Source organism: Microbulbifer jejuensis (genome assembly GCF_047289955.1).
Classification (GTDB): domain Bacteria; phylum Pseudomonadota; class Gammaproteobacteria; order Pseudomonadales; family Cellvibrionaceae; genus Microbulbifer.
The window spans coordinates 57,672-115,342 of sequence record NZ_JBLBUB010000001.1 but is presented as its reverse complement, the minus strand read 5'-3'; the positions used below and the strand labels follow the sequence as shown (position 1 = coordinate 115,342).

Annotated in this window: 47 protein-coding genes, 1 other RNA gene and 1 pseudogene (1 of these 49 only partly in view); 13 read left to right on the top strand and 36 right to left on the bottom strand. The window is 53.5% G+C overall.

All coding sequences use genetic code 11. From position 1 onward, the window contains the following. The 9 genes from purF to ACL7TT_RS00500 form a co-directional block, all read right to left on the bottom strand. Window positions 1-13, bottom strand: the 5' end (the start) of a protein-coding gene (purF, locus tag ACL7TT_RS00540; protein ID WP_413392269.1) for an amidophosphoribosyltransferase. It extends 1,475 nt beyond the left edge of the window; the window shows 13 of its 1,488 coding nt (coding positions 1-13); its start codon is at window positions 11-13; its stop codon lies off the left edge, out of view. Window positions 14-55: 42 nt separating this feature from the next. Continuing rightward, a complete protein-coding gene (locus ACL7TT_RS00535) occupies window positions 56-550 on the bottom strand; it encodes a CvpA family protein (RefSeq protein WP_413392267.1) in 495 nt (164 codons plus the stop codon). A gap of 241 nt (window positions 551-791) precedes the next feature. Continuing rightward, a complete protein-coding gene (locus ACL7TT_RS00530) occupies window positions 792-1,445 on the bottom strand; it encodes an SPOR domain-containing protein (RefSeq protein WP_413392265.1) in 654 nt (217 codons plus the stop codon). Then, a complete protein-coding gene (locus ACL7TT_RS00525) occupies window positions 1,414-2,697 on the bottom strand; it encodes a bifunctional folylpolyglutamate synthase/dihydrofolate synthase (RefSeq protein ID WP_413392263.1) in 1,284 nt (427 codons plus the stop codon). The genes ACL7TT_RS00530 and ACL7TT_RS00525 overlap by 32 nt, the downstream gene beginning before the upstream one ends. A 58-nt stretch (window positions 2,698-2,755) precedes the next feature. Further along, on the bottom strand, window positions 2,756-3,610 hold the full coding sequence (gene accD, locus ACL7TT_RS00520; RefSeq protein ID WP_299940890.1) for an acetyl-CoA carboxylase, carboxyltransferase subunit beta: 855 nt from the start codon (window positions 3,608-3,610) through the stop codon (window positions 2,756-2,758). A 160-nt stretch (window positions 3,611-3,770) separates the two neighbouring features. After that, the gene (trpA, locus tag ACL7TT_RS00515; protein ID WP_299940892.1) at window positions 3,771-4,580 is read right to left on the bottom strand and encodes a tryptophan synthase subunit alpha; all 810 of its coding nucleotides are present in this window, start codon (window positions 4,578-4,580) and stop codon (window positions 3,771-3,773) included. Window positions 4,581-4,672: 92 nt separating this feature from the next. Beyond that, window positions 4,673-5,890, bottom strand: coding sequence for a tryptophan synthase subunit beta (gene trpB, locus ACL7TT_RS00510; protein WP_299940895.1), 1,218 nt, complete (start codon window positions 5,888-5,890; stop codon window positions 4,673-4,675). A gap of 179 nt (window positions 5,891-6,069) precedes the next feature. After that, window positions 6,070-6,681 (bottom strand): phosphoribosylanthranilate isomerase, encoded by a 612-nt coding sequence (locus tag ACL7TT_RS00505; RefSeq protein ID WP_413392260.1) that lies wholly within the window; start codon window positions 6,679-6,681, stop codon window positions 6,070-6,072. Between the two features lie 675 nt (window positions 6,682-7,356). Continuing rightward, window positions 7,357-9,951 carry a PKD domain-containing protein gene (locus tag ACL7TT_RS00500; RefSeq protein ID WP_413392258.1) on the bottom strand — a complete coding sequence of 865 codons (2,595 nt, stop codon included), beginning with the start codon at window positions 9,949-9,951 and terminating at the stop codon, window positions 7,357-7,359. A gap of 1,469 nt (window positions 9,952-11,420) precedes the next feature. On the opposite strand from ACL7TT_RS00500, the gene ACL7TT_RS00495 reads away from it, so the two are divergent. After that, window positions 11,421-11,666 carry a hypothetical protein gene (locus tag ACL7TT_RS00495; RefSeq protein WP_413392256.1) on the top strand — a complete coding sequence of 82 codons (246 nt, stop codon included), beginning with the start codon at window positions 11,421-11,423 and terminating at the stop codon, window positions 11,664-11,666. 799 nt (window positions 11,667-12,465) lie between these two features. Here the strand turns inward: ACL7TT_RS00495 and ACL7TT_RS00490 are convergent. Then, complete coding sequence (locus tag ACL7TT_RS00490) at window positions 12,466-12,696, bottom strand: hypothetical protein (RefSeq protein ID WP_413392254.1); 231 nt, start codon at window positions 12,694-12,696, stop codon at window positions 12,466-12,468. Between the two features lie 618 nt (window positions 12,697-13,314). Between ACL7TT_RS00490 and ACL7TT_RS00485 the strand changes: the two genes are divergently transcribed. The 3 genes from ACL7TT_RS00485 to ACL7TT_RS00475 all read left to right on the top strand — a co-directional run bounded on the left by ACL7TT_RS00485 (window position 13,315) and on the right by ACL7TT_RS00475 (window position 15,238). Beyond that, complete coding sequence (locus tag ACL7TT_RS00485) at window positions 13,315-13,944, top strand: CHAP domain-containing protein (protein ID WP_413392252.1); 630 nt, start codon at window positions 13,315-13,317, stop codon at window positions 13,942-13,944. 118 nt (window positions 13,945-14,062) lie between these two features. Continuing rightward, entirely contained in the window at window positions 14,063-14,449 is a 387-nt protein-coding gene (locus ACL7TT_RS00480) for a hypothetical protein (RefSeq protein ID WP_413392250.1), read from the top strand. A 150-nt stretch (window positions 14,450-14,599) separates the two neighbouring features. Continuing rightward, window positions 14,600-15,238, top strand: coding sequence for a LysE family translocator (locus ACL7TT_RS00475; protein WP_413392248.1), 639 nt, complete (start codon window positions 14,600-14,602; stop codon window positions 15,236-15,238). 1,926 nt (window positions 15,239-17,164) lie between these two features. Here ACL7TT_RS00475 and ACL7TT_RS00470 read toward each other — a convergent pair. From ACL7TT_RS00470 to leuC, 10 genes and pseudogenes are all read right to left on the bottom strand, one after another. Then, window positions 17,165-18,304, bottom strand: a complete 1,140-nt coding sequence (locus ACL7TT_RS00470) for an RNA polymerase sigma factor (protein WP_413392246.1) — start codon at window positions 18,302-18,304, stop codon at window positions 17,165-17,167. After that, the gene (locus ACL7TT_RS00465; protein ID WP_413392244.1) at window positions 18,301-19,191 is read right to left on the bottom strand and encodes an alpha/beta fold hydrolase; all 891 of its coding nucleotides are present in this window, start codon (window positions 19,189-19,191) and stop codon (window positions 18,301-18,303) included. The genes ACL7TT_RS00470 and ACL7TT_RS00465 overlap by 4 nt, the downstream gene beginning before the upstream one ends. 115 nt (window positions 19,192-19,306) lie before the next feature. Next, window positions 19,307-19,526, bottom strand: a pseudogene (locus tag ACL7TT_RS00460) (IS1595 family transposase); the annotation flags it as partial. Between the two features lie 197 nt (window positions 19,527-19,723). Further along, window positions 19,724-20,617 carry a tRNA pseudouridine(38-40) synthase TruA gene (gene truA / locus ACL7TT_RS00455; RefSeq protein ID WP_413392242.1) on the bottom strand — a complete coding sequence of 298 codons (894 nt, stop codon included), beginning with the start codon at window positions 20,615-20,617 and terminating at the stop codon, window positions 19,724-19,726. A 132-nt stretch (window positions 20,618-20,749) separates the two neighbouring features. Next, on the bottom strand, window positions 20,750-23,983 hold the full coding sequence (locus tag ACL7TT_RS00450; RefSeq protein ID WP_413392240.1) for a FimV/HubP family polar landmark protein: 3,234 nt from the start codon (window positions 23,981-23,983) through the stop codon (window positions 20,750-20,752). Between the two features lie 197 nt (window positions 23,984-24,180). Continuing rightward, window positions 24,181-25,176 carry an Asd/ArgC dimerization domain-containing protein gene (locus tag ACL7TT_RS00445; RefSeq protein ID WP_413392238.1) on the bottom strand — a complete coding sequence of 332 codons (996 nt, stop codon included), beginning with the start codon at window positions 25,174-25,176 and terminating at the stop codon, window positions 24,181-24,183. A gap of 183 nt (window positions 25,177-25,359) precedes the next feature. Next, on the bottom strand, window positions 25,360-26,475 hold the full coding sequence (gene asd, locus ACL7TT_RS00440) for an aspartate-semialdehyde dehydrogenase (protein WP_299941633.1): 1,116 nt from the start codon (window positions 26,473-26,475) through the stop codon (window positions 25,360-25,362). A 74-nt stretch (window positions 26,476-26,549) separates the two neighbouring features. Beyond that, on the bottom strand, window positions 26,550-27,608 hold the full coding sequence (gene leuB, locus ACL7TT_RS00435) for a 3-isopropylmalate dehydrogenase (protein ID WP_413392586.1): 1,059 nt from the start codon (window positions 27,606-27,608) through the stop codon (window positions 26,550-26,552). Window positions 27,609-27,638: 30 nt separating this feature from the next. After that, entirely contained in the window at window positions 27,639-28,286 is a 648-nt protein-coding gene (gene leuD, locus ACL7TT_RS00430; protein WP_413392236.1) for a 3-isopropylmalate dehydratase small subunit, read from the bottom strand. Continuing rightward, the gene (gene leuC / locus ACL7TT_RS00425) at window positions 28,286-29,734 is read right to left on the bottom strand and encodes a 3-isopropylmalate dehydratase large subunit (protein WP_413392234.1); all 1,449 of its coding nucleotides are present in this window, start codon (window positions 29,732-29,734) and stop codon (window positions 28,286-28,288) included. Before leuC ends, leuD begins: the two co-directional genes overlap by 1 nt. Before the next feature lie 187 nt (window positions 29,735-29,921). Between leuC and ACL7TT_RS00420 the strand changes: the two genes are divergently transcribed. Next, a complete protein-coding gene (locus ACL7TT_RS00420) occupies window positions 29,922-30,794 on the top strand; it encodes a LysR family transcriptional regulator (protein ID WP_413392232.1) in 873 nt (290 codons plus the stop codon). Window positions 30,795-31,123: 329 nt separating this feature from the next. On the opposite strand, the gene ACL7TT_RS00415 is transcribed toward ACL7TT_RS00420, so the two are convergent. After that, on the bottom strand, window positions 31,124-31,744 hold the full coding sequence (locus ACL7TT_RS00415) for a hypothetical protein (protein WP_413392230.1): 621 nt from the start codon (window positions 31,742-31,744) through the stop codon (window positions 31,124-31,126). Between the two features lie 307 nt (window positions 31,745-32,051). Here ACL7TT_RS00415 and ACL7TT_RS00410 point away from each other — a divergent pair, with 307 nt between their 5' ends. Further along, window positions 32,052-32,822, top strand: a complete 771-nt coding sequence (locus ACL7TT_RS00410) for a hypothetical protein (protein ID WP_413392229.1) — start codon at window positions 32,052-32,054, stop codon at window positions 32,820-32,822. Window positions 32,823-33,150: 328 nt separating this feature from the next. On the opposite strand, the gene ACL7TT_RS00405 is transcribed toward ACL7TT_RS00410, so the two are convergent. Together ACL7TT_RS00405 and ACL7TT_RS00400 are read right to left on the bottom strand one after the other, a co-directional pair. After that, window positions 33,151-35,631, bottom strand: coding sequence for a protein kinase domain-containing protein (locus ACL7TT_RS00405; RefSeq protein ID WP_413392228.1), 2,481 nt, complete (start codon window positions 35,629-35,631; stop codon window positions 33,151-33,153). A gap of 513 nt (window positions 35,632-36,144) precedes the next feature. Further along, window positions 36,145-37,686: a sigma 54-interacting transcriptional regulator gene (locus ACL7TT_RS00400; RefSeq protein WP_413392227.1), complete on the bottom strand. Its 1,542-nt coding sequence runs from the start codon at window positions 37,684-37,686 to the stop codon at window positions 36,145-36,147. Between the two features lie 1,083 nt (window positions 37,687-38,769). Here ACL7TT_RS00400 and ACL7TT_RS00395 point away from each other — a divergent pair. After that, window positions 38,770-39,507 (top strand): TIGR04219 family outer membrane beta-barrel protein, encoded by a 738-nt coding sequence (locus ACL7TT_RS00395; protein WP_413392225.1) that lies wholly within the window; start codon window positions 38,770-38,772, stop codon window positions 39,505-39,507. 137 nt (window positions 39,508-39,644) lie between these two features. Here ACL7TT_RS00395 and ACL7TT_RS00390 read toward each other — a convergent pair whose 3' ends face one another. From ACL7TT_RS00390 to rsmI, 3 genes are all read right to left on the bottom strand, one after another. Next, window positions 39,645-39,950 carry a BolA family protein gene (locus ACL7TT_RS00390; protein ID WP_299941618.1) on the bottom strand — a complete coding sequence of 102 codons (306 nt, stop codon included), beginning with the start codon at window positions 39,948-39,950 and terminating at the stop codon, window positions 39,645-39,647. Window positions 39,951-40,296: 346 nt separating this feature from the next. After that, window positions 40,297-40,650, bottom strand: an RNA gene (gene rnpB / locus ACL7TT_RS00385) — RNase P RNA component class A. Between the two features lie 72 nt (window positions 40,651-40,722). Beyond that, a complete protein-coding gene (gene rsmI, locus ACL7TT_RS00380; protein ID WP_413392223.1) occupies window positions 40,723-41,565 on the bottom strand; it encodes a 16S rRNA (cytidine(1402)-2'-O)-methyltransferase in 843 nt (280 codons plus the stop codon). A 39-nt stretch (window positions 41,566-41,604) separates the two neighbouring features. On the opposite strand from rsmI, the gene ACL7TT_RS00375 reads away from it, so the two are divergent. From ACL7TT_RS00375 to ACL7TT_RS00360, 4 genes are read left to right on the top strand one after another with little or no spacing between them, the layout of a single operon-like run. Continuing rightward, a complete protein-coding gene (locus tag ACL7TT_RS00375) occupies window positions 41,605-43,482 on the top strand; it encodes a penicillin-binding protein activator (RefSeq protein ID WP_413392221.1) in 1,878 nt (625 codons plus the stop codon). Between the two features lie 50 nt (window positions 43,483-43,532). Then, window positions 43,533-43,853 (top strand): YraN family protein, encoded by a 321-nt coding sequence (locus tag ACL7TT_RS00370; RefSeq protein WP_413392219.1) that lies wholly within the window; start codon window positions 43,533-43,535, stop codon window positions 43,851-43,853. Further along, window positions 43,837-44,508, top strand: coding sequence for an SIS domain-containing protein (locus tag ACL7TT_RS00365; protein WP_366523375.1), 672 nt, complete (start codon window positions 43,837-43,839; stop codon window positions 44,506-44,508). The genes ACL7TT_RS00370 and ACL7TT_RS00365 overlap by 17 nt, the downstream gene beginning before the upstream one ends. 3 nt (window positions 44,509-44,511) lie before the next feature. Further along, on the top strand, window positions 44,512-45,108 hold the full coding sequence (locus ACL7TT_RS00360; RefSeq protein ID WP_299941609.1) for a BON domain-containing protein: 597 nt from the start codon (window positions 44,512-44,514) through the stop codon (window positions 45,106-45,108). A gap of 105 nt (window positions 45,109-45,213) precedes the next feature. On the opposite strand, the gene ACL7TT_RS00355 is transcribed toward ACL7TT_RS00360, so the two are convergent. Beyond that, window positions 45,214-46,404, bottom strand: a complete 1,191-nt coding sequence (locus tag ACL7TT_RS00355) for an acetyl-CoA C-acyltransferase (RefSeq protein ID WP_413392216.1) — start codon at window positions 46,402-46,404, stop codon at window positions 45,214-45,216. A gap of 184 nt (window positions 46,405-46,588) precedes the next feature. Here ACL7TT_RS00355 and ACL7TT_RS00350 point away from each other — a divergent pair, with 184 nt between their 5' ends. Together ACL7TT_RS00350 and ACL7TT_RS00345 are read left to right on the top strand one after the other, a co-directional pair. Next, window positions 46,589-47,185 (top strand): LemA family protein, encoded by a 597-nt coding sequence (locus ACL7TT_RS00350; RefSeq protein WP_413392214.1) that lies wholly within the window; start codon window positions 46,589-46,591, stop codon window positions 47,183-47,185. Window positions 47,186-47,188: 3 nt separating this feature from the next. After that, window positions 47,189-49,120: a M48 family metallopeptidase gene (locus ACL7TT_RS00345; protein WP_413392213.1), complete on the top strand. Its 1,932-nt coding sequence runs from the start codon at window positions 47,189-47,191 to the stop codon at window positions 49,118-49,120. A 22-nt stretch (window positions 49,121-49,142) separates the two neighbouring features. Here ACL7TT_RS00345 and ACL7TT_RS00340 read toward each other — a convergent pair whose 3' ends face one another. From ACL7TT_RS00340 to zapE, 9 genes are all read right to left on the bottom strand, one after another. Next, the gene (locus tag ACL7TT_RS00340; protein WP_413392212.1) at window positions 49,143-49,766 is read right to left on the bottom strand and encodes a Yip1 family protein; all 624 of its coding nucleotides are present in this window, start codon (window positions 49,764-49,766) and stop codon (window positions 49,143-49,145) included. 112 nt (window positions 49,767-49,878) lie between these two features. Then, window positions 49,879-51,060 (bottom strand): GGDEF domain-containing protein, encoded by a 1,182-nt coding sequence (locus ACL7TT_RS00335; RefSeq protein ID WP_413392210.1) that lies wholly within the window; start codon window positions 51,058-51,060, stop codon window positions 49,879-49,881. A 139-nt stretch (window positions 51,061-51,199) separates the two neighbouring features. Further along, window positions 51,200-51,595, bottom strand: coding sequence for a ClpXP protease specificity-enhancing factor (locus tag ACL7TT_RS00330; protein ID WP_413392585.1), 396 nt, complete (start codon window positions 51,593-51,595; stop codon window positions 51,200-51,202). Between the two features lie 27 nt (window positions 51,596-51,622). After that, the gene (locus tag ACL7TT_RS00325; protein WP_413392209.1) at window positions 51,623-52,249 is read right to left on the bottom strand and encodes a glutathione S-transferase N-terminal domain-containing protein; all 627 of its coding nucleotides are present in this window, start codon (window positions 52,247-52,249) and stop codon (window positions 51,623-51,625) included. 105 nt (window positions 52,250-52,354) lie between these two features. Further along, window positions 52,355-54,556, bottom strand: coding sequence for a ubiquinol-cytochrome c reductase (locus tag ACL7TT_RS00320; RefSeq protein WP_413392208.1), 2,202 nt, complete (start codon window positions 54,554-54,556; stop codon window positions 52,355-52,357). Next, window positions 54,553-55,152 carry a ubiquinol-cytochrome c reductase iron-sulfur subunit gene (gene petA, locus ACL7TT_RS00315; RefSeq protein ID WP_413392206.1) on the bottom strand — a complete coding sequence of 200 codons (600 nt, stop codon included), beginning with the start codon at window positions 55,150-55,152 and terminating at the stop codon, window positions 54,553-54,555. Before petA ends, ACL7TT_RS00320 begins: the two co-directional genes overlap by 4 nt. 298 nt (window positions 55,153-55,450) lie before the next feature. Then, window positions 55,451-55,843, bottom strand: a complete 393-nt coding sequence (gene rpsI / locus ACL7TT_RS00310) for a 30S ribosomal protein S9 (RefSeq protein ID WP_299941588.1) — start codon at window positions 55,841-55,843, stop codon at window positions 55,451-55,453. Window positions 55,844-55,858: 15 nt separating this feature from the next. Further along, a complete protein-coding gene (rplM, locus tag ACL7TT_RS00305; protein ID WP_299941585.1) occupies window positions 55,859-56,287 on the bottom strand; it encodes a 50S ribosomal protein L13 in 429 nt (142 codons plus the stop codon). A 124-nt stretch (window positions 56,288-56,411) separates the two neighbouring features. Then, complete coding sequence (gene zapE / locus ACL7TT_RS00300) at window positions 56,412-57,533, bottom strand: cell division protein ZapE (protein WP_413392203.1); 1,122 nt, start codon at window positions 57,531-57,533, stop codon at window positions 56,412-56,414. Window positions 57,534-57,671 lie beyond the last annotated feature (138 nt).

Sequence of the window (57,671 nt, the reverse complement as noted above, 5' to 3'; positions counted from 1 at the left end):
TAATACCACACATAGTTTTGACCTTATTGATCGAGAAAGCGGCGCTAGCACCCGATTAAAACAACGTTCCGAAGAAGTCCATAACGGACTTGGCCAGCGCCCGTGTACTGCCCTCGAACTCAAGGAAATGTGCAATCAACACCGAATCCCCCCACCAGCTGTCCTGTTTCACCGGCACCAGCGCCGGCGCCAGTATCAATAGCGCCATCACCACAATGCCCCCCCGCACCAGACCGAACACCACTCCCAGCACCCGGTCGGTACCGGATAAACCGGTGGCCTCGACAAAAGCGGAGAGCATCGTATTCAGGCCCGCACCCGCTAATAGGGTGCCGAAAAACAGGATGGCAAAGGCGGTAATCATCTGCAGGGAGGGGGTATCGACGAGATTGGAAAGCAGTGGCGCCAACTGGTCTCGAAACAACATGGCAACAATAAAAGCGGCGACCCAGGTGAGTAGTGACAGGGTTTCGCGCACAAAGCCCCGGCCGAGACCGATGAGCGTGGAGATACCCACAATTGCCAGAATGATCCAGTCAGCCCAATTCATTCAACCCACCTGCGTGGCGGCTGTTGCCGCAAAGAGCGCGCATTCTAACGTAAGGAACCAAGCGCGTGAAGCTGTAGGCCAACCGACTGGAATTTAATCCCCCAGAGACAAAACTTCTTGGGCGATTCGCCATACAGCCATGAGTTTTTACCGAATAAAAATGCAAACATACGGCCGGAGGCCGGCGCCCTGCTGATGCCCTGGCGGGGGAGCTGTGCCGAGATCTTACACGGACGGAACTTTAAAAACGCAGAATCAGGGTTTGCGTCTGCAGCAAAGTATCCAGTTCCCGTTTCAGGGCCTGGGCATCCAACTTATTGATCTTGGGCCCGACAAGGACTCGCACCAGGCGTCCCTTGTCGGTCTGTACTGCACGAGTGTAGGCCCGGTAACCTTTATCCATCAAGCGTATACGCAGTTGCTCCGCCCGAGTGGGCTCCCGATAAGAGGCCACCTGTACAACCCAGGCCATCGGCAGGCCCTGGGCATCCACCAGTGGTGAAGCACCCTTTTTTGGCGCAACAGGGGTATTACTGCTGGACGTTGGGCTGTCTTGTGCCCGGTTATCCGCAGGCGGAGAAGCGGCGCTTTGTTCAGCCTGCGCCGGTGGGTTGGAAAACTGCTCGGGCACTGCCGGCTGGAAGGCCGCATCGGCTGGGGGGGCCGGGGACACACCCTTCACAGGCTCTGGCTTGGCAATCTCGATAGGGTGGATATCCGGCTCCGCGGGAATCTGACTCACCTCACTGATATAGCCTTTCGCTGCTTCACGATCCAGCAGGCTGGGCAGGAAGATCACAGCGAGAGCGACGAGCACCAGCGCACCGACAATACGCTGCTTGAAGCCGTCATTCAGTCGCCCCTTAGGGGAGGACTTGTCCTCGCAATTCTTCATTACCCTCGTCTCGTATCTGCTGCAGAACTTCCGCCACAGTAAAGAAGGATCCAAATACAAGCAACCTGTCCTGCGGACCCATGGTCAGCAGCAACCGTTGCAACCCACCGGCAACCGTTGGACAGCGGCCATCCACTTTCGTTACCTCGACACCCGCCGCCTCCAGACCGGTGCAGAGGGCCTTGGCCCCCGCAGCGCGGATATTGCCCGGCAACAGCGCCGGGTGCCAGCGGTCTACCAGGGGCCGCAGTGGGGCAAACAAACCACCCAGGTCCTTATCCGCCATAGCTGCCACCAGGGCATGGGTCTCCCCCGCCACCCGGTTGGATTCCAGCCAGCGCGCCAGGTGCGCCGCAGCAGCGGGGTTGTGACCAACATCCAGCAACAGCGTGCGTTCACGCCACTGTACCTGCTGACAGCGTCCCGGTAGTGCTATGCGGGACAATACTGCCTCGGTGTTCTGCTGTGGCAGAACATTGAGCAGCGCCAGGGCAGTAATTGCGGCAGCAGTGCTGGCATATGACAAACTGATGGGCGGGATTGTCAGCGCCAGCGTGCCAAACGCATAAAGGCCCCCGCCACTGCCAGTCGTCACAGTGAAATCCCGATCAATAAAGTAGCTGAAACCAGCGTGGTTTTCCGCTGCGGACACAACGGATTGCGGCGGTGCCCTGTCCGCACAGACAAAGGGGATATCCGGGCGTAAAATTCCGGCCTTTTCACCACCAATCATTTCCCGATCGCTGCCCAGCCAGTCCTCGTGATCCATGGCCACACTGGTGATAATGGCCAGATCCGTATCCACCAGATTGACCGCGTCCAGGCGCCCACCGAGGCCGACTTCCAACAGGGCGAACGCAACGCCGGCGCGCTGGAAGAGCCACAGCGCCGCCAGAGTGGTGAATTCAAAGTAGGTCAGGCTGATCTCACCACGGGCGGCCTCCACCACTTCAAAGGCGCCGACCAGGTCATTATCAGACACCGCCCCGCCGTTGATACGAATCCGCTCATTAAAGCGCAGCAGGTGCGGGGAGCTGTAGGCAGCGACAGATCGACCGGCACTGCACAGCAGGGCTTCCATCACAGCCACACAGGTGCCCTTGCCATTGGTCCCGGCAACCGTAATCACCGTTGGGGCGGGTTTCTGAACGCCCAATGCACCGGCCACACTGGAGACACGCTCCAGACCCAGCTCAATTTCAGTGGGATGCAAGCGCTCCAGGCGATCGAGCCAGTCTTGTAATGAAAGCATCGTTGGACAAGTCACAAAGGGTGGCAACACAGCGACAAAGATGACCGGCAACCGGACATCAGTTGCCGCTCAGCTTACCCAGCAGGCGCGATACCGTTGAGCGCATATCCCTGCGCGAAATGATCAGATCAATCGCGCCGTGCTCCAGCAAAAACTCACTGCGCTGGAACCCTTTGGGCAGTTTCTGACGAATGGTCTGCTCGATAATATTGGGCCCGGCAAAACCGGCGCGGGCACCGGGCTCCGCCGCGTTGATATCCCCCAGCAGCGCCAGGGAGGCGGAGACACCACCGTAAACCGGATCGGTCATGATGGAGAAATAGGGCACCCCCGCCATCTTCAGTTTTTCGAGCACCGCGGAGGTTTTCGCCATCTGCATCAACGAGATCAACGCCTCTTGCATGCGCGCGCCACCAGTCGCAGAGAAGCACACCAGCGGTATCCGCTGCTCCAGGGCGCGCTGGGCCGCACGGGTAAAGCGCTCTCCGACCACATAGCCCATGGAGCCGCCGTGAAAAGCGAACTCAAACGCCACTGCAATCAGCGGCGCCCCCTTCAGGGTGCCCTGCATGGCCACCAGCGCATCTTTTTCACCCGTGGCTTTTTGCGCTTGCAAAAGGCGGTCCTTATACTTCTTGACGTCCTTGAACTTCAGGCGATCCACGGGTAGCACATCGCTGGCGAGTTCCTCCCGCCCTGCCTCATCGAGAAAGATATCCAGCCGGCGACGGGCACCGATGCGCATATGGTGGTCACACTTGGGGCAAACATCCAGATTGCGTTCCAGCTCCGGGCGGTAAAGCATCGCATCACACTTGACACACTTTCTCCACACCCCCTCGGGCACCTTGCTGCTGCCGGTGCGGCGCTCGGTGCGAATGACTGAGGGAACAATTTTTTCTAACCAGCTCATCTCGTTTCCAAATCCGGATGCTTTCAGTAGGCCGATGTATTGTACCGACCGGTGAGTTTCAGGCTGCGAATTAAAACACTAAGCTGAGCACCGAACCCGGCCACATCAGCCGCTGTTTTTGGCTTTCTGGCCAGTCCAGTGCCTGAACGCAGGGCCGCGCTTACCGGTCCAGGGCTTGGCGCATTTCGCTGACAATCGCCCCAACCCGCTCCTTGGCCGCCACCAGGTCCGGTGCTTCATCAATCGCCGATACCAATACGCTACCGACTACTGCACCCTCTCCGTGGGCGCTGACAGCGCGCGCCGATGCGCCATCCTTGATGCCGAAGCCCACACACAGGGGCAGATCGGTAAAGCGGCGGATATGGGCTAAGTTATTGCGTACAGAGTCCAGGTCCAGGTGACCGGCTCCGGTTACCCCTTTCAGGGATACATAGTAAACAAAACCACTGGCCAGGGCGGAAATTTCCCGGATACGCGCATCACTGGTGGTGGGCGTCAGCAGAAAAATATTGCGCAGATCGCGCTCCGCCAACAGTCCATTGAGCGGCCCCGCTTCCTCCGCCGGCAAATCCACGGTGAGCGCGCCGTCAACTCCGGCCTCACAGGCGGCATCGGCAAACGCCCGCTCGCCCATGCGCTGGATAGGATTGGCGTAACCCATCAGAATCACCGGGGTCTCCTTATCCACTTGGCGGAACGCCTGCACCAGCGCCAGGCACTTGCGCAGCGAGGCGCCATTGGCCAGAGCCCGTTCATGGCCTTTCTGGATCACTGGCCCCTCCGCCATGGGGTCGGAAAAAGGCACCCCCAACTCAATCACATCCGCCCCGTTCGCCACCAACTGGTGCATCAGGGGAACCGTATTCCCGAGCCCGCCATCCCCGGCAACAAGGTAAGTTACCAGGGCCTTGCGACCCTCTCTGCCCAGCGCAGCAAAGCGGCGATCAATTCTGTTTTGTTCTGTCACATGTATTCCCTGAGCTACTCCCGGCCCGACACCAGTGCATTCAATCAATATTGTGCAACCCAACCCCACACTGTAAAGCGGTTTTGGAATGGTTAAACCTCAATGCCGTCGATCGCAGCAACGGTAAAAATATCCTTGTCGCCGCGACCGGAGAGGTTCACAACGATATTTTGCTCCGGCGCCATATCGACCGCCAGTTTCAGCGCGAAAGCCACCGCATGACTGGACTCCAGCGCCGGCAGTATACCCTCGGTACGGGTGAGGCGGCGGAAGGCGTCGAGCGCCTCCGTATCATCGGCGGTGACATATTCGACCCGCCCGATATCCTTGAGCCAGGCGTGCTCTGGCCCCACTCCCGGGTAATCGAGCCCCGCAGACACGGAATGGGTCTCGATAATCTGGCCGTCGTCATCCTCCATCAGGTAAGTGCGGTTACCGTGCAACACACCGGGAATACCGTCATTCAGCGGAGCCGCGTGCCGACCAGAAGCCAGACCCTCGCCACCGGCCTCGACACCAAACATCTTCACTTCAGCCGCATTCAGGAAGGGGTGAAACAGACCGATGGCATTGGACCCGCCGCCAACACAGGCCACCAGGGCATCGGGTAAGCGGCCAAACTGCGCCAGGCTCTGGCTGTGCGCCTCACGGCCAATAATGGCGTTGAAATCCCGCACCAACTGCGGATACGGATGGGGGCCTGCTGCGGTACCAATGATGTAGAAGGTATTGTCCACATTGGTGACCCAGTCGCGCATGGCTTCGTTCATGGCGTCCTTGAGGGTCTTGGAACCGGATTCCACCGGTACCACTTCAGCGCCAAGCAGCTTCATGCGGTAGACATTAGGAGACTGGCGCTTGACATCTTCCGACCCCATATACACAACACACTGCAGCCCAAGCCGCGCGGCGACAGTGGCCGACGCCACACCGTGCTGACCAGCCCCCGTCTCGGCAATCACCCGGGTCTTGCCGCTATGTTTGGCCAGCAGGGCCTGGCCAACCGCATTGTTTATCTTGTGCGCACCCGTGTGGTTGAGGTCTTCGCGTTTAAGCCAGATACGCGCCCCACCGGCCTGCTCTGTCAAGCGCTCGGCAAGATACAGTGGCGATGGCCGCCCGACATAGTGCGCCAGATCGCGGTCAAGGGCAGCGACAAATTCCGGATCCTCTTTCAGGCGACTGTACATCGCCTGTAATTCATCCAGTGCGCTGATCAGCGTCTCCGAAACAAAGCGGCCGCCATAGGGGCCGAAATGCCCGCTGGCATCCGGGAAGGTGGAAAAATCAATAGCACCTGGTTTACTCACACGTCTACTCCGTCGATCTCTAGGGTTCTTTTTTACCCGAATTCAAACAGTTCGTCCTGAACTGTTTGAATGTCGCCTGTAAAGACTGGCGCAGATACGTGGATCTGCTGGCCTTTTCAGCCTCGCGCCGGCTGCTGCCGGCGGCACTGTCCAGTGCCGCTCATCGCTGTTTTACCGGCCTAGTGGCCCTTCGCTGCACGGATAAATGCAGTGACTTTGCGCGGGTCTTTAAGGCCTGGCGACTGCTCTACCCCACCGCTGACATCCACCCCCTGGGGGCGGGCAGCAGCGATTGCCGCAGCGACATTCTCCGCCTTCAGGCCACCGGCAAGGACAATCGGGCAGCCGCTGTTTTGGGGTACCCTGTCCCAGTCAAAGGTCTCTCCGGTACCTCCGGGAACGCCCGCGCGATAGGCGTCCAACAGGAAACCCCGTGCGTTGGGGTGCTGTGCCATTGCTGCGGATATCTCCAAATCCTCTCTCATACGCAAGGCCTTAATATAAGGCCGTCGAAACTGCTCACAATAGCGCGCGCCTTCCTCGCCATGGAACTGCAAGAGATTAAGAGGTACACATTCCAGCGCTTGATCCACCTCGCTCTGGGCGGCATCCACAAACAGGCCGGTGAGGGTAACGAAGGGAGGCACCGCAGCGGCGATGGCGGCAGCGGCCTGAAGGCCAATATAGCGCGGGCTCGCCTTGTAGAACACCAGACCCAGCGCATCCGCGCCAGCATCAACAGCCCCAAGGGCATCGTCAACACGGGTAATGCCGCAAATCTTTACTTGCATCGTTTAACCTGAAGCCATCCGAGCGGCCAACAGAAATGGGGGATTCGGGATACTAGCAGATTGGTACAGGGCCTTAAATGGGGTCTTGGACAGGCGCTTTGGTTCTGCCCTCCTACACCCCCTGCCCCCACGCCTCACTCCTTGCTGATCATAGACCTCCCGGCCTCTGACAACCGGAGCAGATGGGCTTGACGTTCTTAACAGGGGGCGATATCAAGCCCAAATTGCGCAGGGCCAACATCACTCTCCACAAAACGTACCCTGCAGTGCACGAAGGGCTTAAGCCTGTGACTTTGATTCAAGATAGCCTTTAGCTGCATCTGTTGGACCGCTGCCTGGTAGACCGCTTTTACCCAAAAAGGCCTTACCTGAAACACGCCAATAGATACACTTTGTGATTTTCTGCCAAAATCTTCAGTCTAGGAGGAACACAGGCGCTTACGTCGAGGAGTCCTAGACTGCCTTATAGCGGGCCAACCCCCTCTCGCAGGTGGATGGACATTACCCGCCTACCACCCACCAGGGGGGGCAAGCCCGAAAGGAGAGGGGCTCAGACCCACAGATTTTTCTAAGGACTAAAAATTAAGTGGCTTATTGACAATACCCACTTTACGGGTGCGGATATTGTCAACACACCCGATTATTTAGTCAATGTTGCAGCAGAGACCCAGAACACTAATATATGGCCTCCCAATGTGCCCCATTAAACTCATAGGTTCGCTCTTCCCCTTTTTTTATCATCTCTCGAAGTCCATCGTGATAAATAGAAGATGAATAGGTCGCCTTATGGTTAAAATTGATTAACTTTCCCTTTCGGATATTGCCACTTGGTAAAGAGAACTCTCCAGCCCAGGCACCATCTGCTGTACTGACGTAAACAATATCGTACTCCGATAATAACCCTGCAATATTCTCATTGAATTTACCTAAGGCTAACTTTGTATTGACTTCGACTGTGAAATCAAACGCAACGGTTGCCATTTGCCGTGAATCATCGGTAAAGAAAGAAACATAGACACCAGCCATTGGCGTTTCTAAGAATTTTACCCTTATTTGATTGGTATTATTCTGAGTCACTTCAACATGCAAGTCAGCCGTCGATAAAAGCCTTAAACTTAAACCATCAGCATCGGTGTTATCGCCGTAAATATCAAAAATATATTCATCATTGTTTTTATCGTAGCTCTCCGTTACAGCAATATCTGATGAAATATATTGAGTGCCTATATTGATCAAATAATCATCGACCACTTTTTTACCGAACAAATCATCAATGCCATTTGCTGACGCCCAACCACCTTCATGGCCAAATCCATGATTATGATAATATTCGTGGATTAATGCTTGCCAGCCTTCTATCTGCTTGGTATAGGTACCCGTTGCCATATAACCCATCAATGCGGGATGCATCCAGACAACATGCCTGTTCTCTGACATCGCTGTTGCAAAAAAGCTCAATGCCGGCAGTGTGCCCAGGCCCCATACATCGTTATCAATCCATAAATCTGTGTTTAATGCAGATACCGATTTTGCAAAGTAGGTATCTACTGCATAGTTTTCAACAGTATCACCATAATTTTTACAAACCGTATTGTCATCGCAAATCGTCTTGAGATGTTCCGTTACTTCCTGTAACGTTTCCGGTGAATTCATCATAAAACGATCGTAGATTTGCGCCTTTTCAGCGTTCGACCGCTCTATATTATTTGCATAACGCGAGTTTGCAGTCTGATCATGCACTCTTTGCGCTTTATAGTTAATGATGGAGTTGGAGATTGTTTCACCGTTAACAACTTCAGCGCCTCTCCACTCAGTCGCAATGGATGCCTGTGAATACGCCGGCAGTGAGGGCTCCAATGTCACCTTGACAACTGTATTGTTCAACAACAACTTCAATTCATTTAACACATAAGGTGTATTATTGGTCAACGTGTCGCCTGCAATCGTGATATGGGTTAAATCCACTTTATCAGGCTTATTAATCTCAGCTATCCGATTTAAATTTAATGGTGCATTCTGTATTTGCTCAGCCTCTGTTTTGTACAAATCAACTTCAATTACCCTATTCTCCCGGTATTCGACAGTTTCAACTTGTCCAGTATCTGACTGTTTTATGTGATAACTGAATTCTGTGCCGGTCTCTTTTGCCCAAATGTGGTTTCTGTAACTAGACTGTAGAAGGGTAATTTTCTTTGTACCTGCATTTTTTTCGCCGATCTTGACAATATCTGTTACTTCATTAACACATTGCCCCAACTGGTAAGGCCACTGGTAATTTCGTAACCAACCTGTTGGAATACTGCATTCAAAGACAAGCAGGCTTGTAGAATTTTTAACCTCAACAGCAAACACGGTATCTTCTTCTAGTGTGTCTGCCGTATTTATTTGGCCTATCTTATATTGATAAACGCTGTTACCACCCATCACTTCAGATTTGACAGTGACAACCACACGGTCTGACACTGTCTCTGCACCATCACTTACCCTGACCTCAAAGGTATACTCAGTATCGACTTTTAATGTCGGCGCTGAAAAATATGAGAGCATTGTCTTGTCATTGTGCAGTACAACTTGAGGCCCTGAAATCTGTACCCATTGATACGTTAAGCTATCGCCATTTACGTCACTGGAAGCCGATGCATTTAGCTCGATGGTTTGCTGGGGCAACTGAACGGTAAAATCACCCCCTGCATCGGCTATAGGTGCCTGATTATCAGCTTCAGATGCCTTGGCATGAATGGTGATTATTTTTGTTGAAGTGAATACGCCATCAGAAACAGCCACTTCAAATAAAAAAGCAGTATCTTCGGATAATACTGGCAGCTCAACAATTGCCTTGGCTTGGGTAGCATTGTTTAAAGGTAATTTACTACCTTGCGTTTGACTCCATTGATAGGTCAAGCCATCAGACTGTTCATCATAAGAGCCACTGGCGTCCAGGGTGACTACTGCCGGTGATTGCACTATTTTTTGTGAATCCAATACTACAACAGGTGCTGTATTGGTAGTAGTATCGCCACCACATTGCCCGGCATTTAATTCAAGCAGTAACCACGGCTCTTGACCCCAGTTCGCAGCGGCTGCCGATGCTGGAACATCTGGCGAAGGTTTTTTTGAGGCACTGGCCCACCATTTAGCCTTGTATAAGTTACCATCGAGGCAAACTTGATCGCCTCCTGAATAACTTTTACTCTGCCATTGCTCAGCGGAAAAAGCGATACCTGGCAGCAGCGTAAGCCCTACCAGGCAAGACGGTATTAAATATTTCATCTGTCTAGATCCTTTGTACTTTTACAGCAGGTTCACCCTTAAGCCCTGCCCGTAAAGTATAAAGAATGCCGATCATCACAAATGCCCATCGAGTCTCAGAATAGTTATGGCAGTTTTTCAAGCTGCCCATCATTGCTTTACCCCTTGGGGGTAAACTTCAATCACATTTGCTTTCAAGGATAAATCTGTCGATCACTCGATATTCATCGCAATGGTTTTAAGGTATGAGCAAAAGCCGCCGCTAATAGCAGAATCATGGAAAATGGCATCGACTTGTTTGAAAATAATGATCACAGAAGCCGCCTGACACAAGACCTGCACTAAGCTGGCTAACCGTGTGCGAACACTGCAACGCTGGCACAAAGAACTACAGAAAGAGCGCTTGGTCGGCCAGCGCAAGCGCGCAGCCCGGTTGCGAATCCAGGCAACCCACTCAGTGCCGGGGAACGGCAAGCGGTATTGAATAACTGCAACCAGCTGGAATACCAAGGCCTGTCGCCGTCACAGGCAATGCCGATTCAGGCAGTACGGATATTGGGTCGTATGAACCTGCCTGGTATCAGAAACAGGCAGGCAAATTGGCAATTATTGATCCAAAAATGCCCTTCCGAGCAATAGATATCCAGCGCCGCACGTATGCTTGTAGTGAAACGCCTGAGGCTTTCATGCGCTAAAAGTTGGTCTCTTGCCCGCCCTCCCCGCATCACCGTACCTGCGGATCGACTTACGACGGTTGATTCAATCACGCCATTCGGAGGGTGAAATTCCTCTCCCTATCCCCCGTGCCGAAACCAGCCCTCAATGCCCAGGAAACAGATTACTGATGCCCTGGTGTACCGCAAATGGCTACGCAGCCGGAGGGAAACGCAACTTGGCGTCGCCTAAAGCTTCAACCCGATTGAATTCCTTGCAAAAAGCGAATACCGTGAGTCTGCTACCCTAGCGCCCAGCCGCCTCAATGGCGCAAATAAAGAATAATAAATAGATAACCAATACCGCAACGATCATCATTCTCCCCGCGAGGCGCCCGATAACGGGGGCGCTCGCAGGTAATCCATACACAAATAAACCAAAAAAGAAGGACCGCATCATGACCGCGTAAATAAGAGAAAAACGCCACCCCCCGGTGCTGATAACACCGAGAGATGGCTAACCCCAATAGATAAACTGACTATCTAGCGAGGCTGTCTTGAATGATACGCCATACACTCGTTCGTCTTCAATAAACGTCTCACTGAAGGCGAGCTTTTCGAGTCACTTTCGCCCCTGGCGGCGGAGTGTGCTGTGGCGTTGCGTGATGATTGGTGTGGTCTTTTACTTCAGCCGCGCACCGCCTCTCTGGCTGCGCACCCTGCAAGTTTTCCTTTTCTTTTCCCCACAAGGATCACGCCTGCGGCGAGAGAAACCGTGCAAAGCGATATGCTTTTTCTGCACCTTTCCGCCACAGGTGACTCAAGGAGCCTATAAAGATGCCTATATTACCCTGTCGATTGTTTCAGCCGCTGAACCTGGGTGGGTATTTTATTATCACGCCGGTCGCCATCAGAGATAAGGTTGTGGACCTGCACATTGCGCCCGGCAAGGGTAACCGCGTGATGCGGGCCGTGCGTTTACTGCAACTGCTGGACGAAGCCTGGGCACTGGAGGAGGACCCAACCGATCAGCCCCCAACCATCCTCAGGCCATTCAAGCACCGCCCCAATACAAAGACGTAGCGCTAGGCAAGCACCTCGAAAGCCTGTGCAGCCCGGAACAGTACCGCAAACGCTTACCTTCTTGTACGGTCACTATGGGGAGGTAAGCGCAGTCAAGACGGCAAGCCAGTACTCTTCTGCTCCGCACGGGTGCCGCCGCGGATGCGCAAGGCTCGATCGCTGCAAGCGGCGCTGCTGCAGCTGTACTGGAAAGGCGTATCAACGGGCGAAAAGGAGAACGCCCTGACGATAAGCCTACCTGAATAGTGATACCGTTTATAGGCAATATGACCAGATACGAGCCGGAATTTCGGTCACCGTGACCATTATTTTCGCAGTGAAGACTTACTTCCCATTAAAAACCAATAAATACAATGGGTTACATTTATTGGTGATTTTTGGGATACTGGTAGCAGTAATCATTATTCCAGGTGGTTCGATAGTGCTAAATTATCGTACCAGATTGATTTGCAGTAATATTTTAATAGTTTGCCGTTAAAATAACCCAGAAATACTGGCCATGGTGATCAGTATTTAAATGTTCTGTGTCGGATGAACAAATGAAAAATATACTGTTCCTGTGCAGCCAAAATAAGTTGAGAAGTCCAACTGCCGAATCCGTCTTTTGTGAAACAGATGACTGGGATGTTCGATCTGCTGGATTAAATACTGGTGCAGAGGTTTACATTAGCACTGAAGATGTCGAGTGGGCGGATTACATCTTTGTGATGGAGCAAGCTCACAAGAAGAAATTTAAAAAGAAATTTCGAGAACAAATTAAGAATCAAAGTATAATTTGCCTTGGAATGCCTGTATTAGTTCAGACCAAATCTGACACACAACCGGTATACCAGTGTGCCATTACCCTGGGTACCCCCAGGTGGCATTCACCCCCTGAGGGCTTGGGTATTGCGATCCGTTTGACGGGTTGGGGCTGGTAGTAGCTCTCAGCCAGGGCTCGGCGCAGTGCGGACCAGCGTGACTTTATCCACTGGGGATAGTCTTCGATGGAGATACCATCGACACCAGCGGCGCCCTTGTTCCAACGCACTTGCTTCCAGGCAGTACGCAGGTTCTCCGCGCATACAGGTTACTCACTAAAGCTGAGAACAAATCACTGCCGCTATGGGATTGAACGTCGTTTGTCACAACCGGATATCCTCATAAGGTAGTGATGTCTCACTCTTTGTTTAATGCTCGGGCCTTCCCCCTCTCCGGCTCCCTGCCGATTCCAGGTACTATGCCCTCTGCTGACTTCTGCACCTTCACCGCGCGAGTTCCCCCTCGTGGCGCTGGGGGCGCCCCCGGCCTGTAGCGCAGATCTCCCCAGATAAGAACAGGAACTGTCCCTGCACAACCGCCGTATTGTCCCTACTCCTCGAACCTGTGGACTTCGTTACCTTGTGCTAACTCGTCCCCGGAGCTGAGCCTTATATACGATTTCTGTTCGTCGGCTCGCAGGGTTGCGCTCGGGCTTCCTCCTGACAACCCCTCGCGAGGTTGCCCTTGCCGTCGGCCAGTAGTTATCATCACCGGTAACCCGGTGAGCAGGCTCTCCTACAGAGGACTTTCACCTCATTAGTTCATGCCCATGCTGGGCGTACACAAGCGCAGGCTGTCGGAACGCCTTTCCGCTGCGCTCCAAGTCGCCCGCAACTGCAGGCGTTAAATGTCACCATGTATCGAGGTTGTAAGAATTAAAAAGTACATACTTGCCTGTATATTATCTATTTCGCTCGTCGTGGTTGGATACAAGCTAATCACTTCAGTGAATTTGAATAGAGATCAAGAAATTGGCGAAATAGTTGATTCATTAGATGGCGTAACAGTCCATTTTAACGGAGGAGTGAACCATGTATTAGAAAGGAATCTTGCTAGCGATGGTTATAACCTCGGCCTGAAGTACCAGTGTGTTGAATTTGTAAAGCGGTTCTATTACGAACATTTCGGGCATAGAATGCCTGATACTTATGGGCACGCGAGAGATTTTTTTGACCCTACTGTATCGCATGGGGAGTTGAACCCTGCTAGAGGACTTTTACAATATCGTAACGGCGGTACTGACGCTCCTAAATATGGGGATATTTTGATTTTCAAACCATCAATCACAAATCCCTATGGCCATGTAGCAATCGTTTCAGGCATTGATCTAGACTCTATGAAGATAGAGATTACTCAACAGAATCCGGGACCTTTCAGTCCATCGCGTGAGGTTTATGACCTATCAGATAAAGATGGTTGGTCTATTCAAAATGGCCGTATAGTTGGATGGTTAAGGCTTGAGCAGGAAAATATTTAACAAGCCGATGAATTTCGTTCCGCCCTTATAGGGCTCCACTGGACATGCTAAACTGCGCGCAGCGTATCGACTATTGTGGCGTTATATATCCGCCTCGGAACAATAAACTGGAGTAGCCATGAAAAAGCTTACACCATTAATTCATTTTTCTATCGGGTTAGGAGTTATCCTACTCTGGTATTTGTGGCCGCCATTCATCAGCAACGCCCAAAAACTGTCTTATTATCTTTCGGAAATCTTTGGTAGTGAATTGTTGACATTCATAGGCCCAGTCCAAATTATGTTTTTCGTAATGGGAATTACGACAGGATATCTTTGCGCAAAGGGTGCTTTTTATCTTTCATTGTTGCAAGTGCTCCCGTCGTTTATTTTTTTTGGGCTACTAAATTTCAGTGATACTGCTTATTATCTAAAGCTAATCTATGGCTTTTCATTGGTGGTCTCCTCATTGCTGGGCGCGTATCTTGGTAGTGCAATTCAGCGCAGGGGAGCAAAAAATGCATAATCGAGTAAAGGCGGGCTGCTAGCCGGCCCTCCCACACCATCTTTCAGGATCGTTACTCGCCCAACTTGGGGGTAGACATTTAGAAAAATTGGACGGCCCAAATTCAGTCCATAGGTCATTGAGCATTTATCTTTATCTAAGGAGAGTTGAGTGGATATAAATAACATCATAACTTTTATAGCAGTAGCGACTTTGTTGGTTATTTCACCTGGTCCGAATGGTTTCCTCCTCACCAAAACAGTTCCATTCTCTGGACAAAAAGCAGGCTTCGCTAATATTTGGGGGTTCGTAGCTGCTTTTTACGTGCATGGTACATTATCTATATTTGGCATTTCTGTACTTCTCGTTCAATCTGCTCAAGCATTTTTTATCTTCAAAATTCTAGGCGCTGCTTATTTAATCTGGATTGGTATAAAAGCACTTGCTAGCGCCTTCAAAGCTAAAAATACAAAATTACCAGATTCGACTTATAAAAATATTAAGCTTGTTTCAATGCGCACCGCGTTTTCAGAGGGGTTCTTAACAAACGTGCTTAACCCCAAAGTATCAATGTTCTATTTGGCGGCCTTCCCACAATTTATATCCACAAATGAGGGGGCAGCAAATGCATATGCATTGGTAACTGCGCACTCTATAGTTAATTTTGTGTGGTTCTCTACAATGGTATTTATGTTGTCGCGCATAAAAAAAACCACAGACAATGCGCAATTTAAAAAGTGGCTAAATTCCATAACTGGAGTTGTATTTATCGGCTTCGGCTCTAAGTTGGCATTAATGAAAAACGGCTAATTGGGTAAAGGCAGTTTTTTAGCCCGCCCTCCCCACACCACCTACAGGATCGTTACTCACCCCCAACTTGAGGGAGGCCATTCATAGAAATTGGACAGTTCCAGACCCCATTTATCATCAGCTTTGAGGTTACATAATTTTGGGGCTTTTGCATTTCTAAGGTATAAATCAGCCATCTTGCAATTGTTGTCTCTACCAGACACTCAACCACACAAACCGGCCTGTGAACCGGTTTTTTACACCTGGAGAAGGTGGCTCCATGAATGGACAGGAGGCCGGAGGTGCGACAGTTGCGGGTGTAGGTTTGGCTCAAATCCCATGCTGCACAGATACAGGCGCAGGGGTGTAATGCGGTTGTATTTGGGAATGCAGCAAGGGTGAACTGCGCGACAAAGCCTGCCACTTGAGCCAGTGCTGGGCTCAAGCGAGATCACTGTCGCCCCTCGCGGCACCATGATAAGCCGCTTTGTTGGGGTGACTCCATAGATACTCTGACCAAATGGGAGGGCGGATTTCGATCACTGTGACTGTTATTTTGGCAGGGAGGCTTATTCCCCCTAAAAAACCAATAAATACAAGGGGTTAAATTCCGTGCTGTTTATTGGGATACTGCTCAGAGTGACCATTTTTCCATATGTTATGATAATGCCAAATTTCTGTATCTGATTGATTTATAGAGAATTTTTGAGAAAATTGAGCGAAATTTGTCCAGAAATGCCGATCAAGGAAATTCTGGTCATGGTGATCAGTATATAAATGTTAGGTCTCAAATCGAATGGGTGGCGGGTTAGTAATATTTTTGGTCGTACAGCTACTGTTGCTTGCATACTCTATGTTTATTGCAGGCGGCAGCAGTCTGTTATTTAAGTTGCAGGCAGGGTTTATACTCAGCCTTTCATTTGCAATGGTGCTTATAATCATCTGGGCATTTCCAAATTTTTATTTTCACCACTGCATACAAATTTTGGTGTTTTTAGCTACATGCTTTGTTTTGTACAAGCACTACGGCAAAAGCACCTAACAAGTTTAAGCAGCATCGCCCGCGTTAAAGCGCCCGGGCTGGACAACCTACGCTACGCTTCGGTTGCAGCTGCTAATGGGGTTATATGTAAAATATGAAGGCTTTCAGGAATTTCATATGCGCATTGGGTTTTGGTATTGCTATCTTAGTAATTTATGTATTTCAATTTGCTACTTGGCCAGGTGATACCAAGAATATTACGATTATTGAGGCAGGCGGGTTGGAACCATTCATTATAGGTAACCAGAAAGTGGAAGTTCTTACCAAGGAAATAGAAACTAGTTTTTCACCTCAACCGAAGCTAAACAAATGTCCAAAGAATTGGATTAATACAAAAACTATGGATTCAAGAGACAGATTATGCTTGCTAAGCAGTGATCAATGGGAAACATCAATTCGTCAAAAGTTATGTGCTGATAATGAAGATTCTCATGTGACTCTGTACTTTTCTAATGAGAAGCTATCGAGCATAATTGTTAGGTGCTCACTGGGGATATGAAACCAGCATATAATCGGGTAAAGGCGGGTTTCTAGCCCGCTCTCCCGACACCACTGTACATGCGGGTCCGCATACGGCTGTTCATTAAAACCATCCATTTGGATAGTGAAATTTCACCCAATTATCCCTTATCGAAACAAGCCCTGGATTCCTTAGGAACTAATTGCTGATTCCTTGGTGCATTGCAAACATCTTCGCCAGCCAATACGGCCCCTTGGAACTCATTTCGAGCGATATGGCCCGGCGCTCCGGTACGCCCAGTTTGATGAGATTACGGATACGCGTTCGGGGTCTGCGCCACTGCTTGAGAAAACACATGCGCAGGCGCCTACGCACTCATTCATCGTACAAGGGTACCCGGCACTTGAAGTGGCGTATCACCATTACCGTGCAGGTTGCCTTTTATTTATATGAGATGTTGAAATCGTCCACTAAGGTATAAGCCCATAATTAACCCGAAAATTCCGCCACCAACTCCAATGATATACCCGAATTTACAAGCCCACTGCCTGTACGAAAGTTGATGTTGAACCTCCCTGCCATTGCGTACTCTTCGTGCCAAATTCTGTTGCTTAATTAAATTTCTTGATTGCATAAATAAGGCTAAACAAAAAATAAATAAGCTGTAGGTAATGACGGGCATTAACCAACCTTGTGTCCATTGATAACTTGCCGTTAAGGCTAATGCACAGGTGATGATACAAAGGTTTCCGTAACGTTTTAGTCGTTGAAATGTATTGATATCTTTTTGATTGTCCAGATTTTTAATATCCCGATTAATACCGAAGCTGTTGGCTAACACGCCAAAGAATGCACCAATGCCAGCGCCACCTAATATATAAAACAGTTTGATAAACCAATGACCTTGGCTTATTCCTGCTTGATAACTTAACGTTGCCGCAGCAACGGGACTCGCACTTGTGGCTGTAAGCGTAAGCGTTGCAGAAAGTCCGACGGGGGCTGTTGCAAAAATTACACGGCCATATTTCTCGAGAATTTGTGTTTTTAATAACTCTCGCACACGCTGGAGGCGTTTACGCACTGTAGATGTCGTTAATCCCAATAAATGCGCAACCGCTGTGCTGTCATACTCTTCATGATAATACAACAGTACTATTTCGCGACTTTCATCGGGTAATTGATCAATCAGGTGGTTGAGCACCCGATTTTGCTGTGCACTGATAAGAGATTTATCTTGTGATACCTCCTCGTTACACAATGAATCGAGCAATGATTCAAGCGTCTCATCATCACACAGTGTTTCGTTTTGACGTTTGTTGTCGCGAATAAAATTAATGGCCGTATAGCGCGTGATTTGTCTAACCCATGGCAATAGGCTATTACTATTTTTAAGTTCACCAAGCTGTTGCCATATTTTGATAAAAACAAGCTGGCTAACGTCATGGCTATGCTGCAAATCTTTTGTGATGGCTAATGCAATGGCATGAACGGTGTTAGTAAGTGCACCAACTAACGAAGAGAAAGCTTTTTTATCGCCTTTTTGCGCTAAATTTAAATCACGCGTTAAGTTCGATAATTGATTCATGAATGTGCTTCAATAAATTGTTTCATGGTTTGTAATAGCCAACCAGTTTGATCCCACATTAAGAAATGCAGTCCCCTGGTATTCATTGTTAATGAGGCTTGTGGTGCACCGTCGAGTTGTGCCTGATAGAGCGCTTGTACCGCAGCTTTTTGTTCTTGACTAGCAAATCCGCCGCTGGCACCAACCAGCAATACAGGGCTGTTAAGCTTGGATAGTTTAGCACGTAAATCCGTCGTCATGACACTATAAATTGCACTACCTGCCGTTGTAGGGTCTGATTGTTTTGCCATATCAATAATATCTTGATAGCGCTCCTTTCTATTAGTCTGTAAGACAATCCCTTGTTTTGTTAAAGCGGCTAACTTTTCACTATTAGCTTTCTGATACATCGCTTTAATCGCACCTGCTTGAGGTACTAAATCTTGGCTCGTCGTCGCGTTATTTCGTGTGAATATTGGGCCAATAAAAGGCAAGCCATCAACAGATATCGCACCAGCCAGTCTAATTTTTGGGTTAAGGGACACATTAAAAGCCATTAACCCCCCCATGCTATGACCAATAAAAATTGCATTTTCAAGTTTGTTGCCATTAATGTAATGCTCCAGTTCATGATTTATATGCTCAACGATAGTTTGTGCTCCGGCACAGGCTTTATTTTTTCCAAATCCTGCAATCGCTAACTGATGAACTTGATAATTTTTCGCCAATGACGCCGCTACTTCATTCCATACTGATTCATCACTCATAAATCCTGGCATTAATAAAATAGGGCGACCTTCACCAACAATATCGCTATTAAGGCATTGTGTTTCTGATGCGGCAAGCGTGGTTAAAGATGATAATACGATTGCGCCAGTTAATAGGGATGCTATAAGTATGTGTTTCATGATTGCTCCGAGTGATTTAGTAGGCTTATTAACCAAGTCACAGCATTGGGGCAATGTGTGACAACTATTTATAGTTATTTTTAAAGAGCCTTAAAAAATCTATCACGCTTGAGGGCAATGGAGTTTTCCTCTCAGAGATGGCCAAATAGGTTTCGCCGGTCTCAACGCGCTCCTTGCGCCCCTCCTGACCAGGACGTCACTGCGCGACGGAATCGATGCAGCATGGTCCAGGGTCTGGTAGCTACCCAGACCGAGTACGTGCTGTAAACGCCCTGCTTCTGGTTGGCGGGATACCAGGCCGCGGCAAACCAGGTAGGTATCGCCGCCCTTGGTCTTGGTCAGCTTGGGGGGATTACCAATTCAGTTTTGATGACTTGGGCAAGCGCAGGGCACCCAGTTTGACCCTGCTGGAGGAATTGCTCAATAAACCCTGTTGCCATGGAATCTTCAGAACGGAACAAAAGCAGATCTGTCGAGTGAATTAAAGGATGAGGTTACTTGTTCTCTTACACCTGAAGGGCCTTTTGCCCGATTAAGTTTGCAATAACGCTCCCAGCGGTAAAGGCACCAGCAGCGGCCCCGGCTCACACCGGGGCAGTTGAAATGTTTGCGGGTATCGCACATCCACCAGGTAGAGGCCAAACGGCGGTGCGGTGACACCGCCGGCACAGCGATCTCGCTGGTCGAGCACGGCTTTTACCCATTCCGGCGGGTGTTCGCCGCGCCCCACCGCCATTAGCACTCCGGTGATATTGCGTACCATATGGTGCAGGAAGGCATTGGCACTGACTTCCAGCACAATCAGGTACCCGACGCGGGCAATATCCAAACGGGTGACTTCCCGCACGGGGCTTTTGGCCTGGCACTGGGAAGCGCGGAAGCTGCTGAAATCGTGGCGCCCCAGCAGGTGGCTGGCGCCCTCGCGCATGGCCGCGAGATCCAGGGGGTGTTGGGTCCAGGTGACTTCTGCCGCACTGTGAGCCGAGCGGGTAGGCGCGCTGTGGATCAGGTAGCGATAACTGCGCGCCTGGGCGGAAAAGCGGGCGTGGAACTGCGCGGGCATCTCTTGGGCCCAGCGCACCCGCACCGCTTCGGGCAACTTGGTATTCACGCCCTGAACCCAGGCCCGTTGCGGGCGCTGAGCACGGGTGTCAAAGTGAATAACCTGGTGGGTGGCGTGCACACCTGCATCGGTGCGCCCGGCACAGACCAGGGTTACAGGCTCTGCGGCAATCGTGGAGAGGGCCAGCTCAAGCTGGGCCTGTACGGTTTCCACGGCAGAATTCTGTTTCTGGAAACCGTGCAGCCGGGCACCACAGTATTCAATGCCCAAAGCAATACGATGCAGGCCCCGGGGCAGCTTCTCACCGGGGGGCACTTCCCCATTAGGCTTATAACGGTATTCACGCGGTATCGACTGACACATATATCCACAATTACTCTTAAAAACCGACACACCTCAGGGTATGAGCTGCCCTCTGTAAACGCACCCCATGTGGCACAATAAAAAAACCTCGCAGCCAGTGCGAGGTTTTTCGATGCGAATTGCAGTCGCGGTTTACACCATACGCTCCAGCATTTTCTCGGCACGGTTTTTGTGTTCACCTTCGCCATCCTGGGCCACCTCCTTGAGAATATCCTTGGCACCATCCTCATCGCCCATATCCAGATAGGCCTGCGCCAGTTCCAACTTGGTTTCCATCTCATCACCGCCTTCCAGCAGGCTCAACTCGGGATTGAGATCACTTTCCAGGCTGAAATCCAGATCGTCAAAATCAGATTCCACACCCTGCTCTTTCTCAATAACAGCCTCAAGCTGTGGCGTGGTTTTAGCCGCTGCCCCAGCCGAGAGTCCCTGGTCCTCTTCCAGGGTGAGGTCATCACCAGTGGGTGCATCAATCAGTGCCAATTCATCCTCAAGGGAGAGTTCCTCCCCGACGGAATCTTCACCTGGAGACAACGCACTACCGCCAGATTGTCCGTTAGAAGTTGTATCCGTCTGCACAGACAACGCTTCCATAGAGGACAAGTCTTTGGCGATATCGTCCAGGTCGATACTGTCAAGATCCAATTCCGATTCCAGCTCGCCTCCGATCATTGCCAGCTCGTCTTCGGAAATCGCCTCCAGAGACAGACTCTCCTCAATACCGGCATCCTTGTTTTCCGGCCCGGCATTACTCCCGTCAATAGATTGCACTTCCAGGGCGCCATCCAGAACAAGGGTATCAGCACCATCCGCGGCGAGAGGGGCACGCTCTTCCCCCTTGACCCCAGCCTGATCGTCCATCATTGACAGGTCCAGCTCAAAATCCAGACCATTACTTGAAGCGTCGGCGGTCTCCTTTCCGGCATTACCCTCTGCGGCCTCACCTGTATCAGGTGCCTTGGTCCCGGCATCCAAAGCGACCGTATCCAGTTCCAGGGAATCCAGCTCCAGACTGTCAAGGTTCAACTCATGATCCGGTTCCGCCTGAGTCTCAGCACCAGGCTGCAGGCTGCTGTCGGCGAGGACACTGTCCAGATCCAATTCATCCAAATTGAACTCAACAGCCGGGGAGGTGGACGCTTCCCCGGCGGTCCGGGCCTGCTCTTCGGGTGTTGTTTCCAGATCCAACTCCAGGTCCAGGGATAAAGCCTGCCCGGCAGCGCTGTCAACGCCTTCGCCGTCATCCAGGGTCAAGTCCATGGTCAGTTCATCGAGCAGTGAGGTATCCTCCTTAAACACATCGCCCGGGTCCGAGGCCATCGGCTCGGCACTGGAATCCAAAACCAGCGATTCGCTGGATGGGACCAGATCCCGTTCAGCGCCCATATCATCCAATTGCGCGGCTTCCAGAGATTCGCTGGAAAAATCCACCGTGGGCGCCTCGAAATCCGGCGCTCCCGTGATGGTCTCGCGCAAACGTGCAGCGCGGTCGGCGACCGGGCCGTCGCTGATAGCCAGCAGCTGGCGGTAGTGATCGTCGAATTTCTTCACATCCTGATTATGGGCGTACACTTCCATCAGCATCAGGCGCGCATCCACCACCTGTGGGTCTTTTTCCAGCCCTTGCAACAGTTTGCTTTCGGCCTTTTCGTACTGGCCCAGGGACAGGTGAATTTCCGCTTCCGAGACCGGATCATCGGTGCCTACATCCTCCAGGTCAGCGAGATCGAAGGTGTCATCCGCTTCCATACTCTCCACAGCAGCCAGGGTTTCATCCGGCTCGAGCATCTCTTCGGGCATCCCGACCGGCTCCTGCTCAGGGGCCCTGCGTTGATCCAATGGCTGCTCGACCTCCTTCTGCTCAGCCTTTCGACGACGCCAGGTAAAGAGGCCAAATACGCCCACCAGCAAGCCTGCGGCACCAATACCGATCAGCTGCATATTGCCGCCGAGCCTTTCCATCAGGGTGGGCTCTGACTTGGTTTGTACGGAAACTACACGATTGCGCGCTTCAGGCTCCGCGGCTGCGGTTTCCTCCTTGGGCTGCTCTTCGGGCTGCTCTATAGTGGCATTGAGCGGTTCGTCTTCCTCGACGGCAAGTGCGCCATCCAGGGGAGGTTCACCCTCTGCGACATCCATTTCAGTGGGATCGAGCAGGGGATCGGACTGCTCTGCGGCGGACTGTAGCGCATGCATCTCCTCATTGGAGACGTCGACCAGGGCCTCCATGGTATCTATCTGCTCATCGAGTTCTGAAATGCGCTCGCGCAGTTCAGTATTTTCCAACTGGGATTTATCCAGCTCTTCCTCGGCCAGGGTCAGGCCGCCTTCCAGCGCCTCACTATCCCCCACGCCACTGCCGGAACCGGAGGTAACAGATTCATTATCAGCGGGTGCGGTTAGGCTTACACGGCCTTCAACTCCGCCGCTTGCGACATCCTCTTCCTCTACCGCGCGGGCATCCAATGGCGCGCCTGTCGCTATTTCTTCCACATCACTGCGCAGGCGCCAGGAATCGTTCTGCTCGGCAACTTGTGAAATCGCCTCGGTGAGACTCAGGCTGCGCAGGTCATCGGCATTGGGCAGGCGCAGTACGGCACCTTTTTTCAACAGATTGATATTGTTGCTAATAAAGGCTTCGGGGTTCAGGCGCTGAATGGCCAGCATCGTCTGCTGCACGGAAAACGCCCGGCTAACCCGGTTTTCAAGGGCAATTTCCCATAGCGTATCGGAGGAGGAAACAGGGCCGTAGACCTGGCTGCTGTTAGTGTTCTCTACAGAACTGCGCGGGGGCTGGCGGCGCGCGGGCTCGGGTTGTTGCACCGCCGGGGTTTCACGGGGCTGTTCAACTTCGGGCTGGGTTGCCGACTGCTGCGCTGACTCTACCGGGCGCTGTACCGGCGTGTCGCGGCGCACCTGTTGGCGCTCGCGCTCCGCGGCGCGCACCGGTTGCTGGGTCGTATTCGGCGAGAATGCCGGCAGGTCCATCAACAGGGTGTACTCGCGCAACAGACGTCCGCTGGGCCAGCGGGTTTCGACAAGGAAATTCAAATAGGGCTCACGGATCGGCTCGCGGCTGGATATGCGGATCACCGGACTGCTGCCCGAGGAATCCACATCGAATTGCAGCGATGTGAGCAAGTAGGAACGCTCCACCTCCGCGCGCTCGAACTCCTCCGGCCCCGCGAGGCGGACCTTGATCTCCGTATCATCCAGACCGCGTGTCTGCAGCAGTCCGATTTCCGCGCTGAGCGGCTGATTCAGGGTGGAGTTGAGCTTGATCTCCCCCAGTCCGAGCGCCAGGGCCGCGTTGCTTCCCAGTGCACCGACTAGACCAACTGCAAGTGCCAGCTTACGCACACGCATATCCGATTCCCTTTATTGTTAGAATCTGCCCAGGGCTTTCGAAAAGCGCAGCTTCAGAAAATCCCCATTACTGAACGGTAATCGTTCGACTATCTGACCGCCGTGCAGGCAGCCGCCAACCGCGACGAATAGCTCGCCACTCCCAGCCGCACCAGAGTTAAGATTACACCTTCACTATGGCGGCTAAGTATTAATTATCAGTAGCTTTTTAGCAACAAGTGAGCAATTTGTGCGCAGTTCATCGCAACGTCCTTGCGCAGATTGTCAGATACCGCGCAGAGGTTTAACTGGCGCTTGTCGAGTAGACTTTGGCGCAAGCGGCCAATGAGTGTCACTTCGCTGCCCACGGCATTTTCCGTCGAGGGCTGCTCCACCAACTGCAGACGCGCGCCATTGCCCAACAAGGCGCGCACTTTTTCCAGATCGATATCCTCTTTAAACACGACACCCAGGTTGGCCAGTTGCCCGTGGAATACGGCAACCGTAGTGATACTGGCGTCAAATGCCACAGCCTCACCCAGCAGGCGGCGCAGGTCGTGGATCAGGGTCAGCTCACTCAAAGTATGTCCGCTGGAGAGTGGGGCCTCACTGGTACTCAATTGGTTGAATGCCAGGCGGTGGCCAATAGCGGGGTCAATCTCTGCATCCTGGCCGCTGAACATGCACGCCGTTTGCGCGGCCATAGAATCGATGGCGGCCTTGCCCAGCGCGGATACCGGTTGGTTTAATTGCACATATACAGACTGCAGCCCGTCTTTCAGCGGCACCAGCGCCTCGGCCACCATTGCGGCGCCGGCACTGGGCAGTGCTACAACCCGGCGCTCAAGATTCGCCAATTCTGCACTGTTCAACACGGGATGGATCAGCGCGGCGCTTTCGTCGCCACGGGTAATGGCAGCGGCATCCAGCACCCAGGCCCCGTTTTGTTCAGCGGCAGCCATAGCGGTCGCGACGTCGTCGCCTGACCTCAGCAGAACAACCACCTGTGCGTCGTTAAAAACAAATTTCCCCAGGGACTGTACGGGAATTGTGCGATTGGCAAATACCTGCGGGTCCACTTCGCGCTCCTCGGTCTCCAGCAAAATCAACTGCTCGGCGGAGATCATTTCCCGCTCTCCCAGTATTTCCAGCAGAGGGGCAAAGGCGGCGCTATCGACACCGACAATGACCAGTTCGCGGGTGGTTTCAGACATGATGATTCACTTGGTTGGATTGGAAAAAAGCGAGGGGCGATTATACCTGCGGAAAAAAGTCGAAAAAGCCACTATGGCAACCCGTTGCGGCTTTTAACGCGAAGGAGTTCACAGCTTGGCAAAATGCCCTCCACTAGCAGGCTCCGAAAGGCGCGCCCTCTGGGGTCTCTGCCAGGCCCGCGGTTACAGTCTGCCCAGTAATATCAGCAGAATACGGCGCAGTGGCTCGGCCGCCCCCCACAGTAACTGATCGCCTACAGTAAAGGCGTTCAGGTATTCGGGCCCCATACTCAGTTTGCGCAGACGCCCCACGGGAATAGTCAACTTGCCGGTCACCGCCGTGGGTGTCAGTGCCGTCAGAGTGGCCTCGCGATCATTGGGTACCACACAGACCCAATCGTTGGCACTGCTGAGAATCTGCTCGATCTCCGCCATAGGCAGATCTTTTTTCAGCTTCACGGTGTATGCCTGGCTGTGGCAACGCATTGCGCCAATACGCACACAGGTGCCATCCACCGGGACCGGTCTGGCAGTGTGCAGGATCTTGTTCGCCTCTACCTGGGCCTTCCACTCCTCCCGGCTCTGGCCGTTTTCCAGTTGGGTGTCGATCCAGGGCAGCAAGCTGCCGGCCAGGGGTGCGCCGCAGGCTTCCGTGGGAAATTCGGACGAGCGCATATCAGCGGCCACCTTGCGGTCGATCTCCAGAATTGCCCTGGCAGGGTCTGCCAACTCGGTGGCGACCCCATCGCGAATAGTGCCCATCTGTGCAATCAGCTCACGCATATTGCGCGCGCCGGCACCACTGGCGGCCTGGTAGGTCATGGCGCTGACCCACTCCACCAGATCCGCCTTAAACAGGCCCCCAAGGGCCATCAGCATCAGACTCACGGTGCAGTTGCCGCCAATAAAGTGCTTTTGCCCGGCATCAATGGCTCTGTCGATCACATCCCGGTTGACCGGGTCCAGCACAATCACCGCATCATCCCGCATACGCAGGCTGGAGGCGGCATCAATCCAGTACCCCTTCCAGCCCACCTCGCGCAGGTGGGAGAACACCTCCTTGGTATAGTCGCCACCCTGGCAGCTGACAATCGCATCCAACTGCGCCAGCGCGTCGATATCGTAGGCATCTCTCAAGGGGGGCAGTGCGCGGCCAATAGCCGGCGCCTTACCACCGGCGTTGGAGGTAGAGAAGAAAACCGGTTCGGCGATATGGGTGAAGTCACCCTCTGTGCGCATGCGCTCCAGTAATACCGAGCCGACCATGCCGCGCCAACCGATAAACCCTATTTTTTGCATTGCGATGTCCTTGCGTGGTGTGATCAATCTACGCGCCGAGAAAGGCAGCGCGGCAGTGGAAACCGTTGCGCCGGTTACAGCGCAGATACGACGGCAGCGCCCATTTCTGCGGTGGAGACCTTCTGGCAGCCTTCCGTGTGAATATCGGCGGTGCGCAACCCATGGTCGAGCACCTTGCGCACTGCGGCCTCAATGGCAGCCGCCGCTTCGCTCATATCCAGGGAGTAGCGCAGCATCATGGCGGCAGACAGGATCGTGGCCAGCGGATTGGCAATGCCCTGGCCAGCAATATCCGGTGCAGAGCCGTGGCAGGGCTCATACAGGCCAAAACCGCTTTCATTCAGGGATGCGGACGGCAACATGCCAATGGAGCCGGTGAGCATGGCGGCAGCGTCGGAGAGAATATCCCCGAACATATTACCGGTCACCATTACATCGAACTGCTTGGGCGCGCGCACCAGTTGCATGGCTGCATTGTCCACGTACATATGCGACAGCGCCACATCCGGATACTCCGGCGCCAGGCGATCCAGCACCTCGCGCCACAGCACAGTCACTTCCAACACATTGGCCTTGTCCACGGAGCAGAGTTTGCCGTTGCGCTTTTGCGCCGCCTCGAACGCGCTGCGCGCGATACGCTCGATTTCCGATTCGCTGTATACATAGGTGTTGAAACCCTGGCGTTCACCGTTTTCCAGGGTGCGGATACCGCGGGGCTCACCGAAATAAATGCCGCCGGTCAGCTCCCGCACAATCAAAATATCCAGCCCGGAAACCACTTCCGGTTTCAGCGAGGAGGCGTCGGCCAACTGCGGGTAGAGTATCGCCGGACGCAGATTGGCGTAGAGCCCAAGACCGCTGCGGATTTTCAGCAGGCCCTTCTCCGGGCGGATTTCCCGCGCCAGGGTGTCCCACTGGGGACCACCCACGGCACCGAGCAGGACCGCATCGCACTCGCCCGCAGCCTCGAGCGCTGCATCGGTGAGTGGCTCGCCGTGGGTATCAATCGAGGCACCGCCGATCAGGCCCCGCTCAAAGCGAAGCCCCAGATTCAATTTTCCAGACGCGGCTTCCAGTACTGCCATGGCCTGCTCAACAATCTCCGGACCAATGCCATCGCCCGGTAGAATCATCACTTTTTTTGTCACGTATATTTCCTTTAATTATTGAATCGCATCGAAAAGCCAGGGGGCCTTTTCTCGCCGTGCCGCTTCATAGGCACGAATATCCTCTGAGTGCTCCAGGGTCAGGCCGATATGATCGAGACCGTTGAGCAGGCAGTGCTTGTGGAATGCGTCCACTTCAAAGGGAATCGCCTCGCCGCAGGGTTTGCGTACCTGCTGCTGCTCCAGATCAATAGTGAGCACGTACCCCGCCTGTGCATAGGTTTCCTCGAACAGGCGATGCACCACTTGTTCCGGCAGCACAATCGGCAACAGGCCGTTTTTAAAGCAGTTGTTGAAAAAGATATCGGCAAAGCTGGGCGCAATAATCGCGCGGAAGCCGTAGTCGTCCAAGGCCCAGGGAGCGTGCTCACGGCTGGAACCACAACCGAAATTCTCCCGCGCCAGCAGCACAGAGCCGCCCTGGTAGCGGGGGAAGTTTAAGGGGAATTCCGGATTGCGGGGGCGGCCGGAACAGTCCCGGTCGGGAAAACCCTCATCCAGGTAGCGCAATTCATCAAACAGGTTGGGGCCAAAGCCGGTGCGCTTGATGGATTTTAGGAATTGTTTGGGGATGATCAGGTCCGTATCCACATTGGCGCGATCCATGGGCACCACAAGCCCTTCGTGTTGGGTAAACGCTTTCATCAGACCCTCTCCTCTTCCGCTGGTACCGGCGCCATCTCGCGCACATCCACAAAGTGCCCGGCAATGGCCGCCGCCGCGGCCATGTTCGGGCTCACCAGGTGGGTGCGGCCACCGTAGCCCTGGCGCCCTTCAAAGTTGCGATTGGAGGTGGAGGCACAGTGCTCGCCGGCTCCCAGCTTGTCCGCATTCATGGCCAGACACATGGAGCAGGATGGCTCGCGCCATTCAAAACCCGCTTCGACAAAAATTTCGTGCAATCCTTCCCGCTCCGCCTGGACCTTCACCGCCTGGGAGCCGGGCACGATCAGCACCTGCTTGACGCTGTCCGCTTTGCGGCGGCCTTTTGCGACTGCCGCAGCAGCGCGCAGATCTTCGATACGGGAGTTGGTGCAGGAGCCGATAAATACGCGGTCCAGTTTGATGTCACTGATATTCTGCCCCGCCGTGAGTCCCATATATTCGAGGGCGCGCATCATGCCGGTGCGCTTGGTGGCATCGCCCTCGGCAGCGGGGTCCGGCACCCGGGCACTGATCGGCGCCACCATTTCCGGTGAAGTCCCCCAACTGACCTGGGGCTCGATATCCTCGCCGCGCAGTTCGATCACAGCATCAAAGTTGGCATCGTCATCGGAGTGCAGGTGCTTCCAGGCCTCAACTGCCCTGTCCCACTGTTCGCCTTTGGGGGCATAGGGCTTGCCCTTCACGTAATCGAGGGTAATCTGGTCCACCGCCACCATACCCGCGCGCGCGCCGGCCTCAATGGCCATATTGCACACGGTCATACGGCCTTCCATGGACATTTTGCGGATCACTTCTCCGCCGAATTCGATCCCATAGCCGGTACCACCGGCGGTACCGATTTTGCCAACAATCGCCAGCACGACATCCTTGGCAGTAACGCCTGGGCACAACTCGCCATCCACACGCACCAGCATATTCTTCATTTTTCTCTGGATCAGGCACTGGGTGGCCATCACATGCTCTACTTCGGAGGTGCCGATGCCGTGGGCCAGCGCGCCGAGGGCGCCGTGGGTGGAGGTGTGGGAGTCACCACAGACCACGGTCATACCGGGCAGTGTCGCTCCGGTCTCAGGGCCGATAACATGCACAATGCCCTGCCCGGGTTCGTTGATGCCAAACTGCACTACATCGAAATCCCGGCAATTCTCGTCCAGGGTCTGTACCTGTATGCGGGAAATATCGTCGCGAATACCCTGCACACCGGCGGCGCGCTCGACAGTCTCGGAGGGCACATTGTGATCCGGTGTGGCGACTAGGGAATCCTTGCGCCAGGGCTTGCGCCCCGACAGCCGCAGGCCTTCAAAAGCCTGGGGGGAAGTCACTTCATGAATCAGGTGACGGTCAATATAGATCAGTGCGGAGCCATCGTTATGGGCCTTGACCAAGTGGTCTTGCCACAACTTATCGTAGAGTGTTTGCGCAGCCACAGCCTGTCCTCTCAATGGTTTAGAGGCCGAGTCTACCCAGCCGCAACAAATAACACCAATTTATGTTTATTATTGAACCTATTCCTTTATGGAATTCAAAAGTGTTCTTGGGATAGCATGTATTTTCGAACACTTAAGGGCGGCTAATCCGCTCTGCCACTGCAGTTAATCGAGGGGGGTACTGCGCTTGGAAATTCAATGGCTTAGGGCCTTTCTGGCCATTGCCGAGCGGGGCTCCGTTTCAGAGGGGGCGGCTCAACTGCACCTGACACAGCCCGCGGCGAGCAAGCGCCTTGCGACCCTCGAACAGCAACTTGGCACAGCGCTGTTCAACCGCATTGGACGGCGCTTGCAGTTGACCGATGCCGGACAGGCCCTGTTACCCCGTGCCCGCCATATCCTCAATGAGATCAGCGACACTGAGCGGGAACTGCGCGCCCTTGGCAGCTCTGTAAACGGCAGCCTGCGTATCGCCACCAGCCACCATGTAGGGCTGCACCACCTGCCGCCAGTACTCAGGGAGTTCAGCAATCGCTATCCGCAGGTAACCCTGGACATCGACTTCGTGGATTCCGAACAGGCCTACGAGGCGCTGATGGCGGCCCAATACGAGTTGGCTGTAGTAACCCTGGCCCTGAAAGAATACCCACAACTCAATGCGCAGATTATCTGGCCCGACCCCTGTGTCGTGGTGGCCGCGCCGGACCATCCCCTGACAAGGATTTCTGAATTGGCACTGACCGACCTGGCCAACTATCCCGCCATACTGCCGGACCTCAATACCTACACCGGGCGCCTGATCAAGCGGGAGTTTGATGCCCACGGCTTGAAGCTTTCGGCCAAGCTGGCCACCAACTTCCTGGAGACCATCAAGATGATGGCCTGTGTGGGGCTCGGCTGGAGCGTGCTTCCGCGCACCCTGGTGGATAACAGCCTTGCGATTTTGCCCGTGGAAAAATTACAGATCCTGCGCAACCTCGGCGTGATCAGCCATCGCGGCCGCACTCTGAGCAATGCCGCCAGCGCGTTACAGCAGATGTTGTTGGACGCAGCAAATTGAATAAATTCATTCAATATCAAGCTTACCCGCATTTGTATCCGTTATGCCTTCTTCGCAGACCTTGATGCAACGCCTTATGGGGAATGACGGTCACACTCGGTCGGTGGCCGATCATGGTTCAAATCGACAACGCCTGTTTTGCATGGGTATTTTTCGGCTCGGTAATGTCTCTAAATTATTGGCTCGTACCTTCATGCGCCTATTAGAGAAACCTTACACGCGCAGATCAACAATACCTTTGTCAGTACGATTGTACTACTGTCTGCAAAACTCATTTGCACTCTTCTTTGCATAGGGCCCCGTTACGGAGGCCCTCCAAGGCATGAATATTACGCCTGTGCAAACCTGCCGGTAGCAGCGTTGTAGTCGGCGGTGAGTTCCGTAGTGGCGCCACCAAAGGTCAAGGTTAGGCTTGGGCTGAAAATTTCCGTCACCACCATACCGTCTTGAATATTATTATTCATAAACAACATGATATTCTCGTATGGCGTAAAAGTGGCCACATGCTTGCTGGGCACCCAGTCCGCATTAATCGGCTTGTTTGGGTAAGCGCTGCCATTCACCTGCACGCTCTGCGCCAGGCCGAAGGTAAGACCTGCGGCTTGATCAATAGGTGTCTGGTTGGCGACACCATATTGGCCCTCGGATAACTGACTAGATGCATGGGGTGTACCAAAATTACCGTTCTGAAAAGCGTACATCATCTGCTCCTGAGCCATATCATCTGACATTTTGTGAATTGTGGCTCCGCCTTGAATCTGGGTGGTGGAAGCATAGAGGGCATACTCCTGTTCCCAGATGACGGTGTTATTTTCAAAGGGGTAGAAGGCTACCCAGGCCACGGGTTGTCCGTTGGAAGACTGCTTGATCAAGGTGACCTTTTCTCCAGCCTTGTACAGTGTGTCCAGGTCCTGTTTGCAAAAATCGATATTGAGAGTATAGGTAGGCATTGGTAAGACTCCTGTTTAAATAAAATAAATTGTCGCAGCTTCGCCCTGAGGACGCGTGCTGCACGCCGTATGGCAGTAGTATTGGAGTCAAAACTTATGCCAACTTTAAAAATCAATAAAAACAATAAGTTAACTACTTATCAAGTGATTAGACCCAGTGTCGGCAGTGTCAGTGCCGACACTGCCGACACTTCCAACACAAAGCCTTGTAGCAATATGGCCAGTGGGTATAATCCTTGAACCAGGCAGAATGACTGGAAACAATAAACACGCCAAACCAAATGGCGATTGTCAAAAAGGAGGACAAATGTCTACTATCAAAACGCTCGATACTGCCGCACCGGATTATATTGTCGATGTGAATTTCGATTCTAAGACACTCGAATTAAATATGTCTGTGCAAGCGCTCTCGATCCTCACTGGTAGTAATCTGTTGCTGCGCTTTCAAAACCTGCCTTCAGGCTGGTCTCCCATGGTGGAGTTCAGCAACAATGACGGTCACACCATCATTGCCAATGGCCCCTTCGAACAGGTTGTGGTGGGGCGCAATCAGGTTCTGGCTGTCAATGCGCAATCCGATACCTCGCAATTCCATTTCCGCACACTGATCCAGCGAGGATTTGGCGTGCACAGCGATCATAATGCCGCCGTCATTTTTTCCCAGTGGCTTCCTTTTTCACTGAAGAGGAAATCCGAACAAGAACGCCTGATCCAAGTACAGGTGCTTCCAGATGGAGAGAATCTCAAGGTCGAACCGTTGCAAATTACAATTGAGGGCGGCATGCGAGTTATCTGGGATTTCAGTGAAGTCGCTAAAGAGTACCACCAACCATTGGTGGTCTACGGGCAGCCATTACTGGAACAACCACCTATCGACCCTCAAGAATTCTTTGGTCCCCACGAAAGTTTTGTCTATCGCGGCAACACCCAGGTCGAAGGTAATGGCAACAATGGAACCAAAGGAATCTACCGCTACGGAGTCTATCTGATCGATATTCGTAATCGAACTATCAGCGTGAGATCAAGTGGTGATCCTCAGACCGATAATGAAGGTGAGGCAACAAGCGCCAACTTCTAATCAAGTATTGCCAGACAACGTCCATAGAGAGGTGTCGAGAGATAGCCATTGCGAGGTATTTCTTCCTGGCTGGCTGCAAGCCAGAACGGGCTTTTTGAAATTCTAACAACATCATACAGTCGTACCAGCTCCTCAAGGAGGATAGTTAAATCAGTTATGGACAACTGGCTTCTTTGGATTATCAATCACTCGAGCATCTAGTTTATCACAGATGAATCTTTGGATAACTGCGTTGAAAATAGAAACGCTTGCCTTACATGCTTGGATAGCTATTTAAATACCTACTGACTAGCCCGAACCTCTCTGACCTGACGACCTGGGTATAGTTTTAAACATCAAACCCAGAAGATAAAATATTTTTTTCGGATACAAGATCGGCCACTGGCGTATTTGCAAATACCGGCAAACCAAACCAACGTCGATCCATACCTTTCTTCAAGGCTTTACGAGCACAGACTAAAGCCGATTTTTTTTCATCGGACAAGATGTAAACCACTGCGGCTTGATAGGCGATCTCGGCATCACTCGGTGACTCGGCAAGCGCTTTCAGAGTGATTGCTACCGCCCTTTCGTAACGACCCAGATGTGCGAGGCACTGGGCCTGTATCATTTTATTGCTAGCATTTGCTTCCTCCATCGCATGGTAGTCCCTGAGGATACTCTCACACAAAGCCTCGGCTTCCTTTCGATTACCCAATGCCAATTCGACATCCACAAGATTTATCTTGACGACACGACTTCCTGGCTGTAACTCCAGAGCATGGACAAATTTTTGACGCGCCTCATGGTATTTTTTCTGCAACATAAGAGCCAGACCAATATTAACCAGATAGCTTCTATGTTGTTTGTGTTGTAACAATTCATCGTAAATGGCTATAGCGCGATTGATATCTCCATAGAGAAGCTCCAGCAGACCTGAATTACCCAAAGCCATAGTATTTCCTGGAGACAAATGCAAGATCTTGGTAAGGTACGTCCTCGCGGAATTAACATCGCCAACACGTATTGCCAACGCCGCCGCCCTATGCAGCTCGCCAATAGGCAGGGCTATATGTTCAGATGCCTGCACGATCAAATCATTTGCAATATCAATTTTCCCCTTTAACTCAGCCAGCCTGGATTTTAAAAACGGTATTTCCGGGTCCCCAGGGGAAAGCTTTGACAATTCTTCCACTACCTTCTCAGCACCACCTATATCCCTTCTCCCAATAGCCAATTTAGCTTTTCTTTGCAATAGAATAATTGAATTGGGGTGATAAGCATACAAATCATCCAATAAATTATCAGCATCTACCAGATAGCTAGAAATTCCACTATCCGTATATAAATCATAAGCCAAGTCCACAGCCAGAAGTTCCGCTGCCGGAAAGGCTTTTGACTGCTTGATCAAAGACATTAGCTCTTCGAATATCGCCTCTCTATCTCCAACACCTTGATGCAAGCTGAAATGAATATTTGCGAATTTTTGGTAAGTTGCAAAAGATAAATAGGTGAAATTTTTTGACCCCTTTGCCTCTACATCATTGTAAAGCGCCAGAACTTGAGAAAGTACCGCTTGGCCACTTTTTTGTGCAGAGGTGTAGGGAAAGGAAAAATATACTTGCCTTAGCAAAGCGCCATCTTTGGTGCGTATCCTCTGTAAATGCACATGCTTAAGTGGATTATTGAACTGATAGCGAATTAAGATCCACTCGTCAGACCCAGCAAATTTTGCCAACTCAGCTAGACTCTCACTTTCCAGAGAAGGCCCATAGTTGACTAGAGGTTGAACAGACCCTAATGAGTGTAACCCGTTGACTATACTGCTCCATATCACCCCATTCAGAGGTGCACCTCCATCACCGTGATAATTTTCAGGCTGAGCCAAAAAAACTCTTACTTGGCGCTCGGCATCAGCTGCATGAAAAAACCAATAAAATGCCAATACAATAGAAAAAACAAACACTAACGGCAAACCTATCCACACCCATTTTCGCCAATATACCCTATGTATTACTTCCTCTCGGACCTGGGGCGAAGCAATAGAAAACTTCTTCAATACCACAATAGCCTCAGCCAGGGAGGAAAGGCGCCGATCAAGATTCTTTTCCAGCATGTTCAGAACCAAACTGGCCAGCGCTTCCGGAACATTTTGTCTTAGAGCATCTATTCCCTGAGGCACATTGTTGATCAGATTGTTTAGAATCACCGTCGGGTTATTGCCATCAAAAGGGCGCTGCCCGGTCATCATTTCAAATAATATGCAGCCGAGAGAAAAAATATCATTGCGGTAATCAATTGGTTGTCCCAGTGCCAGCTCTGGCGACATATAAGGAATAGTACCAGTAAGTCGCTGAAGATGCTTCCCGCTGTGGGAAACCGTGCGTAATTCCTCTGTCAAGCGCCAGCGTGACAAGCCAAAATCCAATATTCTGGCACGCCCATTGTAATCAAGCATAATGTTGGAAGGCTTGAGATCTGCGTGCACCACTCCCGACCGGTGGGCATAGTGAAGCGCCTCGGAAACTTGCAAGGCAAGATTTACGATTTGATTTAAATTGATACCGCCATCTGTAATAAGAGTTGAAAGAGGGTCTCCACAGATGTATTCCATGGCAATACAGGGTCCTTCGCGGAAAAACCCATAGATGGCAACGATGCCTGGATGCTTCAGGGATGAAGCAATTTTTGCTTCCCGAATCAATTCTTCTACAAGTTCATCTGTGCAAGATGAAGGCGAATTGATATACTTCAGTGCGACATCGCGATCAAGTACCGAATCGCGAGCACGATAGACAACCCCCATCCCCCCACAACCGACTTTTTCCACGATTCGGTAACCAGCAATACTCTTAGGGCCCAATACTTTCCTCCGATTATTTTCTTAATTACTATTTACATATCACCGCCTGGAGATTGATGGCAACTCCATCACAACTCCCCGGCAACCATTCTCCACACGATCTCAGAAAAAATCTCGCTTGACGTGGAAAAAGAAATTGTCCGCAGGACACCATGTAAAATACCTGTCGCTTTCGGCCCTCATCTATTTCACGTATTTTCCGTATAGAAACTCCTGGATCTTATTTACTGAATAAAACTTAATCCCCTTCAAGTTTTTGAAGTGATCACACATAAAGTGTATGGGAGGGGAGACTAAACAGATTCACCAAGAACTTTAATGCAACATTAGGATTCTTCTCATCACTGATCAGCAACACTTTTTATATTTTTTTGGATGGTCAGTGGCTGACATCATCTCGACTTTATATAATTTTAAAATAGCTTCGTATTATTGTGACAGCATTGAATCAGGCAGGCGCACCAAGCCAGGTTCGTCCTGTCACCTTTTTAGAGCCAGGGCGTTCAGGCGTCTTTTCAACCCCTCCCGTGGAGTTTTCAATTGTTCAGCCCAAGCATCCAGATCCGAACCCTCCTGCATAACCTGCTGAATTTCTTCCTTGGCTATTGCATCTGCGGATCTAATTTCTGTACTGTGTTTGAGTAGTGCATACATGGAGGTACGCGAAATGCCCAAAGTACGGGCGGCAGGCATGATCCGCCAGCCACTGGTGTTGAGCGCTTGCAAAAGATCGGACTCCGATACCGTAGCAGGGTCACGGTAGCGGACGGGATAGCGAGTAGCTGTAATGGCGGGCTTGATTTCAGTCGTAAACTCCTGCTGCAAATATTCTGCCAGGTCCTCTCCCAAGAGAAGAGTTCCATCTGGCTGTACATATAAAGTCAATCGGGTGACGAAGTTTTTTAACTCACGCACATTACCGGGCCAGGATCGGGTTGCGAGAATGCAAACGAGATCCGCAGGGAGGTGAATAACCTGGCCCAATTCACATTCGGCCTCAACAAGAAATTTGAGCAACAATTCTCCGAAGTCTTCGCGCCGCCGACGCAGAGGTGGGAGTTGGATACACACTGCCTCCAGGCGCCGCCGCAAAGGCTGACTGAAGGGGGGCGTAGTACCTGCTTCAAGAGGTCGGTCAGTGGCAGCGATAAAGCGCACGTCGACATTGCGTTCACGGCTGTCACCCAAAGCCCGCAGTGTACCACTCTCTAAAACCCGCAACAGCATTGCCTGTACGGGTGGCTGGGCATCACCAATTTCGTCCATAAATAATGTTGAGCCATGCGCCTCACCAATCAGGCCCGGTCGATTCGCACGAGCACCGGTGTAGGCGCCCTGACGCACACCGAAAAGCTCTGCCACTGCCAGTTCACCACCCAGCGTAGCCATATTCACACAGACCATCGATCGCCCGCCCCGGCTGCTCAGATCATGAATTGCGTGTGCTACCAGTTCCTTACCGGTTCCACTTTCACCACGAATAAGCACGCTGGCGTTGAATTGCGCCGCTTTGCGAATTTGCTTTCCTATCCGCTGCAACTGGTGACCACTTCCGACCAGTCCGAGCTTGTGGGATTCTGCACATCGGGGTGGGGCCCAATGGAGACAGAGGGTGATCCGACGACCCAAGCAGAAAACAACGCCTTCTTCCAGCGCTTCCTCTTCCAGGGTAATGGGATTCTCAATATGCATTGCACCGATTTGTACGGGCATGCCGGTCCTGGGAGGATGAATCACGATTCCCTGCGAGACTTTTCTGAATAATACGGGGCTGCGAGAAATACGGCGATCATCCAGGGGATACTCGCAGTTATCACCATATTGGAACTGGGGAGTCCAGCGGGATAATTCAAATTCGCCGGCCTGATCCCACAGCAGGTGGGCACTGGCTCCAATACGATGACGCTTTGGATGCCAGATAATGGTGAGAGTAGCTAGCCGTAACGCATCTTCAAACTGGAAGTGATTGGAGGCATTCAGGGTATCCTCCAATAGATCACTTTTTCCCTCCTCTAACGACATTTTCCTAGGCTCTTTGGGAGAATAATTGGCGGGGGATTATGATGGAATTACCATAGCCTTCCAAGCAACATCACACCAAAACACATCTGGTGGTATAAAAGTGGTTGTGTAGGGGTATTCAATCTGAAGAATATACTAACAAGGCGGAAGGGAAGAATACCCTTATCTCGGGACCGTATGAGGCATGGGCGCCGATTACGAGCGTACAGGGAGGTATTCACAGCGTGCCCCGAGAGGAGGGTATTCTTTGCTTCCGGCCCGGTAGTAACTGATTAATATACCACGGATAGAATTCTGGCTGTGGGGCTCAGTGTTGTCTATCGTACTTACAACAGAATATTTGATTAGAAAGTGGTACTTTAGTACATCGAGTTATACCCCTTTACTGGAGTGCACTACCCGAGCAGTTGATCTGCGATGCACCCTGCTTTCTAATCTTCGGACAGGATACCTGCTTTGCTCGGGTTCGCCAGAATACTGGATTTTGGCTTCTCACGTTGACACTTAACGAAATAATACACAATTTATCCTTTGCATAGCGAAAAGAACCCAGGCAGCACCCTGGCATGACCCCTATATCTGCCAAAGGAAATTGATTATTGCAGTCTTATGGTGTCACCCACCAGAGATCTCTCGATCAAGCTTTAGGCCGCTGCCCGGTGCACTCTTACATTTATTTTGATATCAGAGTATACGCACACTGATCACAGAATTTTAGAATTGCATTCTTTTGCAGTCTGGCACTTCAATTTGAAAAACATAATAGGATCGACATCGATTGGATAGGATCAATCCACCTACCAGGTACCGCGTGTCACAGTTCAGGACTCTTCACAGCACCAATAGTGACACCGTAATTCTGAACATTGGAATGTATTTAGCCAATACTTAGCGAGACTATTCCGCAACTGCCAGGATCTGGAGGTGGGTAAACCCCGAGGAGCCTGTCAACAGCAGTACAATCAACCCAACACATTTCCTTTGCTGATCCATGTGAGCAGAAATGCAAAAATTTGCAGTCTATAATGGCAATAAAGCGGCTTATCTGTACACTCCTCGGCGAATTCATCTCAGAGAAAATCCATGAACAAATCCGCCATTACCCTGTGTGCCCTCCTCGCCTGCAACGCCACCAGCGCAGATACGATTCTCGGCATTGACGCCACCGCCGGCGTTTGGCTACCGGGGTATACCGGTGATATCGGTAGCGATCACTATGATCTGGACAACCTCTCCCTCAGTGAGGACAACATCACCACCTTTCAGGCGGCCCTGGAGCACCCGATCCCGCTGGTACCCAATGTGCTGCTCGCCCACAGTAAAATTGACACCGATGGCGCCGCCCACCTGGAAAGCGCTGTGACTTTTAACGACGAAGCCTTCGAAGTGGGCTCCGAGGTCAACACCGACCTGAACCTCAGCCACACCGATGCCACCTTTTACTACGAAGTGCTGGACAACTGGGTCAACCTGGACCTGGGCCTGACTGCGCGCAAGTACAATGGTGAATTTACTGCTGTCAGCGAAACCCAGTCAGAAACCGTCGATCTTACCGGCTATCTGCCTATGGCCTATGCCATGGCGCGCTTCGATCTGCCATTTACCGGCTGGTCTTTGATTGCCCAGGGCAACGGCACTACCTTTCGCGGCGACACCCATACCGACCTGACCGCCAAGGTGCGCTGGAATTTTGTACCGGTATTGGACCTGGCTTTTGAAGCCGGCTACCGGGTAATGAGCCTGGACCTGAAAGAGCTGGACGATCTGCAGAGCGATATAGAAATCAAAGGCCCCTATATCGGCCTCAACCTGCATCTATAGCCAGATCCGGTTCACGCGGTTGAATCTTCCGTCTCTCGGCCTGTCGAAAAAGCGCCAAGCGCGGCTAACAGCCGCGCTTAAATATTGACACAACCGTGTGTGGCATTGCCTGTAGGGTACGGGCGTGCATCTGCCCTTTATTTTTTTCCACCCCCCCGGCATTCGGGGCTTTCAGGGGCTTCACCTTCCCATTCATCCGGCGCATAGACATGCAGGGCGAGTGCGTGGATAGGGCCAGCCATTTCCTCGCCAAGGACAGAATAAACTTTCTGGTGACGCTGCACTTTTCCCAGTGACTGAAAAACTTCACTGACCAAGACCACCCGAAAGTGCATCTCCGACCCTGCCGGCACGTTGTGCATATGGCTTTCGCACTGGACATCAATGTGCAGTGGGGCAAAGCTCGCCCTGAGTTTGTCTTCGATCTGTTTTGCAAGGGTCATAGAGGCTCTCAACCGGTTTCTCTATAGTGACAAGGTGCGTCTGGCTGTTAGTCCCAATATTGTATCAGGCAGCACCTATCACCAGGCGCAGGTATAGCCACCCAAAAGAAGGGGGGTTAATTGGCACTCAAACCAGGGGTAGCACAACGATTATTAATCCACATCGGTGATCCGACCTATGCCTTCCCTGTGCGCCACAGTAAGACCCGCGTACTTGAAGGCTACACCAGTGCCGCAGATGGCTATGGCAAAAGCGGGTTTTGTGCGGCAGTGGTTAAAAAACCCACACTCCATCGGGAGTGTAACGCGCAAATACATTCTCTACCGCAGTATGCAAGCGGTGTGAAAAATGAGCTGGCCTGTAAGCCGGGTTCTGTCGAGGGCAATCATTCATCTGGGATGCCTGTCACCAGACACCTCAAGCGACCTACCCGCCCTCAGTGCGGGTCACACCTATAGAGGGCCTATTTGGTCTTGCTCCGAACGGGGTTTACCATGCCGCAGACTGTTACCAGCTGCGCGGTGCGCTCTTACCGCACCCTTTCACCCTTACCTGTGCTCCCGAGGGAGCCATCGGCGGTCTACTCTCTGCTGCACTTTCCGTAGGCTCGCGCCCCCCAGGCGTTACCTGGCGTTCCACCCTATGGAGCCCGGACTTTCCTCCACCGCACAAGGCGATAGCGATTGCCCGGCCAGCTCGCCGTGAAGAGTAATGAGACGACTGGCAGATTGCAACAGGCTTATCCCGCCAGGGGAACATCCATTGACCCCCTTATTTTTGCAACAGGCTCCAGTTGTACAGTACCTTTTTAGGCACCCCGGTGATTTCCGCAGTCACAGCGGCGGCTTTTTTCGGTGGCAATTCAGCCAGCAAGAGGGACATAACCCGTTGCGATTCGCCGTCAAGCACACTCTCACGCCGGCGCTCAGTACCGCGCACCAGTAACACTATCTCACCGCGCTGCTGATTGCTGTCCGCACGCACCCAGCCAGCCAACTCGCGCAGCGGCATCAGTTGGAAGGTCTCAAAGGCTTTGCTCACCTCGCGGGCAATCACCGCTTCGCGCTCTCCCCCAAAAACCGCAACCATGGCGTCGAGGGTATCCGCCACCCGGTGGGGCGCCTCGTAGAAAACCAGGGTGCGGGTATCCCCGGCCAGCGCCCGCAGCGCGCGTTCCCGCGCGCCGCCCTTGGCCGGTAAGAAGCCCTCGAAACTGAAGCGATTACTGGGCAGGCCAGCGGCACTCAACGCAGCAATGAAAGCGCAGGCACCGGGAATTGGCACCACGCGAATGCCCCGCTCGCGGGCTGTACGCACTAGGCGATAGCCCGGATCGGAAATCAGCGGGGTGCCCGCATCCGAGATCAGTGCCACCGTCTGCCCCTGCTCCAAGCGCTGTAAAATCTGTCCGGTGCGCTTGGCATCGGTGTGGTCATGGTATGCCATCAATGGCGAATCGATATCGAAATGGGAAAAGAGTCTCTGACTGTGACGTGTGTCCTCCGCAGCAACCAGATCGGCACATTGTAGAACTTCGACAGCTCGCGGTACCATATCGGCCAAATTGCCAATGGGCGTAGCGACAATATAAAGCAGCCCCAGATCAGGCCCCATAGCTGTTTACTCCAAATATCATTATTGCGGGAGAAGATTATGTCCGCCTCTTCCAGGCGCACCTCTACTGTGATCGCCAGTATGGCAGCTGTCGCACTGGTGCTGACGGCCTGCCAAACTCCGGCTCCACGACCAGGGGTATACAAGCCTTCCTACCCCCCGAGCCAATCAACCAGCCGCAATGATGCCGTGCATCTGTTGCGCAGTGCGGAGGCTTTGCCCACTCCGGCAAGGGACCAACAACGCCTGCAGGCGGCCGCCATTCTATACGAGTTGGGGGATAAAGAGACGGCCAGGGAGGCGGTGACCCGCATTGTTCCCACACAGTTGGACGACACGCTGTATGCCAGCTACGCACAGCTTTACGGCAATCTGCTCGCCGGCGGTGACGACTTTTTTGAGGCCCTCACACTGGCAACCTCGCCGCGCCTGGACACAGTCTGGGCCAGGTTGCCGCAAGCAACGGCACTGCCCCTGCGCAGCTTGCGCGCAGACTTATGGGGTCTACTGGGCAACCTGGACAACGCCATCACAGAGCGCCGGGAAATTTCTTTTCTGGCGCAAACCGACGAGGCAATCCTGCAGAATAACAACGGCTTTTGGCAGCTGCTGACTCAACTGCCCTCCAGCGAGCTGCAGGCGCGCGCCGCTGCTAGCAGCGATACCCAGATGCGTGGCTGGTACCAGTTGGCTCTGTTGGGCCGCGATACCCAGACCGACATCAGCTCGCAGCTGGTTGCCTTCAAGCGTTGGCGCGAACGCTGGCCGACACACAGCGCTAATATCCATCCCCCTGAAGCCCTGAAGCTGCTGGAGCGGCTGGCAGCCCAGCGGGTGGACAACATTGCCCTGCTGCTTCCACTCTCAGGCCCCCTCGGCAGCGCCGGGCGCGCAATCCGAGATGGCTTTATGGCGGCACACTACACCGCTCTGAATGCCGGCGCCGCCACCCCCAGTGTAATGGTGTACGACACCGGAGCCGAGCAGCCTTTCGAAGATATCTATCAGAACGCCGTGGACGCCGGGGCCAAAGCGATTATCGGCCCCCTGGACAAAAACAAGGTAACCAACCTGCTGGCCACGGAAAAACTACCGGTACCTACCCTGGCCCTGAATTATGGCGACCAGGGGCGCCTTAGCGAAGACCTGGTACAGTTCGGCCTGGCTGTGGAAGACGAGGCCCGCCAAATCGCCCGGCACACCTACCGCCAGGGCCACCGCCAGGCGATGGTACTCGCGGTAAACAGCAGCTGGGGACAGCGCGGTGCGGAGGCCTTTCAGGAAGAGTGGCAGCACCTCGGTGGTACTGTCGCAATAAGCAAAACTTTCTCTCCCAACAGCAAATTTTCCAACCTGATCAGTGATGCCCTGTTAATCCCCGCCAGCGAAGCGCGCAAGAAAGCACTGCAAGGCCGCTTGTCTGCGCCGCTGGCGTTCACCCCGCGCCGCCGCGACGACGTGGACATGGTGTTTTTGGCGGCGCAACCCCAACAGGCGCGCCAGATCAACCCCATGCTGACTTACTATTACGCTGGGGACCTGCCGGTATATGCCACCTCCCAGGTGTTCGCAGGCAGCATCCCCCCCGACCGCGACATCAACGGCATTCGCTTTACCGCCCTGCCCTGGCTGTTTGAAAGCAACCAGACCAAACGGGATATCGAACAGCAGGCTGCTCCGGCACCGGCCTTTGCCCGCCTCTACGCCCTTGGCGCCGACGCTTTCCGCCTCTACCCTCGCATCCCCATGCTGCGCCAGTTCCCCCGGCTCAAGCTGCACGGTCTCACCGGCGCCCTCAGCCTGAGTGCAGATGGCCGCATCCTGCGCGAACAGATCTGGGCCCTGGTTAAAAAGGGGGTGCCGGTACCAATTACCACCGTGGAATCGCCTCCTGCACTGCGGGGAAGTGCCCAATAGGCGAGGACAGGGAAATTTTTAAGCACACCAGCGACACTGTTGGCACAAAGATGGAAGACAAGGCCGCAGACTACTTGCGGCGCGCGGGATTGGCTGTCATCGAACGCAACTACCGCAGCCGTTTCGGAGAGATAGATCTTATCGCCCGGGATAGTGATACTGTAGTGTTTGTGGAAGTGCGTTTCCGCCGCAGTAACCACTTCGGCGGTGCCGGGGCCAGCGTGGACGCGCGCAAGCAGCAGAAGTTGCTTGCCACCGCTTGTGGCTATCTACAAAAACACAACCTGGACTGTCCCTGCCGCTTCGATGTCCTTGCCATAGACAGCGATGCGCAAAACATCCAGTGGATCAAGAATGCCTTTGAAGCCTGAGGCAGCACCGGGATTTATCGTGACAGAGCATGGCGAACAGCGCTTCGCCAGAATTAAGGACACAATGGAACAGCGAGTCGTAACCCTTTTTCACCACAGCCTGGAAGCCACCATGAATGCCGGTGAAATACTGGCACCACTGATTGCGGAAGCCAGCCAGATGGTAGTTCACACGCTGCTGGCTGAGAGCAAAGTGCTGCTCTGTGGCAATGGTGTGAGCGGTGCCCTTGCGCAGAGTTTCAGCTCGCAACTCACCGGAGGCTTCCAGCGCGAACGCCCCGGCCTCCCCGCAATGGCCCTGAACAGCGATGGCGTCTCTATGGGCACCGTGGCGCAAAACCACGGCTCCGCCGACACCTTTGCCCGTCCGGTGCGCGCCCTGGGCCAGTCCGGTGACCTGCTCGTTATTATCAGCAGCCACGGTCGCGAACCCAACCTGGTGCAGGCCATGCGCGCCGCGCGGGACCGCGATATGGGCATACTGGCACTCACTGGTGGTGATGGCGGTGACTGCGCAAGCCTGTTGAATACACACGATATTGAACTGCGCGTGCCTTCTGAGGTCTCGGCTGAGGTACATCAAGTACATCTACTGACGATATTTTGCCTCTCCGACTTAATCGACAGCAGCCTGTTCGGTGGCTATGAGGACTAAACGATGAAAAATAGACAACGACCCCTGGGAAAACGCCTTTTAGCGATGTTTTCTGTACTCTTTCTTCTCGCCGGGTCCGGGTGTAGTACCGTACTGGAGGCCACACATGACGGCCCGATCCAGCAGGACCCCGGCAAGCGCTCACTGGGCACCTATATCGATGACCAGAGAATCGAGACGATCGTCAAGGTGAATATCAATAAGTCACACCCGGACCTGAAAGCCGCCGATATTGGTGTCACCTCTTTCAATGGGGTGGTATTACTCACCGGGCAAATTCCCGATCGGGAACTGCGCCTGCTCGCCGGGCGCACTGCGGAACAAGTACAGAATGTGCGCCAGGTGTACAATGAAACCCAGATTCGCGGCAAAGTCAGCCTGCTCGCCACCACCAACGACGCCTGGTTAACCACCAAGGTGAAAACCAACCTGCTCTCCAACAAGGAAATCGACAGCGGGCGCATCAAGGTGGTTACAGAAAATGGGGTGGTTTACCTGATGGGGCTGCTGACCCAGACAGAAGCTGAGCGCGCAGCGGATGTGACCCGTTCAATCGGTGGGGTGCAAAAGGTTGTGAAAGCGGTGGAGTACATCAACTAAATCCCAATCGGTGCAGGCAGGAAAAATTCACCAGGCATTGACGTCGGATAAAAACGGAAGCCCAAGCTTCCGTTTTTATTGGCAGGGTAGCATCAGCGGTTCAAATTATACCCGCTCAAGGGCCACTGCGGTGGCCTCGCCGCCGCCAATGCACAGGCAGGCAATGCCCTTCTTGGCATCGCGCTTTTCCATTGCTGCCAAAAGGGTGATCAGGATACGGGCACCGCTGGCACCCAGCGGATGACCCAGGGCGCAGGCACCGCCATTCACGTTGACTTTTTCCCAGGGCAGGTCCAATTCCCGCATGGCCGCCATGGTCACCACCGCAAAAGCCTCATTGATTTCAAACAGGTCGACATCGGCTGCTGACCAGCCCGTGTTTTCCAGCAGCCTGTGCAGAGCGCCCACAGGGGCGGTGGTAAACCACTCCGGTTCACGGGCAAACTGGGCTTGGCCTTTCAAAACCGCCAGTACCTTGAGGCCGCGCCTGTCCGCTTCGCTCCTGCGCATCAGCACCAGGGCCGCAGCGCCATCGGAGATAGAGCTGGCGTTGGCCGCTGTGACCGTGCCATCTTTGCGGAAAGCCGGCTTCAACTGGGGAATCTTGTCGGGACGGGCACTGCCCGGGGCCTCATCCACGCACACTTCCACCTCTGTGCGGCGGGAAGTAATCGTCACAGGGGCAATTTCACGGGTGAAGTCACCCTTCTCAATTGCCGCCTGGGCGCGCGCCAGGGATTCCATGGCAAAGGCATCCTGCTCTTCACGGGTAAAACCGTACTTGTCGGCGGTATTCTCGGCGAAGGTGCCCATCAGCTTGCCGTCCTCGGCATTTTCCAAGCCGTCGAGGAACATGGAGTCCTTCACTTCGCCGTGCCCGAGGCGCATACCGGCGCGGGCCTTTGACAGCAGATAGGGCGCATTGCTCATACTTTCCATACCACCGGCGACAATGACCTTGCCCTCACCCAACAACAGGGCATCGCGCGCCATCATCACGGTCTTCATACCGGAACCACAGACTTTGTTCACAGTGGTACAGGGCGTGCTGTCAGAAATTCCCGCGCCCAGTGATGCCTGGCGCGCCGGCGCCTGCCCGACCCCCGCCGGAAGCACGCACCCCATTAGAACTTCATCCACATCCGTGGGCGCCATGCCAGCATCATCGAGGGCTGCACGAATCGCAACCGCACCCAACTGCGGGGCACTCAGTGCTGACAGGCTGCCCTGCATGGTGCCCATCGGCGTGCGTGCTATTCCGGCGATCACTACGGGGTCTGAAGTTACGTCATTCATTCTGTCTGCTCCACATTCTGTGCCGACACCCCTGTTGTGGCGGCACGGGTTGCTAATGTCGCGGCATTATAGCCGAAGCAGTAGCCTGCTTCGCCAGAAAGGGGGAGAACACATCCCACTACCCGGAGTGGAGGGCATGCTATTATCGGCGCCACACAGAAAAGAAAAATGGCGAAAGAGGCTCATGGAGATAACAAGCATCGTCGCGCTGATCATCGCTGCCGCCCTGTTGTTTTATATCGTTGGTATATACAACAGGCTGGTTTCCCTCAAAAACCGCAATGAGAACGCCTTTGCCCAGATCGAGGTACAACTGAAACGGCGCCACGATCTGATCCCCAATCTTGTGGAAACCGCCAGGGGTTATCTGAAACATGAACGGGAAACACTCGAAGCCGTAACCCGCGCACGCAACATCGCAATCAACGACCTCAAAGCGGCTGCATCCAACCCAGCGAGCGCCAGCGCCATCGACAATCTGGGCCGAGCCGAGAGTGCCCTGACCGGGGCCCTGGGGCGTTTCAACGCGGTAATGGAGGCTTACCCCGATCTGAAAGCCGACCAGAATATGATGGCGCTTAACGAGGAACTGAGCAGCACCGAAAACAAGGTTGCCTTTGCCCGCCAGGCTTTCAACGATTGCGTAACCAGTTACAACATCTACAAGCAGCGCTTCCCCCCGGTTCTGCTGGCGGGATTCTTTGGACATCGCGCCGATGGCCGCCTGCTGGAGTTTGCCGACAGTGAAACCATTCAGGCAGCGCCCCGCATTGAATTTTAAGCAATGAATTTCTTTGAATACCAGGACCGCGCCAGGCGCAACAGCGTTCTGCTGGTCGGATTATTCACCCTGGCAGTCATCCTGCTGGTCGGCCTTACCACGCTCGCCGCCGCCGTCGCGGTATCACTCTCCCGCGGCCAGGTCTTCTCACCGGCAGATATCGAACAGGTGCTGGGATGGCAAACCGTTATTGCCATCGCCCTGGCCATTGTTGCTATTGTGGTCCTAGGCAGCTTGTACAAGCTGCACCAACTCAGCGCCGGCGGCAGTGCGGTGGCGGAATCACTCGGCGGTCGCAAGCTCAATATCGCTCCGCAAAATGCCTGCGAACGGCGCGCCCTGAATGTGGTGGAAGAGATGGCCATTGCCTCGGGCACCCCGGTGCCGGATGTCTACCTGATCGAAGAGGATGCCATCAATGCATTTGCCGCAGGTTACCATCCTACTGACGCGGTGATCGGCCTCACTCGGGGCTGTGTAGAAAAACTTAGCCGAGATGAACTGCAGGGCGTTGTCGCACACGAGTTCAGTCATATACTCAACGGCGATATGCGCCTGAATATCCGTATCGTGGGCCTTTTGAACGGCATTCTGGTCATTGGCCTGCTCGGTTTTTGGCTTGTGCGCGGAATTTACCCCACCAGTAGAGGCAATCGCGGTCGCATCGCCCTGTTTGGACTCGGTGCCACCCTGGTGATCGTGGGTTATAGCGGAACCTTTTTGGGCAATTTGATCAAATCCGCACTCAGTCGCCAGAGGGAATTCCTCGCTGACGCCTCGGCGGTACAATTTACCCGCGACAATTCCGGCATTGCCAGCGCTCTGAAAAAAATCGGTGGCTCCAGCACCGGCTCAACACTGATTAACGGCAAGGCGGCAGAATTCAGCCACCTGTTTTTTGCCAGCAGCCTGAAGCGCTCGCTGTTTAATCTCTTCTCCACCCACCCGTCGCTGGCGGATCGCATCTCGCGCCTCGATCCCGGCTGGAATGGCCTTTACCCCAATTCAAGTGCCGGTAGCGCCGCTTCATCAACACAAACACCCGCACCAAGCCAGGCACAGTTATCCGGCACTGTACAATCTACGTCGTTTCAGGTCGCCCTGGAGGCCGTGGACAACAGTATTGCAAACCCGAGCAAACAGCAGGTGCAGTACGGCCGTCAGCTGCTGCAGTCCATTCCCGCCGGTATCCAGCAGGCGGCCCACGATCCTTTCGCCGCCCGCGCTTTGATCTACCACCTGTTGCTGCACAAGGATACGGTGGAACAGCAGGCTCAGCGCCAGCTGCTGAAAAAAATCGCCCATCCCGCAGTTGTGCGGGAAATGCAAAAACTGGAACCACAACTGCAAGCCCTGCCAAACACGACACGACTGGCGCTACTGGACCTCTGCGTGCCCGCCCTGAGGGCATTGGTTCCCCAGCAATATCAAGTTTTCAAGAGAAATCTGATCAAACTGCTGCACAGTGACGGAAAAATCGAGATTTGGGAATGGGCCCTGTACCGGGTCCTGGTACATGCCCTGGAAGATACCCCCGACCTGCAGCGTCACTCCAGCAAAAAAGGGGCCAGCACGGATGCCGTGCGATTTCTTCTTGCCGCCATTGCCCATTCTGGCAACAATCAGTATTTACCGGCGAAACGCGCCTACGAGCAGGGGCTCAAGGCCCTGGCACTGGAAGTTACGCCACTGCCAAGCAACAAAGACATCAATTTATCCCGACTGGACAAAGCCATCGCCATTGCCGGGCAGATGAAACCATTGGAAAAGCCCGCACTGCTTAAGGCGATGGTGCGCACCCTGAACCACAACGGAGTGATTAAGGCCGAGGAGATCGAACTGCTGCGCGCCGTAGCCGACAGCCTGGACTGTCCAATCCCCCCGCTGTTGTCAACCGACCCGGGAAGCACCTCACCCAGATCAATAAGCCCCTAAAATGGCCAGCCTGGCTTTCCAATCACGGGGTATGGTGCTGGTAGACAGGACCAATACCTATACTCCATAAAATTACCGAAGTGATCAGCACGGTCACCATCATCACCAGGGCCACAGTCAGCACAGCGCAGGCGTAGAGGAAGGCCCGGTCCTTATTCATATTCATCAAAATCGGAATACCGGCAAACACCAGGTAGATAGAGTAGATACCGGCGATGCTCACCGCAGCCATAGTCAACCATGGGTGCGGGTAAAGGACAACAATACTGGCGAGAAAAATCGGCGTGGAGATAAATACCGCCAGTGCCGTCCCCTCATAGTGCCGGGTGGGCTCATCCCCTTCGACACCATAGGATCTGGCCATCCAGTTAATAAATTCTCCCAGACAATAAACCCCAATCAGCAGTGCAAAATAGGTGACCACAGACAATACCGCGGCACTCTCCGGCGTCAGCTTGGCCAGGTGCCCCCCCACCTGGAACCCCATACGGGTAACACCGAAGTAGCCGGCAATAGTGGGTATCAGCGCGAGGAAGGGTACATGCGTGACAAACACTTGAAAGAATGAATGTCGATCTGCTCGAATGGCTTTCCACGCCTTTTCCGGGTTGGTGAGGATTCCGATTGTGTGACTGAGTAATCGCACGCTGAATCTCCCTTCATTGTCTTGTTTTGCAGTATCGGGGGGAGGCGGCAGATTAACCAATGCAAATAATAAATTAAACGCCACTTTTACATCAAACTGATTTATGTCCATTCTATGCATGAACGCACAGGCGATTGCGACCGCAGCGCTTGGCCTTGTACAGGGCCAGATCTGCTGCCTTCAAGACAGCATCTGATTTTTTTAAAGGTTTTTCGCGATGGGCGAGACCGATACTGACCGTAACCTTGATCTGCTGGCCGCTTCGGCTCGGAATCATGCGGTCACGAAGACGGCCAGTGGCCCGTAACCGCATGGGGTAAGCAGCAATTTTCCCACGCAAGTCCCCCAGTGCTTTTTCGGCCGCCGCGCGGTCCCGGCCGGGAATCACTACCGCGAACTCTTCACCGCCAAAGCGGAATACCCGCCCTGTGGTGTAGCGGTTGATGAGGCTCGCCACCATGCGCAGCACCTGGTCTCCCGTCTGGTGACCAAACCGGTCATTGAGCTTTTTAAAATGATCGATATCAATCATCGCCAGACTGTAGTGGCGGCCCGGTGCCAGCATATGGTAGTAAAAGGCACGGCGCGACAACAGCCCGGTCAACGCATCGCGAAAAGCGAATTCATAACCGGCACCCAGTAAAGAGAGGATCAGGAACAGACCCGCCGCTGATACAATAGACACCAGTGGCAACCCGTTCCAAATCCCGTAGCATAGAAGCAGGGTACAGCTGAACAGCCCCGCCACCGTGGGTCCGGGATACAGGGTGAATACGATAAACGCGCCCGCAGATGCCACGACACAGACCAGTAGCGGCAATGCTAGAGAGGCATCCCTGCCCTCAGACACCCAGGCAGGCAGGCTTTCCAACGCAAACTGACGGGAAAGGGGGCCGCAACACTCCTGTAACAAAAGGATACCCGCTCCCTGCGCAACCAGTACTAACAGCCAGGCAAGCGCAATAAAGCTGAGGGCACTGCGGTCGCGGGCACAGGTAATTAACATCAGGTTGAGAGAGGTCAAGGCCAGATACAGTGGCAATCCTTGCGTCTGCTCCGGCAGGAACTCAAGGCTGGCGGCGGTATACAAAAGCAGGAAAAGCCCGGCGGCGAGTGCAACCCGGCTGGAGCGGTATAGGACACTGAGTACCAGTGCAGCCCCCAGCAGAAAAAAAGGCAGCTGCTGATTGTACAGGTGCCCTAGATCCATCCAGGGAAGGTATTGCGCGAGCGGCAATACCAGAAGCAGCCCCGGCAGCCAGAAAAAACGCAGCCACTGCAGATACGACGGCATGACAAGTCAGCGTTGGAAATATAACAGGCCATTATACGCAGCACGCACCGGCGTATTCATGGACTCACCGCACAATAGAAGAACACGAGGTTAAAAATAAAAGGAACGCTTATCCGACACTTTTACCTCCGCGATTATTTTATTTCACTACCCGCAGGGCTGGCTTTTTCATCGATTTTTTCCCCAGGCTGGTGGGCGGTGTAGGCTCAGGTGGCTCGGGAGTTTCCTCTGCTTCAAATACCATCCCCTGCCCATTCTCGCGGGCATAAATACCGACCACCGCACCTACCGGTACTTGTATATCGGTGGGTACGCCGCTGAAACGGGCATTGAAGCGGATGGCATAGTTATCCATAGTCAGGCCAGCAGCGGCGCTCTCAGAAATATTCAGTACAATCTGGCCATCGTCATTGACATGTTGCTGGGGCACCAACACACCGAGCATGTGGGTGTCAACAAGGATATAGGGCGTGCAGCGGTTATCGGTGATCCACTGGTAGAATGCCCGCAGAATATAGGGGCGGTTGGATGTCATAGCCGGCTTACTCACACCAAACTGTCCTCAGCGCATTTCCCGCTCGTATTCGGTAAGGCTCTGCTGGAAGGCATCACGGGCAAACAGGCGATCCATATAGTCCAGCAGCGGTTTTACCTGCTTAGTTTTGGGCAGGCTGATTTCGAACTGATCCAAACGCCACAGCAGCGGTGCCATGCAGCAGTCTACCAGTGAAAACTCCTCGTTGAAGAAATACGGCAAGTCACTAAACATCGGCGCTATACCGGCCAGGCTGTCGCGCAGTTCTTTGCGCGCCGCAGCGGCATCCTTACCACCGCTGAGGACCTTGTCCACCAGTGGACACCAGTCGCGTTCGATGCGGTACATAATCTGGCGGCTCTGTGCGCGGGCAACAGGGTATACCGGCAACAGCGGCGGGTGCGGGAAACGCTCGTCCAGATACTCCATCATCACCTTGGTTTCAAACAGCACCAGATCCCGGTCTACCAGAGTGGGCAGGGAGTTGTAGGGGTTGAGGTCAGCGAGCTCGGCAGGTTTATCATTTGCACCCACATCTATGATATCGACAGACACTCCTTTTTCGGCAAGCACAATGCGTACCCGATGACTGTAATGGCTCTGGCCATCGGAAAAGAAGGTCATAGAGGAGCGCTTGTTGGTAGGCACACCCATATTCAAACTACCTCAAACTTGTCGGCCGGCGAGCGCCGACCTGTATTCAAAAGATAAAGGGCAGCGCAGCGATTCCACTACCCATCAAACAGTAACCGGCGAACCTCAATGCTGCACGTCTTTCCAGTATTCGCGGTTCAGCAACCAGGCAAAGACAAAAAAGACAACAATAAACGCCAGTACATAGAAACCGATACGCTTGCGTTCAAGAGCCATCGGCTCGGCAATGTACTCCATAAAATTCACCAGGTCATACATGGCCCGATCGAACTCTTCCGGGCTCATTGAACCCTTGATTTTGCCCACCTGCAGGCTGCCACAGTCAGCATCCATAATCGGGTTGCCCAGCTCATCGCGCACGATCTTGCCGTGGTCGCGCTTTGGCCCGGCTGCGCACTCCTGAAGCCCCTGCAGCTCAAGCAATACGTGGGGCATCGCCACACTGGGGAAAACCTTGTTATTCACCCCGGTAGCACGACTGTCATCCCGGTAGAAACTGCGGAGGTACGTGTAGAGCCATTCCGGGGAGCGGGAGCGGGCTACCAGCGTCAGGTCCGGCGGAGTGGCACCAAACCACTCCTTGGACTCATTCGGACGCATGGCAATCTGCATCAGGCTACCGATCTTATCATTACCCAAGACTAAGTTCTGCATCATCAGCTCAGTGGGGATACCCAGGTCGGTACCCACCCGTTCCCAGCGCGAATAGTCGGCACTGTGGCAACCCATACAATAGTTGACAAAGTATTTGGCACCGCGCTGCAGCGACGGCTTGTCCTGCAGGTCGGTATTGATGTGGTCCAGTTCAATGTTTGACTCAGCGCCCACCGCCTTGATGGGAATAAGAGTCAACAGACCCACAACGATCAAGCCCATAAACAGGATTGCGAACGTCTTGCCGCCAGAGGGACTGGTGACCCGCTCCGGCTCCGGATACACCTCGTCGCGACTGGCAATCCAGGGCAGTGCAGCGAAAAACAGAGCGAGTAGTACAGTCACAACAGCAACAAAGGTATTCGCAGTATAGTTTTCAACGGCCATCCAAAGGAACAGCACACCAAAAACACCACTCACAATCCAGGAACCCATGCCTTTGCGCACCTTGGGATTGGTCCAAACCGGCATGGTCAGGAAAAAGGCAAAATAGAACAGGGTGCCCACTTGCGCCAGAAAGTTGCGAGCGGGTGTGGGGGATTTCACACCCAGATAGCCGAGAATAATAAACACGGCAACAAATATTAGCAGCAGCGCTTTCGGCAGCCAGCCCTTATAGCGGATGGAGCGCACCGGACTCTTATCCAGCCACGGCAGTACAAACAGGACGGCAATCGCTGCACCCATTGCCACCAAACCGAGGAACTTTGCCGTCAGTGGCCCGATATCCATGGTCACTGCGCGCAGTACAGCGTAGAAAGGGGTAAAGTACCAGACCGGCGCGATATGCGGTGGTGTCTTCAACGGGTTGGCTTCCTCGAAATTGGCGTGCTCAAGAAAGAAGCCCCCCATCTCCGGGAAGAAAAACACCACGGTAGCAAAGATAAACAGGAAGACTGCAATGCCCACCAGGTCGTGCACAGAATAATAAGGGTGGAACGGGATACCATCTTTGGGAATACCCTGCTCGTCCTTATTTTTCTTAATCTCTATACCGTCTGGGTTATTGGAACCCACTTCGTGCAAGGCAAGGATGTGCAGCACAACCAGCAGCACCAGCACCAGTGGCAGCGCAATCACGTGCAGGGAGAAAAACCGGGTGAGGGTAATACCAGAGATCAGGTAATCGCCCCGGATCCACTCTACCAGACTCTCGCCAATACCGGGTATTGCACCAAACAGGGAGACGATCACCTGGGCGCCCCAGTAGGACATCTGGCCCCAGGGCAGTACATAGCCCATAAAAGCCTCGGCCATCAGCACCAGGTAGATACACATCCCGAATATCCACACCAGTTCGCGCGGAGGCTTGTAGGAGCCGTACATCAAACCGCGAAACATATGCAAATACACCACCACAAAAAATGCCGAGGCGCCGGTAGAGTGTAAATAACGAATCAGCCAACCCCAGTCCACATCGCGCATAATGTACTCGACGGAGGCGAAGGCGCCCTCGGCAGAGGGGTTGTAGCTCATGACCAGCCAGATACCGGTCAACAGCTGATTGACCAGCACGATTAAGGAAAAAACCCCAAAGAAGTACCACAGGTTAAAGTTTTTGGGCGCGTAGTACTTGCCCATATGCTTGTCCCACGCCTGGTAAATCGGCAGCCGCTGATCCACCCAGTCACCGAAATCTGCCAGCCATTTCATGGGGTATCCTCCTGGTCTACACCGATTACGATGACATCATCACTCTCATAGAAATACGGTGGTACCACCAGGTTGGTCGGTGCGGGAACAGCCTTATACACGCGACCGGCCATATCGTACTTGGAACCGTGGCAGGGGCAAAAGAAGCCTCCGAACCACTCGCTGCCGCCGAGGTCAGCGGCGCCAACTTCAGGCTGGTAAATGGGGGCACAGCCCAAATGGGTACACAGGCCAACCAATACCAGTAAATGCGGTTTGATGGCGCGGTTTTCCGGATTGACATACGCCGGCTGGATGGATTCTTCTGAATCCGGGTCGCGCAGCAGCGGTACCACTTTCTCCAGGTTCTGCAATGCCTCGGTGGTTCTGCGCACTACAAAAACCGGCTGGCCCCGCCACTCAACAGTGACCATCTGGCCCGGTTCCAGCTTGTTGATATTGTACTTAACCGGAGCACCCGCGGCTTTTGCCTTGGCACTCGGATTCCAGGAGGCAACGAAAGGGACAGCGACCCCAACCACACCCGCACCACCGACAACTGAGGTGGCAGCGGTCAAAAAACGGCGCCGTCCTGCATTTACACCGTCATCACTCATGACCTAATTCTCCCATCACAGCGATCCCGGATACACAGGGGAAGCGCTGGCCCAAACTCAAAAAGTCTTGAAAGCAGTCCCGCTCCGGCACATTGCCCGCGCGAATAAACCCCACAAATCAAGCGGATACAAATCGGCGCAATGTTAAAGAAAATGCCATTTTGATACAAGGCAAAGACCTGGGAGCACCGGAAACCGCGTGGTGAAACAGCGACAAACCGGGCAAAATCCGTCTAGATTCGCGATTCGCGCAAACTGCCGAGCAAAAAAAAGCCCGGCAGGTGCCGGGCCCAAAAAATTAACGCTTGGAGAACTGCGGCTTCTTGCGCGCTTTGCGCAGCCCCACTTTCTTACGCTCTACCTCGCGGGCGTCGCGGGTCACGTAGCCCGCGCTGCGCAGCGGTTGGCGCAGTCCCTCATCATACTGCATAAGGGCACGGGTGAGGCCGTGGCGAATAGCACCCGCCTGACCAAAGGAGCCGCCGCCTTTTACCGTGACATTGATGTCAAATTTTTCCACCATATCGACCTTTTCCAGCGGCTGGCGCACGATCATGCGAGCCACTTCACGGCCAAAGTATTCATCCAGGGCCCGACCATTCACGGTGATCTTTCCCTCACCGGGCACGACAAACACGCGCGCGGTGGAGGTCTTGCGGCGGCCGGTACCATAGTATTGAGTAGTTGCCATCAGAGTTATTCCCGTTTAGATCGCCAGTTCAACCGGCTGTTGAGCCGCATGAGGATGTACACTGCCGCTGTACACTTTCAACTTTCTGAACATGGCGCGGCCCAGCGGGCCCTTCGGCAGCATGCCTTTAACGGCGCTCTGAATAGTGCGCTCAGGGGCTTTCTCGATCAACTTCTCAAAGCTGATGGACTTGAGGCCGCCGGGGTAGCCGGAGTGGCTGTGATAGATCTTGTCTATGGCCTTGTTGCCGGTCACGCGGACCTTTTTGGCATTGATCACGATAATGTAATCGCCAGTATCCACGTGGGGCGTATATTCAGGCTTGTGCTTGCCACGCAGGCGGTGGGCGATCTCGGCAGAAATACGGCCGAGCGTCTTGTCCGCAGCGTCAACAATGTACCAGTCGCGTTTTACCGCTTCTGGCTTAGCACTGTAAGTCTTCATGTTATAAACACCTGTCTGTGCCCCCTGGATTGGGGGCCGTCCCACAAAAGAGCGCGGATAGTACAAAAGGCGTACTGGCTTTTCAAGCCATTTCCAACCTGGGCCGCCGTCCCGCCAGGCCTTATCAGGGCCTGTGCGCGCGCTCCAGGTACTCGCGGGAGCGCATTTCGAGCAGCCGGCTGACCGCCCGTTCAAACTCAAAGCGCAGGTGGTGCCCACCGTATAGCTGCTCAGCCGGTACCTCGGCAGAAACCACCAGCTTGACACACCGATCATAGAGCTCATCGACCAAATGGATAAAACGCCGTGCCTGGGCATCCATACGCGCATCAAACCTGGGGACCGCCGCCAGCAGTATGGTTTGAAACTCCCGCGCCAGCTCTATGTAATCATTCTGGGAGCGGGGACCATCACACAAGTCAGCAAAGTTAAACCAAGCGACATCATCCGCCACTTTCAGGGCCTGGATAGGTCGCCCCTCCACCTGCAGTTGCACATTGCTGCGCACCTCACAGCCATCCACACTCAACTGGGCAAAGCTATAAGCCAAGCTGTCCTCCGCCGCCCTATCCAGGGGCGTGTGGTAGAGTTCCAGTAGCTCCAGCGTACGCAACCGGTAATCGATGCCGCCGTCCACATTGACCACCTGGGTGTGGCGCTGGAGTAAATCGATGGCCGGCAGAAACCGCGCTCTTTGCAAGCCATCCCTGTAGAGTCCCTCAGGCTCAATATTGGAAGTGGCCACCAGGGTCACACCCCGACTAAACAACGCCTCGAGCAAGCCCGCCAGGAGCATGGCATCGGCAATATCTGACACAAAGAGTTCGTCAAAGCACAACACTTGAACCCGACGGGCAATCTTGTCAGCCACCTTATCCAGCGGATTCTTTTCCCCCGCATACTCTTTCAAATCCCTGTGCACCTGGCGCATAAAGCGATGGAAATGTGTGCGTTGTTTCTGTGCAAATGGCAGAGATTCAAAAAAAGCATCCATCAGATAGGTCTTGCCCCGGCCGACCCCGCCCCAGAAGTAGAGCCCCCTTTCCGGCACCGCTGCATTTCTGCGCAACCGCGACAGCAGACGGGCAATAGCACCCCGCTCGGCCCGGGCAACCAAGCGCAGGTACAGATCCTGCAACGCCTGCACCGCTGCCTGCTGGGATAGATCCAGGGTAAAATCCGGGCGCTGCAAATCACTTTCATAACGCTCAAGGGGGGAAGCTAATGGCGGTCTGGCAGACAACATAGAGGAAAAGATCTTCAACAACGGGTTTATCGGCGCGCACTCTATCAAATACCCGGCAAAGACGCCTAGGTGCCGGCACCCTGAAGCCGAAATAATACCGGCTCTGCTTAGCCGGAAATTGGCGATAATCCGGGACTG

What these genes read in the sequence shown, in the direction of transcription:
- ACL7TT_RS00535 (WP_413392267.1), bottom strand. Translation starts at nt 550, where the DNA reads ATGAATTGGGCTGACTGGATCATTCTGGCAATTGTGGGTATCTCCACG.
- ACL7TT_RS00530 (WP_413392265.1), bottom strand. Translation starts at nt 1,445, where the DNA reads ATGAAGAATTGCGAGGACAAGTCCTCCCCTAAGGGGCGACTGAATGAC.
- ACL7TT_RS00525 (WP_413392263.1), bottom strand. Translation starts at nt 2,697, where the DNA reads ATGCTTTCATTACAAGACTGGCTCGATCGCCTGGAGCGCTTGCATCCC.
- accD (WP_299940890.1), bottom strand. Translation starts at nt 3,610, where the DNA reads ATGAGCTGGTTAGAAAAAATTGTTCCCTCAGTCATTCGCACCGAGCGC.
- ACL7TT_RS00505 (WP_413392260.1), bottom strand. Translation starts at nt 6,681, where the DNA reads ATGCAAGTAAAGATTTGCGGCATTACCCGTGTTGACGATGCCCTTGGG.
- ACL7TT_RS00500 (WP_413392258.1), bottom strand. Translation starts at nt 9,951, where the DNA reads ATGAAATATTTAATACCGTCTTGCCTGGTAGGGCTTACGCTGCTGCCA.
- ACL7TT_RS00495 (WP_413392256.1), top strand. Translation starts at nt 11,421, where the DNA reads ATGCCTATATTACCCTGTCGATTGTTTCAGCCGCTGAACCTGGGTGGG.
- ACL7TT_RS00485 (WP_413392252.1), top strand. Translation starts at nt 13,315, where the DNA reads ATGTCACCATGTATCGAGGTTGTAAGAATTAAAAAGTACATACTTGCC.
- ACL7TT_RS00480 (WP_413392250.1), top strand. Translation starts at nt 14,063, where the DNA reads ATGAAAAAGCTTACACCATTAATTCATTTTTCTATCGGGTTAGGAGTT.
- ACL7TT_RS00470 (WP_413392246.1), bottom strand. Translation starts at nt 18,304, where the DNA reads ATGAATCAATTATCGAACTTAACGCGTGATTTAAATTTAGCGCAAAAA.
- ACL7TT_RS00465 (WP_413392244.1), bottom strand. Translation starts at nt 19,191, where the DNA reads ATGAAACACATACTTATAGCATCCCTATTAACTGGCGCAATCGTATTA.
- truA (WP_413392242.1), bottom strand. Translation starts at nt 20,617, where the DNA reads ATGTGTCAGTCGATACCGCGTGAATACCGTTATAAGCCTAATGGGGAA.
- ACL7TT_RS00450 (WP_413392240.1), bottom strand. Translation starts at nt 23,983, where the DNA reads ATGCGTGTGCGTAAGCTGGCACTTGCAGTTGGTCTAGTCGGTGCACTG.
- ACL7TT_RS00445 (WP_413392238.1), bottom strand. Translation starts at nt 25,176, where the DNA reads ATGTCTGAAACCACCCGCGAACTGGTCATTGTCGGTGTCGATAGCGCC.
- asd (WP_299941633.1), bottom strand. Translation starts at nt 26,475, where the DNA reads ATGCAAAAAATAGGGTTTATCGGTTGGCGCGGCATGGTCGGCTCGGTA.
- leuB (WP_413392586.1), bottom strand. Translation starts at nt 27,608, where the DNA reads ATGATTCTACCGGGCGATGGCATTGGTCCGGAGATTGTTGAGCAGGCC.
- leuD (WP_413392236.1), bottom strand. Translation starts at nt 28,286, where the DNA reads ATGAAAGCGTTTACCCAACACGAAGGGCTTGTGGTGCCCATGGATCGC.
- ACL7TT_RS00415 (WP_413392230.1), bottom strand. Translation starts at nt 31,744, where the DNA reads ATGCCTACCTATACTCTCAATATCGATTTTTGCAAACAGGACCTGGAC.
- ACL7TT_RS00410 (WP_413392229.1), top strand. Translation starts at nt 32,052, where the DNA reads ATGTCTACTATCAAAACGCTCGATACTGCCGCACCGGATTATATTGTC.
- ACL7TT_RS00400 (WP_413392227.1), bottom strand. Translation starts at nt 37,686, where the DNA reads ATGTCGTTAGAGGAGGGAAAAAGTGATCTATTGGAGGATACCCTGAAT.
- ACL7TT_RS00395 (WP_413392225.1), top strand. Translation starts at nt 38,770, where the DNA reads ATGAACAAATCCGCCATTACCCTGTGTGCCCTCCTCGCCTGCAACGCC.
- ACL7TT_RS00390 (WP_299941618.1), bottom strand. Translation starts at nt 39,950, where the DNA reads ATGACCCTTGCAAAACAGATCGAAGACAAACTCAGGGCGAGCTTTGCC.
- rsmI (WP_413392223.1), bottom strand. Translation starts at nt 41,565, where the DNA reads ATGGGGCCTGATCTGGGGCTGCTTTATATTGTCGCTACGCCCATTGGC.
- ACL7TT_RS00375 (WP_413392221.1), top strand. Translation starts at nt 41,605, where the DNA reads ATGTCCGCCTCTTCCAGGCGCACCTCTACTGTGATCGCCAGTATGGCA.
- ACL7TT_RS00370 (WP_413392219.1), top strand. Translation starts at nt 43,533, where the DNA reads ATGGAAGACAAGGCCGCAGACTACTTGCGGCGCGCGGGATTGGCTGTC.
- ACL7TT_RS00365 (WP_366523375.1), top strand. Translation starts at nt 43,837, where the DNA reads ATGCCTTTGAAGCCTGAGGCAGCACCGGGATTTATCGTGACAGAGCAT.
- ACL7TT_RS00360 (WP_299941609.1), top strand. Translation starts at nt 44,512, where the DNA reads ATGAAAAATAGACAACGACCCCTGGGAAAACGCCTTTTAGCGATGTTT.
- ACL7TT_RS00355 (WP_413392216.1), bottom strand. Translation starts at nt 46,404, where the DNA reads ATGAATGACGTAACTTCAGACCCCGTAGTGATCGCCGGAATAGCACGC.
- ACL7TT_RS00350 (WP_413392214.1), top strand. Translation starts at nt 46,589, where the DNA reads ATGGAGATAACAAGCATCGTCGCGCTGATCATCGCTGCCGCCCTGTTG.
- ACL7TT_RS00345 (WP_413392213.1), top strand. Translation starts at nt 47,189, where the DNA reads ATGAATTTCTTTGAATACCAGGACCGCGCCAGGCGCAACAGCGTTCTG.
- ACL7TT_RS00335 (WP_413392210.1), bottom strand. Translation starts at nt 51,060, where the DNA reads ATGCCGTCGTATCTGCAGTGGCTGCGTTTTTTCTGGCTGCCGGGGCTG.
- ACL7TT_RS00330 (WP_413392585.1), bottom strand. Translation starts at nt 51,595, where the DNA reads ATGACATCCAACCGCCCCTATATTCTGCGGGCATTCTACCAGTGGATC.
- ACL7TT_RS00325 (WP_413392209.1), bottom strand. Translation starts at nt 52,249, where the DNA reads ATGGGTGTGCCTACCAACAAGCGCTCCTCTATGACCTTCTTTTCCGAT.
- ACL7TT_RS00320 (WP_413392208.1), bottom strand. Translation starts at nt 54,556, where the DNA reads ATGAAATGGCTGGCAGATTTCGGTGACTGGGTGGATCAGCGGCTGCCG.
- petA (WP_413392206.1), bottom strand. Translation starts at nt 55,152, where the DNA reads ATGAGTGATGACGGTGTAAATGCAGGACGGCGCCGTTTTTTGACCGCT.
- rpsI (WP_299941588.1), bottom strand. Translation starts at nt 55,843, where the DNA reads ATGGCAACTACTCAATACTATGGTACCGGCCGCCGCAAGACCTCCACC.
- rplM (WP_299941585.1), bottom strand. Translation starts at nt 56,287, where the DNA reads ATGAAGACTTACAGTGCTAAGCCAGAAGCGGTAAAACGCGACTGGTAC.
- zapE (WP_413392203.1), bottom strand. Translation starts at nt 57,533, where the DNA reads ATGTTGTCTGCCAGACCGCCATTAGCTTCCCCCCTTGAGCGTTATGAA.